A 55,837-nucleotide genomic window follows, 5' to 3' on the forward strand; every position below is an offset into this window, starting at 1 on the left:
CTCCTGGCCTGGCCGCGGCAGCGTGTTCGAGGTCGTGCTGCCCCTGTCGGAGACACCGGTCGCGGCGCGCCCGGCCGAGACGCCCCGGCGTCGATCGCCGGCGACCGACCTGGCCGGGCGGCTGGTCCTCTGCGTCGACAACGACCACGCCATCCTGACCGCGACCCGGCTGCTGCTGGAGGGCTGGGGCTGCACCGTGCTGGCGGCGACCGATGCGGCCGGGGCGACGGAGGTGCTGCAGCCGCTCGGGCGGACGCCGGACATGGTGCTGCTCGATTATCACCTCGCCGGGATGGAGACGGGGCTCGAGGTCCTCGATTCGCTGGAGGCGGCGGTCGGCCATCCGCTGGCCGCGGCGCTGGTGACGGCGGACCGCTCCGAGGCGCTGAAGGCCGCCGCCCGCGCCCGCGGCCTGCCGCTGCTGCACAAGCCGCTGAAGCCGGCGGCGCTGCGGGCGCTGCTGGTACAGCGCCTGGCCGCGCGCCAGGTGCCCGCCGCGTGACGGGATCAGTGGCCGGCGATGGACCCGAGCTGGCGCACCGCGATCACCGCCTGAGTGCGGTTCTGCACTCCGAGCTTGCGGAAGATCTGCGACAGATGCGCCTTCACCGTGGCCTCGGTGATCGACATCTCGAAGGCGATCTGCTTGCTCAGCTTGCCTTCGGTGAGCAGCACTAGGACGCGCAACTGCTGCGGCGTCAACTCGGCCACGCGGCGGCTCAGCTCGCTGCGCTCGGGCGCGTCGGCGGACGGGCCGGTCGCCGCCTCAGGGAACCAGACGCCGCCGCCCAGCACGCTTTCGATGGCGTCGCCGATCTCGGCCAGCGGCGTCGATTTCGGCAGGTAGGCGGAGGCGCCGAACTCCATCGCCTGGCGGATCACCGCGGGCTCCTCATTGGCCGAGACCATGATCACCGGGACGGCCGGGAAGGCGGCGCGCAGCGCGGCCAGGCCGGTGAAGCCGTTCATGCCGGGCATCGACAAGTCGAGCAGCAGCAGGTCGACCGTGCGGTCGCCGAGGACGGCCAGGACCTCCGGGAAGCTGCCGGCCTGGATCACGGCAGGGGCGGGCGACATCACCTCGGCCAGGGTCTCGGCCAAGGCGCGGCGCACCAGCGGATGGTCGTCGGCGATCAGAACGACGGTCGCATCGGTCATATCGGTCCATAGAAAAGAGGCCGCGCCATTCTGGGCGCGGCCTCCGGGCCGACACAAGTTGAGGTTTCCTGGCCGAGGTTTTCGTCCGGATCAGTTGTCCCGGATATCGACGTGCCGGGTGTCGCGCACGAACAGGGTGCCGATGACCAGGGTGATGCCGGCGATGATGATCGGGTACCACAGGCCGCTGTAGATGTTGCCGGTGCCGGCGACGATGGCGAAGGCGGTCGCCGGCAGGAAGCCGCCGAACCAGCCATTGCCGATGTGGTAGGGCAGCGACATCGAGGTGTAGCGGATGCGGGTCGGGAACATCTCCACCAGCAGCGCCGCGATCGGGCCGTAGACCATGGTGACGTAGAGCACCAGCACGAACAGGATCAGCCACACCATGAAGTGGTTGATCTGCGCCGGATCGGCCGAGGGCGGGTAGCCCGCGGTCTTCAGCGCGTCGCCCAGGCCCTTGGTGAAGGCGGGGCCCGCGGTCGCCGCATCCGCGGCGGTGGCGTCATAGGCGGTGACGCGGGTGCTGCCGACGTCGATCTCGGCTTTGGACCCGGCGGGCGCGGCCTGGTTGCTGTAGGGCACGCCGGCCTTGACCAGCGCGGCCTTGGCGATGTCGCAGGAGCTGGTGAACTTGGACGTGCCGACCGGGTTGAACTGCACGCTGCATTCGGCCGGATCGGCGATCACCTTCACCGGCGACGACGCCTGCGCCGCCTCCAGCGCCGGGTTGGCGTAGTGGGTCAGCGCCTGGAACAGCGGGAAGTAGGTCAGGATCGCCAGCAGGCAGCCGGCCATGATGATCGGCTTGCGTCCGATCTTGTCGGACAGGGCACCGAACACCAGGAAGAACGGCGTGGCGACCAGCAGCGCCGCGGCCACCAGCAGGTTGGCGGTCTGGGGGTCGACCTTCAGCGTGGCGGTCAGGAACAGCAGCGAGTAGAACTGGCCGCAGTACCAGACCACGGCTTGGCCCATGGTCAGGCCGAACAGGGCCAGCGCCACCAGCTTCAGGTTGCCGCGGTTGGCGAAGGATTCGGTCAGCGGCGCCTTCGAGCCCTTGCCCTCGGCCTTCATCTGCTGGAACAGCGGCGATTCGTTGAGCTGCAGCCGGATCCAGATCGAGATCACGAGCAGGACGATCGAGAGCAGGAACGGGATGCGCCAGCCCCAGATGTCGAAGGTCGCGGCGTCCATCGACGCGCGGCAGACCAGGATGACGATCAGCGACAGGAACAGGCCCAGCGTCGCGGTGGTCTGGATCCAGGCGGTGTAGAGGCCGCGCTTGCCGTTGGGGGCGTGCTCGGCGACATAGGTCGCGGCGCCGCCGTATTCGCCGCCCAGCGCCAGGCCCTGCAGCAGCCGCAGCAGGATCAGGATCACTGGCGCGGCGATGCCGATCGAGGCGTAGCTCGGCAGGAAGCCGACCGCCGAGGTCGACACGCCCATGATCACGATGGTGACCAGGAAGGTGTATTTGCGCCCGACCAGGTCGCCGAGGCGGCCGAACACCAGCGCGCCGAACGGGCGGACGAAGAAGCCGGCGGCAAAGGCTAGCAGGGTGAAGATGAAGGCCGCGGTCGGGTTGACGGCGGAGAAGAAGTTCTTGGCGATCGACGTGGCGAGCGCGCCGTAGATGTAGAAGTCATACCACTCGAACACCGTCCCGAGCGACGATGCAAAGATGACCTTGCGCTCCTCGGCTCTGCTGAGGGTTCGCAACGGTGCTCGAATTTCGGCGCCTGACGCAGCGGTCATCGACGCATCCTCCCCCTGATCATTGTGGTCGGCGCGCCGATTCTGTGAGGACAAACGGCCCTGTAGTGCGACGCGCTCGAGCGAAACTTTAGCAGCCGCGCCGGTGCGGGACGTATTCGACGTTCGTCTATGCCCTCTCCAGCACCCGCTTCAGCGTCGCCAGGTCGCGCCCGACCCAGTCGGCATCGGCGGCGAAGCGGGCATCGTCCATCTCCGGCTGGCGGAACAGATGGAACGTCACCTCGCTGCCGCCGCCATTCGCCAGCACCCGCATCGGCAGGGCGATCTCAGCACCGCCCGGCGGGATCACCCAATGGTCGGCGATGCGGAACGGGTTGGGCGGGGTGAAGCGGACCCGCACGGTCCCCTCCGGCGTCTCGGCGACCCAGCCGTCGCCGTCGCGCTCGAGCGAATCGGCGAGGCCGCTGGCCCATTGCATGAAGTTCTCCGGGACCGAGAGGAAGGCATAGACCGCGTCGGGGTCGCGGTCGATCCAGATGCTGAGGGTGCGGGAGGGCAGGGCTCGGCTCATGACGGGCCTCCATGGTCGATGTCCCTGCAGTCTGCGCCCTGCCGCGCCGCGCGGCTTGAACGAAACGGCCAGTTCCCGAATTGTTCCTTTTGCTGGACTCGCCGCTACGTTCGCACTATGTTCTCTCCGTCGGGCCGCGAGGCGTCGCGGCCCCGGACGAGGGAGATCCGGAAATGGCGGTCACGCGGGAAGTCCGGGAACGGGATGGTCTGAAGCTCTACCGCAACACCCTGTCGCGGCGGCTGTTGGCGGCGGAGGGCCCGGCGGCGCTGCTGCAGGCGGCGCTGCGCGAGTTCCCCGACCTGCTCGGCTTCGACCTGTGGCGGCACCCCTCCGGCGCCCTGATGCTGTGCCGCACCGACAACCGCCCGGCGACCTTGGCCAAGGACAAGGCCTGGGCCATGGCGCGCCCGGACCTGCTGTTCGCCCCGGCGCCGGTGGACCTTTCGGTGGCGGCGCTGCCGCGCGGGATGGGCGAGGGCGCCCGGCCGGCTTTTGCCTGACGGCGGCGGGTCAACCGCCCAGGACTTTGCGCCGGCGCTCCAGGCTGGCCTTCGGCCAGAGCGTTTCCATCTCGTAGTAGACCTCGAAGGCGGGGACGCCTTCCGGCAGCACCACCCAGGGCAGCTTCGATCGAATGAAGACGTGCACGTCGGGCGGCAGCGCCGCCGGGTCGTCCAGCGTGCCGACGCGGACGAAACGGATCGCGGTGCGGCCGCCATAGGTGCTCCACAGCGCCGTGCGGCAGGCGGGGCAGCGGTGGATGACGTGCGGCTCGCCGCTGTCGGTCGGTACGGCGACGGGCTCGGGCTCTCCCGACAGCAGCTCGACCCGGTCGGCCTCGATCAGGGCGTTGAGCACGAACGCGCTGCCGGTCTGCCGCTGACAATCGCGGCAATGGCAGCAATTCACGACCATCGGCGGCGACAGCAGGCGGTACCGTATGGATCCGCAGGCGCAGCGGCCTTCGAGGGAGTCGGTCATTCCATCCTTTCGCCCTGGGAGTGGGCCTTGGCCACGAAGACCAAAACGCTTTTTAGCGAAAGCCTTGCCAGAACCGGACTTGAAATACCTTTGCAGCGTGCGAGCGGCTGTTTCGGTTCTGACCGCGATATAGGAGAGCAGCGTGACCGGACGAAAAGCGCGCGTCGAAGTGACATCCCCGTTCTGGTGGGAGAAAACGCGTCGCTTCAGATCGTTCGTCGAGCCCACATAGACGTCATGGTTGCTGAGCTCAAGAAAGTAGACGTACCACATCTACCTTCGTCCCCCTTCGCCAAGGCTTCGGGGGACACTCCTACGCCTAAGTCGCCTTCGTGTGCCAGTCCACCCGAGAGTGGCCTGCCACCCGAAGCCGAAGGCGTAGGGTGGCGGAGGGAAAGGGATTCGAACCCTTGATACGGCTCAACACCGTATACCCGCTTTCCAGGCGAGCGCCTTCAACCACTCGGCCACCCCTCCGCTGGAGGCGGGACAATAGCCATGAGGCCCCGCTTCGGCAAGCGGGCAAATGCGCGATTTTTCACGCCGCTTCCGGCATGGTCGGCCGCCGCACTGCAAGCTAGAGTCTGCGCCACAAAACAGGGAAGTTGGGAGAAGAAGATGGCCGAGGTGTTCCGGTTCGATCGCGCCTTGGCGCGCCAGCCTGCCGGGTCCGCGGTGGACGGGCTGCGCGCCGTCGACCGGGGCGCGCCCGACATGGCCCGGTTCCGGGCCGAGCACGCCGCCTATGTCGCGGCGCTGGAGCAGGCGGGCGTGGCGGTCGAGGTGCTGCCGCTGCTCGAGGGCTTCCCCGATTCCGTCTTCGTCGAGGACCCGGCGCTGACCTTCCCCGAAGGGGCCATCCTGCTGCGCCCCGGCGCGCCGTCGCGGCTGGGCGAGGCGGCGGAGATCGCCGCGGCCCTGACGGCGCGGTTCGAACGGGTGCTGGCGCTGGAGGCCGGTTTCGCCGAGGGCGGCGACGTGCTGGTGACGCCGCGCGCCGTGATCATCGGCCTGTCCGCCCGCACCGACGCCCGCGGCGCCGGCGCGCTCGCGGCGCTGCTGGCCGAGCTCGGCCGCAAGGCGGAGGTGGTGACTCCGCCGGCCGGCGTGCTGCACTTCAAGACCGCCTGCTCGCTGCTAGACAGCGAGACGGTGCTGGCGACCGAGGCGCTGGCCGGCTTCTTCCCCGGAATGCGCGTGGTGCGGGTGCCGGAGGGGGAGGACGCGGCCGCCAACGCGCTCCGGGTCAACGATGTCGTCCTGGTCGGCGCCGCCTTCCCGCGCACCGCCGAGGCGCTCGACCGGCTCGGCTACCGCGTGGTGCCGCTGCAGGTCGCGGAGACCGGCAAGCTCGACGCCGGCCTGTCCTGCATGTCGCTGCGCTGGCGCAGCCCTGCCTGACGATTCCGGGCAATGGCGCGCCTGTGGCCGCTGATGTAGGGTGCGCGCCCTGTTCGCCCGGTACCATCGGATCCCGTGACCGCTCAACTCCTGCCATATGACGACGCGGCCGACGCATCCCCGGTCGATCTGCGCGGACGCACCATCCTTCAGGTGCTGCCGGCGCTCGGCACCGGCGGGGCGGAGCGGGGCTGCGTCGACGTCGCTGCGGCGATCGAGGCGGCGGGCGGCAAGGCGCTGGTGGCCTCGGCCGGCGGCGCCATGCTGCGCGACCTGGCGCGGGCCGGGGCCGAGCATGTCGCCCTGCCGCTGGCCGGCAAGAATCCGGTCACGATCTGGCGCAACATCCGCCGGCTCGAGGCGGTGATCCGCGAGCGCGGCGTCGATCTGGTGCATGCCCGCAGCCGCGCCCCGGCCTGGAGCGCCCACGCCGCCTGCCGGCGCCTGGGCATCCCGTTCGTCACCACCGTGCACGCGCCCTACAACCAGCACAGCGCGGCCAAGCGGCTGTACAATGCGATCATGGGGCGCGGCGACCGGGTGATCGCCATCTCTGACTACGTCGCCCGCTATATCGTCGACAGCTACGGCACCGATCCGGCGCGGATCCGCACCATCCCGCGCGGCGTCGACCTGCGGCAATTCGCGATCGAAGCGGTCTCGGCCGAGCGGATGATCAGGCTGGCCCGCGCCTGGCGGGTGCCGGACGACCGGCCGGTGGTGCTGATGCCAGGGCGCCTGACCCGGTGGAAGGGCCAGACCGTGGTGATCGACGCGCTGGCCCGGCTCGGCCGGCAGGACCTGTGCTGCCTGATCGTCGGCAGCGACCAGGGCCGCAGCGGCTACCGTCAGGAACTGCTCGACCGGATCGCGGCAAAGGGGCTGAACAGCGTGGTGCAGCTGGTCGACCACTGCGACGACATGCCGGCCGCCTACATGCTGTCCGACGTGGTGGTGCACGCCTCGACCGACCCCGAGGGCTTCGGCCGCGTGGTGGTGGAGGCGATGGCGCTGGGCCGGCCGGTGATCGCCACCAATATTGGCGCCCCGCCCGAGCTGGTGGCCGAGGGCGAGACCGGCTGGCTGGTGCCGCCGGGCGATCCCGACGCCCTGGCCGCCGTCATCGACCATGCGCTGTCGCTGACGCCGGAGGAGCGGGGGTGGATGGCGGAGCGCGCGATCGCCACGGTCGCAGCGCATTACACCAAGGAGGCGATGACCGGCTCGACCCTGGCGGTCTACCGCGAGCTGCTGGGCGCGCCTGCGGCGGCCGAGGGCTGAGGGGTCGCGATGCTGCCGCTGCTCGCCAAGACCTATGCCCTGGCCGGGGCCCTGGCCGCGCCCGGCCGCACCCGCCGGATCATGGCGCTGAAGGACCGCCATCGCGGCCAACGCTGCTTCCTGCTCGGCAATGCGCCGTCGCTGCTCGACTTCGACCTGTCGAAGCTGGCCGGCGAACAGTTCTTCGTGGTCAAGAAGGGCTACAAGGCGCTGGAGCACGGGCTGCCGGCACCGATTCCCTATTACGTGCTCAGCGACCTGCGCGGCTGGGACCGGATCAAGGCCGATGTCTCGACCCTGCCGGTCGGCACCTATCTGGTGCGCGACACCATCGCCGCCCGGCCCGAGTTCCGGCCGCCGGCCGAGCGGGTGGTGACCTTCCCCGGTTATCGCGGCGGCCTGCGCAAGCAGGGCTTCCGGCACCGCCCCTGGCAGGGCCTGGGCAATGATTCGACGGTGATCCTGTTCGCCGCCCAGATCGCCCATTACATGGGCTTCGCCGAGGCCTACATCCTCGGCGTCGACCTCGATTACGCGCAGGACACCACCTATTTCTATGCCGCCGGGCAGAGCGAGACGAATCAGTACGTCCGCCCCGAGGACGAGATCTATGGGCGCGAGTTCGGCATCCTGCGCCGGGCGTTCGAGGCAGATGGCCGGGTCCTGCGCAATGTCGGCCGGGGCGGCGCGGTGATGGGGCTGGACCGGGCCGATTACGACACGGTGCTGGCGAAGCCGGGGCCGCTGCCATGACGAATTTCGGTGGGCGCGTGATGCTCCCCTAGGATGGCTTTCCGGCAGGGGCCGCGGCGGCGGCGTCTCGCGATCTCGGCTATCAGAATATGTATGGCTGTTCAAATCGCGAAAATCGGGATCGCGGATACTTCCGGAACCCACTATGCTCGCCGCCAACCGGGGATGTTCTCAAAGAATCGCAGGGCATGATTGTTCAGCCAGTCAGGCGAAGGCGGAGATTCGCCGTGGTCACGACCTGCAACACCGCAGGATACGAAGCCTATGGGCGGCGCATGGTCGAGAGCTTCGATCGGCACTGGCCGGCCGAGGTGCCGTTGCTGCTGTATTGCGAAGGCTTCATGCCCCGGCTGCCCGCCGGCCGGATCGAGGTGCGCGATCTGATCGCCAGCTCGCCGGAGCTGGCGGAGTTCAAGCACCGCCACGCCGACAACCCGCTGGCCCATGGGCTGACCCGGCGCCCGCGCTTCCGGCTGAGCTACGATCTGGCGAAGCTGCGCTTCAAGCTCGGCGAGAAGCGCTGGGGCGAAGGCTACCGCTGGAATGCGGTGCGGTTCGCGCATAAGAGCTTCGCCATCTTCCACGCCGCCGCGGCCGCGGAGATCGACGTGCTGATCTGGATCGATGCCGACACCCGGTTCTTCTCCGATGTCGGCCGGGACGAGATCGAGGGATTCATCCCGACCGATTGCTTCGTCGGCTATCTGCGCCGGCGGATACATTCCGAATGCGGCTTCGTCGCCTACAATCTGAGCCATCCGGCGACGCGCGAGATGCTGGCGGAGTTCGAGCGGCTCTACACCCGGGACGAGATGTTCCACGAATACGAGTTCCACGACTCCTATCTGTTCGACATCGTCCGGAAACAGACCGAGCGCCGAGGCCACAAATCCTACGACATCGCCGGCGGGCTGGGGCTGAAGGTGCCGCATGTGCTGATCAATTCCCCCCTCGGCCGGTTCATGGATCATCTCAAAGGCGGACGGAAGGAGGAGGGCCGGAGCCGGGGCGCCGATCTGGTCCTGGAGCGGCAGGAGGCGTATTGGCGGGAATCCGGGTGATGAGGGCCGTGCGAAATTCACGGTCGTGCCATGATCCTGCCCATAGTTCCGTCCCACAATGCGCCCATGGTGGGCGGAGGGCCGGGTTGCCGCAAAGCGGATGTGATACCGGGCACAGTGTGGTATTTCTCGTTCCGCCAGCCTGTCGGTGAGTGGTGCAGCGGGAGGTGACAGACGATCGCCGCCGCCTCAAAGGGCATAGGATTTCGGACAAGGCGTCATGAGCGGTCATTCACTCAAGAGATTGTCCCGATGGTTTCTAAAGCGATTGTCCTTTTCCGTTCTTCTGGAAAATTTGACCGACTCACGGGCAAGGGACGCCGTCAAGAACTATCGTTTGAAGATTCGCGGCAATACGCCGGACATGGGGACACCAGGGGTTCTGTTTTGCGGCTGTGATGACGGCTACTACAAGAAATTCGCGCCGAGCTTCCTCTTGTCCGCCGAACAGCTGGCGGAGCCGCTCCATATCCATCTCCATCTGTACGGGCCCTGCCAGGAGACCCTCGACCATATCGACCGGATGCGCCGGTCCTTGTGCCATGTGAAGCTGTCCTTCACTTGGGAGGATGATTCCTACCGGCGGCTGTCTCTGCCCAAGCCGGTCTATTTCTCGGCGGCGCGGTTCCTGGTCCTGCATCACCTGCTGCTGGCCTGCAAGGCGCCGATCCTGTGCGTCGATATCGACGGTATCGTCCGCCGGCCGCTGGGCCAGGTCTTCCGGATGATCGAGCGGGCCGATGTGACGCTGCATTTCCGGCTCGGCGAGCGCAGGGTCTGGCGCCGGGTGATGGCCGGTGCCGTCGGCGTCAGCCATTCCAAGGAATCGCTCGGCTTCTGCGAGAAGCTGGCATCCGTCGTCTGGCGGGCGCTGCACATGCGGCCGACCGACCATGTCGACCAGCCGGCCATCTACTATCTGTATGTCATCCGCCGGCGGCTCAAGCCGCGGATCCGATGGCAGCACATGCCAGCCGGCCTGGTCGATGTCGCGTTCGACGAGGACAGCTTCATCTGGTCGGCGAAGGGGGCGTTGAAGGAGGGGGCCGTCTTCTCCCGTGCTGCCTCGGCGCTGGAGGCAAACTACGCGCTGGATCTCGAACAGCCGCATGCCATCTATGCCGAGGCGCGCGGCGACGGCACGCATGGCTAGGATCTTCGTGTTCTGGGGCGTGACCATCGGCAAGCCCGGTGCGGCGCTGGCCGAAGGCGCGGCCCGTCTCGGCACGGTCCATATGAGCACGCCGGCCCGGTTCGAGCCGGACGACATCGCGATTCTCTGGGCCCCGTTTCGCGGCACCTTCCGCAGCGACATCTACCGCCAGATCCGGGCGGCCGGTGGGCGGGCGATCATCGGCGAGAATGGCTGGCTGTCGCCGGTCCAGGGGCGAAAATACTTCCAGCTCGCGCTGCATGGCTGGAACGGCACCGGCGATTTCCCCGCCGGCGACGGCAGCCGCTGGGACTCGTGGAGTATACCGCTGCACGACTGGCGCCGCGGCGGCGAGACCATCCTGGTGGTCGAGCAGCGGCCGAAGGGAATCAACCTCGATCCCCGCGCCATGCCGCCGGGCTGGGCGCAGAGCGTCGCGCCCCGGACCGCGCGCCGGGTGGTTCGGCGGACGCGGTTCACCGAGGCGCCGCTGGACCGGCAGCTCGACGAAGCCTTCGCGACGCTGACCTGGACCAGCACGGTGGCGATCAAGTCGCTGATCCGCGGAGTCCCTGCCTTCTATTGCGGACCGCACATCAATTGCGGCGAGCTGATGCGGCGCGGCCTCGACGTCGACAACCCGATCTATCCGGACCGCGAGCCGGTGTTCCGCCGCTATGCCTGGATGCAGTGGACCGAGGAGGAGATCCGGTCCGGCGAGCCCTTCGCGCGGCTGCTGTCGCTGCCGCATGACGGCCAGCCCGAGATCCTGATCGATCCCGACGCGGTGCCTTCGGCCTGGACCATGGCCGGACGGGTGCGGGCGGCCGTGGCCGGCCGCAAGCCGCTGGACCGGATCGCGGAACGCCTGATCGGGTAGGGACGCCGCGAATCGCCGGTGCCGGTGGATCGATCGTCGGATTTGTGCATTATCTGGCCGCCCGAGCGGATGACCTCGGGTCGTCCGAGGTCTCCTGCCGTCCATGCTGTTCAACTCCTACGCCTTCATCCTGCTCTTCCTGCCGCTGACCTATGCGCTGTGGATGGCGGCGCGCCGCTTTGCCGGAATCTCCTGGGCGATCGCCGCCCTCCTGGTCGCCTCGCTGGTGTTCTATGGGGCCTCGGCCCAAGTCGAGCTGCTGCTGCTGCTCGCGGCGATCGTGCTCAACCACCACCTCGCCGGGGTGATCTACCGCCACCGGCTGACGCCGCGCGGGCGGGCCTGGATGCGGCTGGCCGTGGCCGGCAACCTGCTGTTCCTGTTCGTCTTCAAATACACCGGCTTCGTCACCCAGACGGCGGCGGATGCCTTCGGCTGGCCGGCGATCGCGATCCACATCGCCCTGCCGATCGGCATCTCCTTCTACACCTTCCAGCAGATCGCCTATCTCGTCGACGTCGCCCGCGGCGAGGGCGAGCCCTGGCCGTTGCCGCGCTACGCGCTGTTCGTCGTCTTCTTCCCGCATCTGATCGCCGGCCCGATCGTCCACCACCGCGAGCTGATCCCGCAATTCGCCAGCGGCGCCAGGACGGCGCGGATCGGCGATCTGGCGGTCGGCCTGTCGATCTTCACCATCGGCCTGGCCAAGAAGGTGCTGGTCGCCGACAGCTTCGCCCTGATCGCCTCGCCGGTGTTCAACGCCGCGGCGCAGGGCACGCAGCCGGGCCTGCTTGACGCCTGGGCGGCGGCCGTCGCCTATGCGCTGCAGATCTATTTCGACTTCTCGGCCTATTCCGACATGGCGATCGGCCTCGGCCGCATGTTCGGCATCCAGATGCCGATCAACTTCGCCTCGCCCTACCGGTCGCTGTCGATCGTCGACTTCTGGCGGCGCTGGCACATCACCCTGTCCCGCTTCCTGCGCGACTATCTGTACATCCCGCTCGGCGGCAACCGGCATGGGCCGGGGCGGCGCTATCTGAACGTCTTCGTCACCATGCTGCTGGGCGGCATCTGGCACGGCGCCGGCTTCACCTTCATCCTGTGGGGGGCGCTGCACGGCCTGCTGATCGTCGCCTGCCAGGCGTGGCGGGCCAGCCGGTTCCATGTGCCGACGCCGGCCATCCTGGCCTGGCTGCTGACCACCGCGACGGTGATCCTGGCCTGGGTGCCGTTCCGGGCCGCCGACATCGCCACCGCCGGCCGGATCTATGCCGGGCTGTTCGGCGTTGCCGGGGGCTTGCACGAACCGGCGCTGGACTATGCCCCGTCGGCGACGCTGGAGACGATCCTCGGCGCGCTGCTTCCCGGCACGGCATGGAACGTCTGGCTGTCGCTGGCGGCGGGGGCCGCCGGCCTGGCGGCGTGCCTGTGCCTGCCCAATATCCAGACGCTGTTCCGGCGCTACGGCGTCGGCCTGCCCACCCGCGGCTATGCCGATGGAATCGAGCCGCCGGCGCTCGGGCGGCTGGTCCCGGCCTGGCGGCCGCATCCGGTCGCCGCGGCCACGATCGGTCTCCTGCTCGCCGCCTGCATTCTCAAGCTGAACGATGTCTCCGAATTCATCTATTTCCGCTTCTGACGCGCGCCGCTACCTGCTGACCGGCGCGGCGGCCGCCGTGGCGCTGGTGGCCGCGATCTGCGCGCTGTCGCTGTGGGGCATGCAGAACGGCCTGTCGGAATGGCGGGAATCCGAGTTGCTGCGGTACCAGATCGAGAAGATCGAGGATAACCGGCAGGTCGACATCCTGCTGGTCGGCGACAGCTCGCTCGGCAACGGCATCGATGCCCGGGACTGGAGCCGCCGGCTCGGCCTTTCGGTCATGTCGCTGCCGCTGGTCGGCACCTATGGCTTCGAGGGCACGCTGAATATGCTGAAGCGCGCGGTGCGCCAGACCCGGCCGCGCGTCGTGGTGGTGATGCAGACGCTCGACATGATGCGGCGCAGGCCATCCTGGCCCGGCGCGCTCTACACCGCCGAGACGCTGGGCGACCTCGCCGGCGTTCCGCCGCAGGAGATGCTGTCCTCGCTGGCCACCTGGGACATCCCGGCCGGGATGCTGCAGGCGGCGGCGACCGGCGAGCCCATCGACCCCGCCATCGCCCGGCTCGACTACGTGCCGCAGAACCCGGCCCGGTTCGGCGGACCGCTGTATCCGCGGACCTACGAACCCCGCGCGGTGCGCAAAGACGCGGCCGCATCGCTGCGCCGCATCGGCGATTTCTGCCGTGACCAGGCCCTGACCTGCCTCTATGCCAGTGGTCCCTATCTGGATCCGCAATGCAGGGAGTCCCAAGGCTATGCCGCAGCCATCGCCGATGTCGCCCGCCAGGCCGGGCTGATTCCGGTGGCCGGAACCCCGGTCTGCATGCCGCGGTCCGATGTCGGCGATTCCGAGGACCATGTGATCCCCTCCCGCCGGCCGCAATACAGCGAGATCCACCGGGCGCTGATCATGACGGCGATCGAGCAGGCCGGCGTCGGGCTCCGGCGCCGCCCCGTCTCCGGCCCCGGCACCTGAGCGCGAGGCTTGCCCCGCTCGGCGAGTTGTCGGATACAAATTCGTAAGATGCCAGCAACGCTTCGTTTCTTCGTCTATCTGCCCCAGGGCGACCGCAAGCCCTGGCGCGAATGCATCGCCGCCTGCGAGCGCTTCGGGCCGACCGCGACGGAGCTGCCGGAGCGGTTCGGGCCCGAGGACGTGCTGATCACCTGGTCGCCGTTCCGGCTGTCCAAGCGCTGGGCGGCGGTCCGCGACGTGCGCGCGGCGGGCGGGCGGGCCGTRATCCTGGAGAATGGCTGGCTGTCGCCGCCGGGCGGCGTCCGCCACTTCCAGTTTGCGCTCGACGGCTGGAACGGCACCGGCCGGTTTGCGGATGGCGGGCCGTCGCGCTGGGCCGCCTGGGGCGTGACGCTGCAGGACTGGCAGCGACGGGGCGGGCATGTCCTGGTGCTGGGCCAGAAGGCCCAGTCGATCGGCGACGCCCGGCGCATGCCGCCGGGCTGGGCCCAGAGCCTGCGCCTGGACACCCGTCGGCCGGTGCTGCGCCGCATGCCGGGCGCGGCGCGCCCGCTGGCGGAGGACCTGCGCGGGGCCTGGTGCACGGTGACCTGGACAAGCACGGCCGCGATCCAGGGGCTGGTGGCCGGCATCCCGGCCTTCCATTGCGGCCCGAACACGCTGTGCCCGGAGCTGTCCCGGCCCGGCCTGGACGTCGAGGCGCCGATCTACCCCGATCGGCTGCGGGTGTTCGAGCGCCTCGCCTGGTGCCAGTGGAGCCCGGCCGAGATCGCGACCGGTGAGCCGCTCGGGCGGCTGCTCGACCTGCCGCATGACGGCGCCCCGGTGCGGCTCGATGAGCCGGCCGCGATCCGCCCGCACTACACGCTGCTGGGCCGCGTGCGCGACCTGGCCCTGCGCCTGCCCGGGGACCATCCGGTCCGCCGCCGGCTCGGCATGTCCTGACGCCGGAGCCATCGACGCATGCGCATCTTCATCGTCCTCGGCGACCCGCCATCCCCCGGCCAGACCAACGTCAAGCCCTATGACGAGGTGGCGGCCGGGGCGCGCCGGCTCGGCCCGGTCACGATCGGCATGCCCGACCGCGATGCCGGCCCGGACGACGTCCTGATCTGCTGGTCGCCCTTCCTGGGCACGGAGCGGCTGGCGGCGCTGCGCACCATCAAGGCGGTCGGCGGCCGGGCGATCGTGATGGAGAATGGCTGGCTGTCGCCGATAGGCCCGCGGCGCTTCTTCCAGGTGGCGCTGGACGGCTGGAACGGGGAGGGGCGGTTCCCGTCGGGCGGGCCGGAGCGGTGGCGTGGCTGGGACGTGCCGATGCGGGACTGGAGCCGCGGCGGCGAGCACATCCTGGTCATCGGCCAGAAGCTGAAGGGGGCCGACCAGGATTTCCGGCGCATGCCGGAAGGCTGGGATTACAGCCTGATCCTGCAGACCCAGCGCCCGGTGCTACGCCGGACCCGCAAGACGACGGCCCCGCTGGACGAGCAGCTGCGCGGCGCCTGGTGCACGGTGACCTGGACCAGCACGGCCGCGATCAAGGGCCTGATCGCCGGCGTGCCGGCCTTCTTTTGCGGGCCGACCCTGATCTGCCACGAGCTGTGCCGGCGTGGTACCGATGTCGACCGCCCGGCCTATCCGGAGCGCGAGCCGGTGTTCGAGCGCCTGGCCTGGTGCCAGTGGACGCCGGAGGAGATCGCAACCGGCGAGCCTTTCGCCCGGCTCCTGGACCTGCCGCATGACCGGGTGCCGCAGGCGGTCGCGGAACCCTTCACTCTGCCGGCCGCGGTCACGCCGCGCGGGGTGCTGCGCGAGCAGTTGGACCACGCGCGCCGGCGCTGGCGCCGCCGACTGGCGCGTTGGACAAGCTGACTACGAAACCCGGCGCTGCCGGTCGGCGGCGATCCGCTCGCGGATGATGCCGGCGATGCGGCCGGCCTCGTCCAGCGGGGCATAGACGTAGGGCTCGATCGTGCCGGTGAAGGGCCGGGTGAGCCCCAGCGTCTCCTGCATGTCGCGGTGAAAGCGGTGGAACTTCCCGAGATAGGGGCCGGGCGTCTCGTCCAGCGGGATCGAGAACACCGGCGTCCCGGTCGAGGCCGCCTCGCAGGTCATGGTGATCGAATCGACCGTCACCAGCACCGCGTCGGCGATCGCCAGGTACTGGAAATAGGGGTTCTCGCCGGTGCGGTCCCAGACGAAGCCGCGGTCGGCGGCCAGCGCCCGCTGCAGCCGCGGCAGCACGGCGGGATCGGAGCGGCGCGAGGTCGTGACCAGCAGGCTCCACCCCTCCGCCTGCAGCTCGCGCAGCTGGGCGATGATGGTGTCGATGCGCCCCGGCGAGAAGGCGTAGCCGGGGTTGGGGCCGCCGATCATCACCGCCGCCCGGCGGCCGGGCAGGGCGCCGAAGCGCTGCTCCGCCGCGGCGCGGTGGCCGGCGACCAACGCGGCGTCGACGCGATGCGGCGCGCCCACCATCGGCAGCACGTCGTCGCGGCCGTCGAACTCCGGCCGCCAGTCGTGCCGGCCGACGAAGCACAGGTCGAACCGGTCGAAGCCGACCGTCGGGATCTGCAGATGCACGGTGAAGATCGAGCCGCGGGACCGGCGCGTCGCCGCCATCACTGCGGGTTCCGCCTGGCGGCCGCAAGAGATCGCGAGATCCGGCCAGGGCGGCCGGATCCGGTTCAGATGGACGTTGCGGATATGGGTCCAGCGGCGGTCCAGGCGCCGGGCCAGCCCGGACTTGGCCGGGTCGGGGCGCCGCACCAGCCGGGTCTCGGTGGCGACGCCGAGCTTCTCGGCCACGCCGCGGCACTGGGCGATGGTGCCGGCCTTGCTTTCGCTGACGATCCAGCAGCGCAGCGCGGAGATGTCGGCTGGGTCGGTCAACCCCAGTGCTCGGCCACCCAGGGGGTGGGACGCACATGCTTCGACCAGCGCCCCGGCCAATGACCGCTGATCGCGTATTCCGGCTTCGGGTCGCCGTGGAACACCACGATCCGGGCCCCGTCCGGGCGGCGCGGGGTCATGAACCAGTTGAACAGGCCGAACGGGCCCCCTGGCATGCAGTGCTTCTTGAAGCTCACGCACCAGGCATCGGGCCACCAGGTGATCTCGCCGATGTGGTCCGAGACGTAGGTCTGCGAGTTGCGGTAGCGGGCGAAGATCTGGCGGTGGTTGGCCACCAAGTTGTCCAGCACGTCCCGATGCGCCCCGATCTCGAACCGGTACACCGAGGTGTTGCCGACGCGGCGGTCCGGATGGGTCCAGTTGTGGATGACGCAGAACCGGCCCGGATGGTCGAAGAACGGGTCCAGGCTGTCGACAACGACGATATCGAGGTCGAGGAACAGCGTCGGCCCCTCCAGGTCGCCGAGCGGCTGGCCGAACAGCGTCACCTTGCGCCAGGGCAGGTTGCGGTGCGGCTCAGGCACCTGCAGCACCGGCATCGGGAAATGTTCGACATCGGGGTCGAGGCCGGTCGGGTCGTCGGTGAAGCAGACGAAACGGTGTGGCCGCGCCAAATTGCGGCTGACCATCGACTTCAGCCGATTGACGTATTCAGGCCCGTATTTCGGGCCCCATTTCGCGCATATGACGTTGACCATTGGGGAGTGTTTTCCGTTCGCTTGACCGCCGGGTTAGCATGCGGGTCCGGTCCGGCTCAAGCGACGTGCCGCCGCGCCCGGCGGGCCGGCGATCTCTGCATGGCTCCCACTCCCGGTCGCGAGCTTGCCTTTGTCCGGCAACATTCCCAATTTTCGCGTTGAGCGAATCTCGATCTCGAATTCTTCCGATGCGCGGACTACGCAACAGATTGAAGCCTCTGCGGAAGGCATGGCCGCGCCTGATGCGGGCCTATGTCGTGCATCCGCTGCAGGCGGCCCTGGCCTACACCGTCTACGGGTTGCTGCGCTGCCTGCCGATCGACGTCGCCTCGAGCTTCGGGTCCTGGGCGGCGCGGACCATCGGCATGCGGATCGGCGCCACCCGGCATGGCGACCGCAACCTGCAGTTGGTGATGCCCGAGCTGACCGCGGCGCAGCGGCGTGAGATCCTCACCGGCATGTGGGATAATCTCGGCCGGGTGATGGGCGAGTATCCGCATCTGCGGGCGCTCGGCCGGGCGGAGTCGCGCCGGGCCGACCGGATCACCGTCGACGGGATCGAGAACTACGAGGCCGCGCGGGCCGACGGACGGCCGGTGATCATCGCGCTGGCCCATTTCGGCAATTGGGAGGCCGGCCCGATCGTCGCCACCCGCCACGGCGCCCCCTTGACCATCTTCGTGCGTCCGCTGAACAACCGCCTGGTCGACCGTCTGGTCCGCAGCGTGCGCAGCTCCCTCGGCACCGGCCTTCTGGAGAAGCGCATGGCCGGCAACGACGCGCGCCGGGCGCTCGGCATCCTGCGCAACGGCGGCGTGCTGGGGGTGATGGTCGACCAGCGCTACACCGGCGGGCTGAGGGTGCCGTTCATCGGCCAGGACGCGCTGACCTCGCCGGCGGCGGTCGAGATGGCCTACCACTTCAACTGCGCCCTGCTGCCGATGCGGGTGGAGCGAACCCGCGGCGCCCGCTATCGCGCGGTGATCGACCCGCCGCTCGACATTCCCCGCAGCGGCGACCGCAAGGCCGATGTGGAGGAGGGCGTGATCCGGCTGAACCAGGTGGTTGAAGGCTGGATTCGGGCCCGGCCCGAACAGTGGCTGTGGCTGCACAAGCGCTGGCGGCTGACCCCGAAGCGGCCGATCAAGCCGCCGCGGGTGATGCGCCAGTCCTCGCCGTCGCAAGTGGCATGAGCGCGCCGCTTGACAGGCTGCCCTCGGCCCTTACAGTGCCTCGCCCTCTCCGGACGATAGAACGTGGATAGACTCATGGCCGAGCTGTCGAGCCCTGGCGGCATCGCCATCACCCTGCCGGACGGCGCGGTCCGCCGCTTCGACCGCCCGATGTCAGGCGCCGAGATCGCCGCCGACATCTCCAAGAGCCTGGCCAAGGCGGCGATCGCCCTGACCATCGACGGCAAGCTGTCGGACCTCGCGACCGTGGTCGACCGCGACGCCAAGGTCGGCATCGTCACCCGCAGCTCGCCCGAGGCGCTGGAGCTGATCCGGCACGACGCCGCGCATGTCATGGCCGAGGCGGTGCAGCAGCTGTATCCCGGCACCCAGGTGACGATCGGCCCGGCGATCGAGAACGGCTTCTACTACGACTTCGCCCGCGACGAGCCGTTCACGCCCGACGATCTCGAGAAGATCGAGGCAAAGATGCGCCAGATCATCGGCCGCAACGCGCCCTTCACCCGCGAGGTGTGGGACCGGATTGCGGCGATCGAGTTCTTCAAGGACAGGGGCGAGAAGTACAAGGCCGAGATCATCCAGGACCTGCCGGAGAGCGAGAGTATCTCGGTCTACCGTCAGGGCGACTGGCTGGACCTGTGCCGCGGCCCGCACATGCCCACCACCGGCGGGGTGGGGCAGGGCTTCAAGCTGACCAAGGTGGCCGGCGCCTATTGGCGCGGCGACCACCGCAACGCCATGCTGCAGCGGATCTACGGCACCGCCTGGCGCGACCAGAAGGAGCTCGACGCCCATCTGCACCAGCTGGCCGAGGCGGAGCGCCGCGACCACCGCAAGCTGGGCCGCGAGATGGACCTGTTCCATCTGCAGGAGGAGGCGGCCGGCAGCGTGTTCTGGCATCCGAAGGGCTGGACCCTGTACCGGACGCTGGAGAACTACATCCGCGAGAAGCTGGCCCGGGCCGACTATGTCGAGGTGAAGACGCCGCAGCTGGTCGATTCCAGCCTGTTCAAGGCGTCCGGCCACTGGGACATGTATGGCGACAACATGTTCAAGGTGGCGATCGGCCAGAAGGAGGACGGCTCGCCGGAGCGGCTGTCCGGCATCAAGCCGATGAACTGCCCCTGCCATGTGCAGATCTTCAAGCAGGGCATCGTCAGCTATCGCGACCTGCCGATCCGGATGGCGGAGTTCGGCAGCTGCCACCGCAACGAGCCCTCGGGCGCGCTGCACGGGCTGATGCGGGTGCGGGCCTTCACCCAGGACGATGCTCACATCTTTTGCACCGAGGAGCAGTCGGTGACGGAGTCGGCGCGCTACATCGGGCTGCAGTACGAGGTCTACCGCGACCTGGGCTTCCCCGATGTGGCGGTGAAGCTGGCCCTGCGCCCCGACGTCCGGGCCGGGTCGGACCAGCAATGGGATATCGCCGAAAAGGCGCTGCGCGACGCCCTGGTCGCGGCCGGGCTGGAATTCGAGGAGCTGCCGGGCGAGGGCGCGTTCTACGGCCCGAAGATTGAGTTCCACCTGACCGACGCGATCGGCCGGACCTGGCAGTGCGGCACGCTGCAGTTCGACTCGGTGCTGCCGGAGCGGCTGGACGCGACCTATGTCGGCGAGGACGGGGCGAAGCACCGGCCGGTGATGCTGCACCGGGCGATCCTGGGGTCGCTGGAGCGCTTCATCGCCATCCTGATCGAGAACTATGCCGGCAAGCTGCCGCTGTGGCTGGCGCCGGTGCAGGCGGTGGTCACGACCATCACCAGCGAGGCCGACGGCTACGCGCAGGAGGTGCATGCGGCGCTGCTCGCCGCCGGCATCCGCGCCGAGATCGACCTGCGCAACGAGAAGATCAACTACAAGGTCCGCGAGCACAGCCTGAAGAAGGTGCCGCTCATGCTCGTGGTCGGAAAACGCGAGGCGGAGAACCGGAATGTGGCGCTGCGCCGCCTGGGGGGCGAGGCGCAGGAAGTCCTTGCCCTGGGCGAGGCGCTTCATAAACTTGTGGCAGAGGCGCGATCACCGTTGACATCCAAGACGGGGGAGGTGCAGACGGGGTCGCAGCAATTGACGGAGGCTATCCATAGCTAGACTACCAACCAATGCCCTGCCGACCCGCGACGGGCCCAGGGTGAACCGCGAGATCGACTCGGCGCAGGTGCGGCTGGTCGGTGCGGATGGCGAGATGATCGGGGTCGTGCCCCTGCGCGAGGCTCTCTGGGCCGCCGAGCAGGCCGGGCTGGACCTCGTCGAAATTTCGCCGAATGCCGAGCCGCCGGTCTGCAAGATTCTCGATTACGGCAAGTTCAAATTCGAAGCGCAGAAGAAGAAGAACGAGGCGCGGAAACGGCAAAAGGTCATCGATGTCAAGGAGATCAAACTCCGCCCGAACATCGACGACAATGACTATAACGTGAAGATGCGCAGCGCGCGGCGCTTCCTCGAGGAGGGCGACAAGGTCAAGGTGACCATGCGCTTCCGTGGGCGAGAGTTGGCGCACCAGGAAATCGGCATGAACGTGCTGGTCAAGGTGCGCGACGAGCTGCAGGACCTGTCGAAGGTCGAGCAGATGCCGAAGATGGAAGGCCGGCAGATGATCATGGTGCTCGCGGCGAAGTAGCCGCGGGCGCACATGGTGCCGGTGTAGACCTGCAGCCCCGGATGCGGGGCTGTTTTCGTGGCTTGACGGCCTTTGGGCTTGCAGACGGGCGGAGGCGGGTATGCGGATCGGCGTCGATCTCGGAGGCACGAAGATCGAGGCGATCGCCTTGGACGATGCCGGGACGGAGCTGCACCGCCAGCGCATCCCGACGCCGCGCCTTTACGAGGGCACGGTCCAGGCGATCCGCGACCTCGTCGGCGCGGTCGAGTCCACTGTGGGCGAGCGCGGCACGGTCGGCGTCGGCATGCCCGGCGTGCTGTCGCCGCAGACCGGCCTGGTCAAGAACGCCAACTCCACCTGGCTGATCGGCAAGCCCTTCGACAAGGACCTCAGCGCCGCCCTCGGCCGCGAGGTGCGCTGCGAGAACGACGCCAACTGCCTGGCGGTGTCGGAGGCGACCGACGGCGCCGCGGCCGGCAAGGGCGTGGTCTTTGCCGTGATCATCGGCACCGGCACCGGCGCCGGTATCGCCGTCAACGGCCGTGCCCATCGCGGCGGCAACGGCCTGGGCGGCGAATGGGGCCACAACCAGCTGCCCTGGGCCACGCCCGAGGAGCTGCCGGGCCCCGACTGCTACTGCGGCAAGCAGGGCTGCCTGGAGACCTGGATCTCTGGCACCGGCTTCGGCAAGGACCATGTCCGGGTCACCGGGCAGGAGATCTCGACCCATGAGGTGGTGTCCAGGGCCGAGGCCGGCGATCCGGACGCCTCGGCCACGCTGGAGCGCTACATCAGCCGGCTGACCCGCGGCCTGGCCCATGTCGTCAACCTGCTCGACCCCGATGCCATCGTGCTCGGCGGCGGCATGTCGAATGTCGCGCGCCTGTATGACGAGGTGCCGCGCCGCCTGCCGCCGATCGTGTTCGGCCGGGAGTGCGCCACGCCGATCCTGAAGGCCAGGCACGGCGACAGCAGCGGCGTCCGCGGCGCCGCCTGGCTGTGGCGGCAGGGCGAGACCGACTGAAGTCACACTCCTTGTTCTCTTAACGTTCCCTGGTCTCGCGATCTGGCGGCCGCTGAGGTATGATCCGCGCCCCTGACTCGCCGTGAGGCCACCGCATGTCCCAACCGGAACGCCGCCTGACCGCCATCCTCTGTGCCGATGTGGTCGGCTATTCGCGACTGGTGGGGCGCGACGAGACCGGCACGCTGGCCCGGCTCGACCAGGCTCGCGGCATCCTGCGGAATGCGATCGAAGGGCAGGGCGGCCGCATCTTCAACCTGGCGGGCGACGGGATGCTGGCCGAGTTCCCCAGCGCCCTGGCCGCGGTGCAGGCCGCGATCACGGCCCAGGACAGGCTCGACGATTGGGCCGAGGTCCAGCCCGAGGACGACCGCATGCGCCTGCGCATCGGTGTCAATCTCGGCGATGTCGTGGTCAGCGGCGACGACCTGCTGGGCGATGGCGTCAATGTCGCGGCGCGGCTGCAGGAGGTGGCGGTGCCGGGCGGCATCTGCCTGTCCGGCGCGGTCTACGAGCAGGTGCGCAGCAAGATCGAGACCGGCTTCGCCGATCTCGGTCCGCGCGCGATGAAGAACATCGCCGATCCGGTGCGGGTCTATGCCCTGCGGATCGGGCCGGAGGTACCGTGGGCGGAGCAGCGGGTCCCGCCTGTTGCGGCCGCCCACCCAGGGCACGCGGTCTTCGGCCGGCTGCGCCGCCGGTTCCTCGGCGCGCTCGTCGTCGTCGCCGTGCTGCTGGTTATCAACCTGATGACCAGCCCCTACGACATCTGGGTGCAGTGGCCGGCGCTCGGCCTCGGCGTCGCCGTGCTGCTGCCGGTGATCCGCCACCTGCTCTGGGGCCGGCCGCTCGACGCCGGCAGCAAGTAGCGGTCGGGCTCAGGCCAGCAGCAGGGCGTCGTCGTCGAGCTGCCCGCCGCGGACCTTGCTGAACAGCTTCAGCAGGTCCGGCACATCCAGGCCGCTGCGGTCGTCATTGGCGACGTCGAAGGCGACCCGGCCCTCATGCAGCATCACCGTGCGGCTGCCATGGTCCAGGGCGTGGCGCATCGAATGGGTCACCATCAGCGCCGTCAGCTTCTGCTCCTCGATGATCTGGCAGGTCAGACGCAGCACGAAATCCGCGGTGCGCGGATCGAGCGCCGCGGTGTGCTCGTCCAGCAGCAGGATCTTCATGCCGGCCAGCGTCGCCATCAGCAGGCTGACCGCCTGGCGCTGGCCGCCGGACAACAGGCCCATGGAATCGCCCAGGCGGTTCTCCAGCCCCAGCCCCAGCACCGCCAGCTTGTCGCGGAACACCGCGCGGCGCGGCCCGTCGAGCGAGGCGGCGAGGCCGCGGGCGCGGCCGCGGGCATGGGCCAGGGCCATGTTCTCCTCGATCGACAAGGCCTCGCAGGTGCCGGCCATCGGGTCCTGGAACACCCGGGCGACCAAGCCGGCCCGCTTCGGCGCCGGCCAGCGGGTGACGTCGATGCCGTCGATCTCGACCCGGCCGCGCTCCGCCACGGCATCGCCGCTCAGCACGTTCAGCAGGGTCGACTTGCCGGCGCCGTTCGAGCCGATGACGGTGACGAACTCGCCGCTCGGGATGGTCAGGTCGAGGCCGCGCAGGGCCTTGTTCTCGAGCGGCGTGCCGCGGCCGAAGGTGACGTGAACGTCCTGGACTCGAATCATCTCAGGCGCTCCGCCGGAACAGGGTCTTCAAGGGGTTGCGGACGCCCGGCAGCATCAGCGCGACGCCGACCAGGACGGCGGTCACCAGGTTCAGGTCCGAGGATTGCAGCCCGAGCCAGCTGGTGTTCAGCGCCAGTGCGATGGCGGTGCGGTACAGGACGGCGCCGATCACGCAGGCCAGCAGCATCAGCACGATCGAGCGGGTGCGGAAGATGGTCTCACCCAGGATCACCGCGGCCAGGCCGTTGACGATGGTGCCGGTGCCGACGGTGACGTCGGCGAAGCCGGCGGTCTGGGCGAACAGGGCGCCGGCCAGCGCCACCAGCGCGTTCGACAGCGCCATGCCGACATAGATGTGCAGCTTGGTCGAAATGCCCTGCGCCCGCGCCATCCGGGGATTGGCGCCGGTGGCGCGCATGGCCAGGCCGAACTCCGAGGTCAGGAAGCGGCCGAGGGCCAGGCCTACGACCAGCACGATGATCGCCAGCACCACCACCTTCAGGCTCGCCCGCGCCGGCAGGCCGGCCGCTTCGATCATCGGCGACAGCCAGGCGAACAGGCCGATCACCGTGTCCTGATTGATCAGCGCGACGTTCGGCTTGCCCATGATCCGCAGGTTGATCGACCACAGCGCGATCATGGTCAGGATGCTGGCCAGCAGATGCAGGATGCCGAAGCGGACGTGGAGCCAGGCGGTGACAAGGCCGGCCAGGGCGCCCGCCGCAACCCCGACCAGCGTGGCCGACACCGGGTCGAGGCCGGCGACGATCAGGGTGGCAGTGGTGGCGGCGCCGAGCGGAAAGCTGCCGTCGACGGTCAGGTCGGGAAAGTTCAGCACCCGGAAGGACAGGAACACCCCGAGCGCGACGAGGGCAAAGATCAGCCCGATTTCGATCGCGCCGAGAAAGGCGAACAGACTCATCAACACGTCCTGCGGAGCGGCCGCCGGCGACCGCGGAAACGAGAAGGCCCCGATATACGGGCTGTGGCCGGAGCTGTCATCTCCGTACAGTCGCATCGGGGCGCGAGCGCGTAGGTGGGTCCGCCCTGGCGAACCAACATCTCGCCAGCGCGACTGCAGACGCCACGTTGGGTTCGCTCGCGCGAACCCAACCTACGAGTGGATTTTACTTGATCACCTTCTTGGCGCGGCTCAGCACCGCCTCGGGGACGGTGACGCCCATCGCCGCGGCCGACTTCGTGTTCACGAACAGGTCGGTGCCGCTGGCGTTCTTGACCGCGATGTCGCCCGGCTTCTCGCCCTTCAGCACCCGGACCACGACCGCGCCGGTCTGGCGGCCGACCTCGAAATAGTCGAAGCCGACCGAGGCGATGGCGCCGCGGGTCACGCTGTCGGTGTCGCCGGAGAACACCGGGATCTTGTTCTCGGTGCCGACCTGGATCACCGCCTCGAGCGCCGAGACGACCGTGTTGTCGGTTGGGACATAGATCACGTCGACCTTGCCGACCAGGCTCTGCGCCGCGCCCTGGACGTCAGCCGATTTGGAGGCCGCGGCGGTGATGATCTCGACCTTCCACTCCGGCGCCATCTCCTGCAGCGCGGAGATCAGCGCCGCCGAATTGGCCTCGCCCGGATTGTAGGGCACGCCGATGGTCTTCACCTTCGGCACGATTTCCTTGATCAGGTTCAGGTGATCGGCCAGCGGCGACAGGTCGGAGATGCCGGTGACGTTGCCGCCGGGATGGTCCAGGTTCTTCACCAGCTGGGCGCCCGCGGGGTCGGTGACCGCGGTGAACACCACCGGAATATCCTGGGTCGCCGCGACCACGGCCTGCGCCGATGGGGTGGCGATCGGCACGATCACATTCGGGTTCTCGCCGACGAACTTCTGGGCGATCTGGGCCGCGGTGGCCGGGTTGCCCTGCGCCGATTCCCATTGGAAGACGAGGTTGTCGCCGTCCTTGTACCCGGCCTCCTCCAGCGCCTTCTTCACCCCGTCGCGGGCGGCGTCGAGCGCCGGATGCTCGACGATCTGGGTGACGGCGACCGTAACCTTGTCGGCGGCGACGGCCACCGAGGACAAAAGCGCCAGCGCCGCGCCCGCCGCCAATGCCAAACGGCTGATATGCATGAACATCCCCCCGTGTTTGGTGCCCCGGCTGACGTCGCCGGGCGTCTGTTGCGCATTAGCGCAGGCGGCCGGGGACCCGTCAAGGAACCGCCGTCCGCCTGCGTTTTGTCGGAGTTTTGGCCGGCTGAGCCCCCGGTCTCAGCCCAGGTCGAAGACGATGCCTTGAGCCAACGGCAGCTCGCGGCTGTAATTCACCGTCGCTGTCTGCCGGCGCATATAGGCCTTCCAGGAATCCGAGCCGCTCTCGCGCCCGCCGCCGGTCTCCTTCTCGCCGCCGAAGGCGCCGCCGATCTCGGCGCCCGAGGTCCCGATGTTGACATTGGCGATGCCGCAATCGCTGCCCGCCGCCGACAGGAAGGTCTCGGCCTCGCGCATATCGGTGGTGAAGATGCAGGAGGACAGGCCCTGCGGCACGTCGTTGTGTAGCATCAGCGCCTGGCCGAACTCCCGGTACTTCATGACGTAGAGGATCGGCGCGAAGGTCTCGTGCTTGACGATGTCGCTCTGCGCCGGCATCTCGGCGATCGCCGGGCTGACATAGTAGCCGCCCTGCGGCACGCCGGACGTGACCTGAGCGCCGCCGGTGACGGTGCCGCCCTGGTCGCGGGCTGCCGTCAGCGCCTTCTGCATGCCGTCGAAGGCAGCCTTGTCGACCAGCGGCCCGACCAGCGTGCCCTGCTCCAGCGGGCTGCCGATGCGCACGGCGCCATAGGCCTGCTTCAGGGCCGGGACCAGCTTGTCGTAGACGCTGTCATGAACGAACAGCCGGCGCAGGCTGGTGCAGCGCTGGCCGGCGGTGCCGACGGCGCCGAACAGGATGGCGCGCACCGCCATGTCCAGATCGGCCGACGGGCAGACGATCATGGCGTTGTTGCCGCCGAGCTCGAGCAGGGAGCGGCCGAGGCGCTGGGCGACGCGCGGCCCGACCTCGCGGCCCATCCGGGTCGACCCGGTGGCCGAGATCAGCGGCACCTTCGGGCTGTCGACCAGCTTTTCGCCGATCTCGCGGCCGCCGATCAGGATCTCGGCCAAGCCGTCCGGCACGCCGCCGAAGCGCTCGGCCGCCTTGCGGAAGATCGCCATGGTGGCCAGAGCCGTGACCGGGGTCTTCTCCGACGGCTTCCAGATCACGGGGTTGCCGCAGACCAGCGCCAGCGCGGCGTTCCAGGACCACACCGCGACCGGGAAGTTGAAGGCCGAGATCACCCCGACCGGGCCTAGCGGATGCCAAGTCTCGGCCATGCGGTGGCCCGGCCGCTCCGACGCGATGGTCAGGCCGTAGAGCTGGCGCGAGAGGCCGACGGCGAAGTCGCAGATGTCGATCATCTCCTGGACCTCGCCGAGGCCCTCCTGGAGGATCTTGCCGGCCTCGACCGAGACCAGGCGGCCCAGCTCGGTCTTGTGGGCGCGCAGCTCCTCGCCGAGCAGGCGCACCAGCTCGCCGCGGCGCGGGCCCGGCACGGTGCGCCAGTTCAGGAAGGCGTTGGACGCGCGCTCGATCGCGGCATCGGCATCGGCTTCGGTATTCTCGTGCAGGCGGGCGATCTCGGCGCCGTCGACCGGCGACCGGACGACCAGCGTGCCGCCGGCCAGGGCGTCGGGGTCCAGCCCGAGGCCGCGGATCAGATCGTTCAGCTCCATGAAACACAACTCCGGAGAACTTGAGCGCCGAAGGCGCTGATGGGCGGCATTCGTATCGTTGCGCGGTTCGCGGGGCAAGCGCAGTGGCGACGGGTGGGGCTGGCTGGCTGCACCACCAAAAATAGTATTGCCTTCCGAATAAAATGGTGTTTACGATTTGTTCGTATCCTGAAAATGGTGGTGCGGAATGGGCGCGACATTCTTCGATGTGCTTCATGCCGAAGCTGTGGCCATGGTCGTGGCGGTGCGGCAGATCCGCAGCGCCCGCAGCCTGCTCGACGGTTCGGCCGGCATCGCGACCTATGCCAATACCCTGCGCGAGGCCTATCACTACCAGCATGCGCTGCAGCCGGCCCTGGCTCTGGCGGCGGAGCGGATGTTGGACCACGGCCGGCACATGCCGCTGGCGCTGCTGCTGCAGGAGAAGGCGAGGGACGTGGCGGGGCTGGATCTTCGGGTGCTGGACGATCTCGAGGCACTCGGCTTCAGCCGGGCGGATGTGGTCACCTCGGTGCCGACGCCGCCGACCGAGGCCTGCATCGCCTGGTGCCGGTTCCTCGCCCGCAGCGATCATCCGGCCGGCTTCCTGGGTATCGCCTATCTGCTCGAATACCTCGCCGCCACCTGCGCCGGGACGGCGGTCGACGGCCTGCTGCGGACGGCGCGGATCGCCGGCATCCGCCGCGCGCTCAGCTTCCTGCGCAACCGTGTCGAAGCGCGGGAGGGCCATGTCCGGACGCTGGCTGCAGCCCTGCCGGCGCTCGACGATCCGGCGGAGATTGACGCGGTGCTGACCTCGGCCCGGGTGACACGGACGCTCTATGCCGGCATGCTCCGCGCCGTCGACGGCATGTCGGCAATGCCGGCGCGCCGGACGGCGGGCTGACAGGCGGTCGTCGGATCGCTACACCCTTCGGTAGACGTCGCGGCCGACGGAGAGCGGGCGAGGGGAGAAACCGATGCACGAGGGCATTGCCGCCAACCGGGCGAACTGGGACGAGCGGGTGGCGGTGCATCTCCGTTCCGCCTTCTACAATGTCGACGGTTTTCGGCGCGGCGAGACCGATCTGGGGCCGATCGAGGCGGCGGAGATCGGCGATATCGCCGGGCTGCGCGTGGCCCATCTGCAGTGCCATTTCGGCATGGACACGATGTACCTGGCGCGACGTGGCGCACAGGTCACCGGCCTCGACTTCTCCGCCAACGCCGTCGCCGCAGCCCGTGCCCTGGCGGCCGAGACCGGCAGCAGCGCCGATTTCGTTGAGGGCGACGTCTACGATGCGCCGCGCCTGCTCGGCGAGAGCCTGTACGACCTGGTCTTCACCAGCTGGGGCACGATCATCTGGCTGCCCGACATCGTCCGCTGGGCACAGGTGGTCGCGGCGCTGATGAAGCCCGGCGGGCGGCTCTATTTCCTCGACGGCCATCCGGTGGCGCGGGCGCTGGACCAAGCTAGCGCCGACGCACCCCTCGTGCCGAGCTACGCCTATTTCCGCGACGCGCCGATCGAGTTCGAAGTGCAGGGCAGCTACGCCGACCGCGACGCCGTCTTCACCCACACCCGCTCGGTCGAATGGGACCATCCGCTCGGCGCCATCGTCGGTGCGCTGCTGGCGGCAGGGCTGCGGCTGACGGCCCTGCGCGAGCATGACGCCGCCGCCTGGCAGATGTGGCCGTGTCTGGTGCCGGGGACGGACGGGCTGTGGCGGATGCCGGCGGACCGGCCGACCCTGCCGCTCAGCCTCACCATCGAGGCGGTGAAGAGCTGAAGCTGCTTTGGGTAGGAGTCCGGTCGGCTGAGCCGGGACCGGAGCGGCGTCTCACCGGGGCCTTCCGCATCGCCCCTTCTGGGTGAGACCGGCTTCGCTCAGCCCCGCGCGGCGATCCGGGCGGGGCCCTCCGGGGTCGGGATCTCGATGTCGACCTCGAGCGTCGACACGGAATTGCCGCGGTCGAGCTTGACCTGCACCTTTTCGCGGTCGATCGCGATGTGCTTGGCGATCACCGCCAGGATCTCCTCCTGCAGGATCGCCACCAGGTCGGRCCGGCCGCCGATCACCGACCGCTCATGCGCCAGCAGGATCTGCAGCCGCTCCCGCGCCACCGGGGCGGAGTTGCGCTTGGTGAAGAAGCTGAACAGGCTCATGCGACCCTCCGGCCGAAGAGCTTGGCGAAGATCCCCTTCTTGTCGCTCGGGACCGTCATCTCCAGGATCTCGCCCCGCAGGCGCTTCGCCGCGTCGGCATAGGCCCGGGCCGGGGCGCTCAACGGGGCGTTGAGGGTCACCGGCGCGCCCATGTTCGAGGCCCGCAGCACCTCCTCGCTCTCCGGGATGATGCCGAGCAGCGGGATCGACAGGATCTCCAGCACGTCCTCGGTCTTCAGCATCTCGCCGCGCTCGGCCCGCGCCGGGTCATAGCGGGTCAGCAGCAGGTGCTTCTCGACCCGCTCGCCCTTCTCCGCGCGCTCGGTCTTGGAATCGAGCAGGCCGATGATCCTGTCGGAGTCACGGACCGAGGAGACCTCGGGGTTGGTCACCACCACCGCCATGTCGGCGTGACGCATGGCCAGAACCGCGCCCTTCTCGATGCCGGCCGGGCTGTCGCAGATCACCCAGTCGAACTTCTCCTTCAGCTCGGCGACGACGCGCGACACGCCCTCCATGGTCAGGGCGTCCTTGTCACGGGTCTGTGATGCCGCCAGCAGCGACAGGGTGTCGATCCGCTTGTCGCGGATCAGCGCCTGCGACAGCTTGGCGTCGCCCTGGACCACGTTGATCAGGTCGAACACGACCCGCCGCTCCGACCCCATCACCAGGTCAAGGTTGCGCAGGCCGACATCGAAGTCGACGACGACGACATTCTGCCCGCTCTGGGCCAAGGCCGCGCCCAGCGCCGCGGTGGAGGTCGTCTTGCCGACGCCGCCTTTTCCGGATGTCACGACCAAGACCTTGGCCATACTTGCCGCTCTCCTCTTTTGTCTCAGTCCAGGGCTGCCAGAACCATGGCGTCGCCGTCGAGCCAAGCCTGCACCGCCCTGCCGCGCAGCTTCGGCTCCATGTCGTCCGCGGTCTTGTACAGACCGTCGATGGCCAGCAACTCGGCCTCGAGCCTGTGGCAGAAGATCCGGGCCCCGCCGTTGCCGGTGGATCCCGCGATCGCCCGGCCGCGCAGCGTGCCGTACACATGGATCGACCCGCCGGCGATGATCTCGGCGCCCGAGGCGACCGATCCGACGACCGTGACGTCGCCCTCCGGGAAGATCACCGACTGGCCGGAGCGCACCGGCCGGTCCAGCAGCAGCGAGGCGGCGGGCCGCGCCTCGGTGGACGGCGCCGCGGCCTGGGCGCCGTCCGGCACCTCGATCATCCCGGCGGGGCGGCTGCCGGTCATCAGCGGCGGCAGGCCCCAGGCCTCGGAGCCGAGCCAGGCCGGGTCGGCGCCCTCGATCCCGATCAGGCGGATGTCGCGTTGCTGCAGGTCATCGATCAGCGCCGCCAGATCCTGCTTGCGCATCGGCAGGGCCGACAGGTCGACCACCACCGGCCGGCCCTGGAAGAAGGCCGGCGAGCGCTGGATCTGGGCGTCGAGCTCGGTGAGCCAGTCCGTGATCGGCGGCTCCGGCGCCAGGACGAGCGCCATGAAGGAGCGACCACGGAAGCGGATGGCGGGGCGGGTGGTGCGGGCTGCTGTTGTCACGGTCAGGGGCGTAGCCGGGCGCGATCCGGCCGTCAACAAAGGGGTTCGCGACCATTCAACCCGGTTCGATCCGGATATGCAACAGGTTGTGGTTCCCAGCGGCCCGAGCCGCCATGTGTTGTGTCGTGGTCCTGTCCATCCCGCCCAGTCTGCAAAGCTTTCACCGCCTTGGCCACGGCCGAGTCGCCTCGCCGAGTCTCGGCGCGGAGATCCTCGGGACGCAGCAAGTCAGCGGGAGCGCCGGGCGACTCGGAAGCAGCGGGCGATGTGTTGGCCGCAATCGCAGCGGAGGGTCAGGCGGCCGTGCCGGCGTCGAAGCGGCGCAGGGTCTCGGCGAGATGTGGTGGCGGCGGCGCCTCGGCAGTGACCGGCGGCTTCTGCGGGTACAACGGCACCGACACGGCGCGGGCGTGCAGATGCAGCGGCGGGGCCTCCGGGCCACGGCCGGCGGTGCCGTAGATCGCATCGCCCAGGATCGGGAAGCCGGAGGCCGAGCAGTGCAACCGCAGCTGATGGGTGCGCCCGGTCAGCGGCCGCAGCTCCAGCCAGGCGAGGCCGCCATCGCGGCCGAGCACGCGGAACTCGCTGTGCGCCGGCTGGCCGGCGGGATCGACCTTCATCCACCAGCCGCGCTGCGCCGACCGCTTGGCCAGCGGCAGGTCGATGCGCCCCTCGTTCTCGATCGGGCCGCCCTCGACCACGGCCCAATAGGTCTTCGCCACCCGGCCGGAGGCGAACAACTGGCCCAGCGTCGCCGTGGCCTTGCGGTGCCGGCCCAGCACCAGGCAGCCGCTGGTGTCCTTGTCGAGGCGGTGGGCGAGGGCGGGCGGGTGCGGCAGGCCGAAGCGCAGCGCGTCGAGATGGTGGTCCAGCACCGGCCCGCCCTTCGGCCCGGCATGCACCGGCAGCCCGGCCGGCTTGTCGAGGATCAGCATCAGCCCGTCACGGTACAGCAGGCGGGCCAGGATCTCGGCGTCGGTCAATGCTGGGGTCGGGACGGCGATCATGCCGGCGTCATCGCACCGGCGCGGCCCGAAGGCAACATCGGGACCTTTTCAGAACAGCAATCATCCCTTTGCCGTCATTCCCGCGAACGCGGGAATCTCTTTCCGGTCAAAGCGTTACGAGATCCCCGCTTTCGCGGGGATGACGGATTGGGGATTCTGGAAAGGTCTCGACAGCGGCTTGGGTTGAACCAAGGAAGCACTTTAAGTTCAATAGATATATAATTGATATCGTTGAAATACAAAGCTTCCGCCACGCAGGTGGCGGAAGCTTTCTCCGGTTCAGGTCAGCGGTCAGTGGTGATGGCGATCCCGCCGCCAGTCATGCGCCACGCGGGCCTCGCAGCTGTTGCGCGCGTGGCGAGAATGGATATGGCCGCAGGCGGCATGCTGGCGGTGCTGCAGCGTCTCCCGGCGCCCATGATTGTCGTAGGGCGCGGCCTGGGCCGACGCGAAAGTCGCCGGCACGGCGACGATCACGGCGGTTGCGAGCAGGACAGTGCGGGTGAACTTCGAAATCATTTGAAGCCTGTGTGCGAAGTCATGCCTGACTGGCATGAACACTTCACGCGGCGGCTGCCGGGTTCCGTCGCGCCCGGCTACGGCCGGTCGATGCTGCGCCACCCATGCAGCAGCCGACGATCCTCCGCCGTGAAGGCGTAGTGGTGACCGCCCTGGCCGGCGGGCTGGTCGGCCGTGCGGCTGATCGGCCGGCCCTGCAGATGGCACAGCAGCAGCGCCCCGACCCCGCCATGCGAGACGATGGCGATGTCGCCTTCGGCCGGCGCCCGGCGCAGGACCTCGTCGATGGCGGCGACGATGCGGTGCTGGGCATCGGCCGCTCGCTCCCAGCCGTGCACGCTCTCCTGCGGCCGGGCGAAGAAGGCATCGGCCACAGTCTCGAACTCGAGCTTCGGCAGGTAACCGGTTGAGGAACGGTCGTTTTCGCCGAGCTCTTCCAGCTCGGTGATCGAGAGGCCTAGCGCCTCGGCCAGTATGGCGGCGCCGTCCCGCGCCTTGCGCTCGGTGCTGCAGAACAGGCTGCGCAGCCCCGCGGTCCAGGGCTGGTCCAGCACCGCCCGCATGCGCTCGCGGCCGCGCTCCGACAGAGGCCAGTCCGGCACCGGCACTGTCGGGTCGATCAGCACGTCGGGATGAGTGATGAAATGGACGTGCCGGGCCATGCGGTCCTCGCTGCGGAAGGCGCGGCATCATCTCCGATTTGCCAGACCGACGAAATTCCTGCATCGATCGTCGTGCATCGGCGCGAGGCGCCTCGATCGGGGAGGGGTGAGATGGTCAGGCTGGGCAAGCTGGCGAAGCGGTACCGGATCGAGGATGGCGACGGCTTCCGCCTGAAGGACTGGGACCCGGCCGACACCGCCTGGCTGGATGACAAGATCGTGGCCGAGGAGGCGCTGGCCGAAAGCGTCGCCAAGCTGGCGGAGATGCAGGACATGCTGTACGCCCAGGACCACTGGTCGGTGCTGCTGATCTTCCAGGCGATGGACGCGGCGGGCAAGGACAGCACCATCAAGCACGTCATGTCGGGGATCAACCCGCAGGGCTGCCAGGTCACCGCCTTCAAGCAGCCCTCGGCGGAGGAGCTGGACCATGACTTCATGTGGCGCACCACCCGCCACCTGCCGGAACGCGGGCGGATCGGCATCTTCAACCGCTCCTACTACGAGGAGGTGCTGGTGGTCCGGGTCCATTCCGGCGTACTGGGCAGCCAGCGCCTGCCGCCGAAGCTGGTGACCAAGAAGATCTGGAAGGAGCGGTTCGAGGATATCGGCGCCTTCGAACGCTACCTGGCCCGCAACGGCACGCTTGTCCTCAAGTTCTTCCTCAACGTCTCGCGCGAGGAGCAGAAGAAGCGCTTCCTCGACCGGCTGAACGAGCCGGAGAAGCACTGGAAGTTCCAGCCCGCCGATGTGGCCGAGCGGCAGCTCTGGCCCGACTACATGAAGGCCTATGAGGAGATGATCCGGGCGACCGCCGCGCCGCACGCGCCCTGGCACGTCATTCCGGCCGACAACAAATGGTTCACCCGGCTCGCCGTCGCCGCCGCGATCGTCGATGCCATGGCAGGGCTTGACCTCGCCTATCCGAAGGTCGACCCCGGGATCAGCGAGAAGCTGCAAGCCGCCCGCGCGTCGCTGGAAAACGAATAGCCCGGTCGTGACCGGCCCGCTGTCGATCGCCGTCTGCGGCTGCGGCCCGGCCGGTCTGGCCGCCGCCTGCTTCCTGCATGATGCCGAGCACCGGGTGCGGCTGCTCGAGCGCTTCGCCGAGCCGCGGCCGATCGGCGCCGGGCTGATGCTGCAGCCCGCCGGCCTCGCCGCACTGGGCCGGATCGGCGCGCTCGATGCAGCCTTGGCCTACGGCCAGCGGATCGACGGGCTGTACGGCCGCTCCGAGCCCTCGGGCCAGGTGGTGTTCGACCTCAGCTACGCCGCGGTCGATCCGGCCCTGCACGGCCTGGCGATCCACCGCGCCGCGATCTTCGAGGTGCTGTGGCAGGCGGCCGCCGCGCGCCGCATCCCGGTCGAGACCGGGGTCGAGATCGCCGCGCTGGCCGCCGATGCGGAGGGCCGGCCCGTGCCGGTCACCGCCGCCGGCCGCCGCCTGTCGGCGGTCGACCTGGTGGTCGACGCGACGGGCAGCGGCTCGGCATTGCGTCCGCTCGCCCGCGCCCCCGTCCGGCCGCGTCCCTACGCCTATGGCGCGGTGTGGGCGACCGTACCGGCTGCGGGGCTGCGGCTGGACCGGCTGGAGCAGCGCTTCCGTTCGGCGCGCGAGATGCTCGGCCTGCTGCCGGTCGGGCGGATGCCGGGCGACGACGTGCCGCGCGCCATCCTGTTCTGGAGCCTCAGGGTGGCGGAGCACCCGGCTCTGCTGGCGGCGGGCATCGGGGCGTGGCGGCGCCGGGTTCTCGACCTCTGGCCCGAGATCGAGCCAGTGATCGCCGGCATCACCGACCCCGGCCAGCTGACGCTCGCCCGCTACGCCCAGGCGACGCTGCGCCAGCCCTTCGGCGACCGCATCGCCTTCATCGGCGACGCCGCCCATTCGACCAGCCCGCAGCTCGGCGCCGGGGTGACCATGGCGATGCTGGACGGCGCCGCCCTGGCCGATGCACTGGCGGCCGCGCCGGACATCCCTGCCGCCCTGGCCGCCTATGCCGCGCGGCGCCGGCAGCACATCCGCTTCTACCAGCGCATGAGCGCGCTGCTGACCCCGGCCTTCCAGTCCGACCGACGCTGGATCGGGACCTTCCGCGACCTGACCTTCCACCCGTCGACGCGACTGCCCTGGCTGAAGCGCCGGATGATACAGACCTTCGCCGGCCTCTCAACCGGTCCCTTCGCCGCCGTGACGCCGGTCGCCCTGGCGGGAGCGGCGGACCCGATTTCTGATCGTGTTCCTGCAGTAAGATAATATATTTATCAATCTGATGTTCCATATTTCTGATATAACAGGTGAGTATGGTTGAATGGATGATCGGCGTTGTGCCGCGGGTGGCAATCGCCATGGCCACGATGCTGCTGGGCATCCTGCCCGGTGTCGCCCTGGCGGCCGACGCGTTTGTCCTCGCGGCTCCGGCAGGGACGTTCCGGATCGATCCGGCGACGCTGGCGGTGTCGTTCCGCCCCGCCGGCGAGGGCGAGGCGGTGCTGGCCGCCCCGGCCATGGACGCGGGACAGGTGACGGACCGGACCGACGCCGGCTGGCGCCTGGTCTCGGGTGACGACGCCTTCACGGTCGAGGCCGGCGTGCAGGACGGGGCGCTGCGCCTGTCGATCCGCTCCGACCGGCCGGCGACCCTGGCCTGGCCGCAGACCGCCGACCCGGCCGCGATCACCGCCTATGCCATGCCCTTCGGCGAAGGCAGCTACATCCCGGCCGACGACCCCGCCTGGCTTGACTGGCTGACCCGGCGTTATGAGCCGGCCGGCTTGGCCGAGCAGTTGTCGATGCCATTCTGGACCGAGCTGCGCGCCGACCACTCGATCACCTGGCTGGTCGAAACGCCGTTCAACACCACCTTCGCCGTCGCCGAAGAGGCCGGCCGGCCGCGACCGGTACTGGCGCACGATTTCACCCGCCTGGCGTCGGGCTCGCCCTATGTCGTCCGCATCGTGCCGGGACCGGCCGACCCGCTGGCCGGGGCGAAGACCTATCGCGCCTGGCTGCAGGCCAGCGGTGCATTTCTCTCGCTGACGGATAAGATTGTGGCCTTGCCGGATGTCGCCCGGCTCGGCGGCGCCCCGCACATCTACCTTTGGGGCAAAGGCCCGCTGAAGCCGGAGGATGTGTTGCAGTGGCGCGCCTTCGTCCGGCTGGTCCAGCAGAAGAAGGACGATCCCGGCCATCTCGCCGGTCGGCTGTGGCAGGTCTTCGATGCGGAGGGCCGCCAAGCCTTCGAGGGTGCATTCAAGGATGTGGCCGGCAGCGGCGGCTTCGTCTCGGCCTACAGCCGGACGACTCTGACCGGGGCGGTCAACGATGCTTTGCGCCAAGCCGTGCCGATGGCGCCGGTCGATCCGCTGCCGGGCGGGCACGATCCGGCGGCGGAGGCGGCCTGGGCCGGCGGCCCCCTGCGGGCGGCCCTGACCGAGGCCTTCGGCCCGCTGTTGGCGCCGCCCGAGCGCTGGGGTGGCGGGATGTCGCTCGACACCGTTGCGGCGCTGCAGCAGGCGGGGCTGACCCGCGCCTGGCTCGGCGTCGAGGATTGGCGCGACGCGCTGTGGCATCCCGAGGCTGTGACTGCCGCCAAGGCCGCCGGTTATCTGGTCGGCGCCTATGACAGCTATGGCAGCGCCCATCCGCCGGACCTGCCGGAGACGTGGCCGACGGCGCAGATGGGCGGCGATCTCGCCGCCGCCGGCTATGTCGACAGGAACGGCAGGATCGTCACGGGCTTCAGCGGCCGCGGCGTCTATGCCAGCGCGATGGCGGCGGAGCCTTATGCCCGGCAGCGGATCGCAGCGGTGGCCAAGGCGGCCGGCCTCGACAGCCTGTTCCTCGATGTCGATGCCACCGGCCTGGTGTTCGACGATTACGCGCCGGGCCGCGAGACCAGCGCGGCGCAGGATGCCGAGGCGCGCCGCCGCCGGCTGGCCTATGCGGCGTCGCTCGGCCTCGTCGTCGGCAGCGAGGGCGGCTCCGCCCTGTTCGCGCCGCAGATCGCCTTCGCCCATGGCATCACCACCCAGCCCTTCGCCTGGATGGCGCCGGAGATGAAGGACAAGGCCTCGCCTTACTACCGCGGCAACTACTGGCCGCCGGAGACGCCGTCGTTGTACTTCAGTACGGTCAAGCTGAAGCCGGAGATCGCGCGCGTCGCGTTCGATCCGCGCTTCCGCCTGCCGCTCTACGAGATCGCGCTGCATGACAGCGTCGTGACCACCCATCACTGGGAATACGGCTCGCTCAAATTCTCGGACCAGCGCGAGACTACGGCGCTGCTGCAGCTGCTGTATGCGGTGCCACCGCTCTACCACCTGAACGCCGCGGTGCTGGACCGCGACCTGCCGGCGGTCGTCGCCACTGACCGGGTGTTCCGGCCGCTGCACGAACGAGTCTTCACCCAACCGATGACCGATTTCGCCGTGCTGTCTCTCGACCGGCTGCTGCAGCGCTCTGCGTTCGGCGACGGCACGACAGTCACCGTGAACTTCGACACCAAACCGCGATCACTGCCCGACGGCACGACGCTGCCGGCGCAGTCGGCCCGCATCGCTGCGCCGGGGCAGGGGCCGCAGGTGGTCGAGGCCGGCGCCCTCTTCCGCTCCCTGAAGAAATAGGCGGATGCGCAAAATCATGAGCGAATCCGCCTAGTCGGCGCCGCGGGGCGGGCCTACCATCGCCCTGCCCAGCAAACAGGGGGTGCATCCAAATGAGAACAATCCTTCGCGGCGCCATCGCCGCGATCCTGCTCGGTTGCGCGGCCTTGCCGGCCCGGGCCGAGACGCCGAAGGACACGCTGGTCCAGGCTTACCGCATCGACGACATCATCACGCTCGACCCGGCCGAGGTGTTCGAGTTCTCGACCACCGAATACGTCAACCAGGTCTATGACCGGCTGATCTATTACAACGCCCAGGACCCGGCGAACTTCCTGCCCGGCATCGCCGAAAGCTGGACCGTCGCCGATGACGGCACCAGCTACACCTTCAAGATCCGCGACGGGGTCAAGTTCCACTCCGGCGATCCGCTGACGGCGGAGGACGCGGCCTATTCGATCCGCCGCGCCATCAAGCTGAACCTGTCGCCCGCCTTCATCGTCGGCCAGTTCGGCCTGACCGCGGAGAATGTCGACGCCATGGTCACGGCGCCGGATGCCCGGACGCTGGTGTTCAAGACCGACAAGGCCTACGCGCCCAGCTTCGTGCTCAACTGTCTCAGCGCCACCGTTTCCTCCGTGGTCGACTCGAAGACCGTGGAGGCGAACGCCAAGAACGGCGATTTCGGCCATGAGTGGCTGAACACCCACTCCGCCGGCTCCGGCCCCTATGAGCTCGGCGGCTGGAAGCCGAATGAGAGCTTGGTGATGAACCGGTTCGACGACTATTGGCGGGGCAAGCCGGGTTTCAAGCGCATCTTCTTCCGCCATGTGCTGGACCCGACCTCCCAACTGCTGCTGCTGCAGAAAGGCGATGTCGATATCGCCCGCGGCCTGACCGGCGAGCAGCTGGAATCGCTGAAGTCGAACCCGGACGTGACGGTGCAGGAGGTGCCGCGCGGCACCATTTGGTACCTGTCGATGAACACCCAGACCGAGCCCTTGAAGAAGGTCGAGGTGCGGCAGGCCCTGAAGTCGCTGATCGACTACCAGGGCATGGCCGACAGCTTCATGAAGGGTCTCGCGATCCCGCATGAGAACTTCCTGCCCAAGGGGTTTCTCGGCGCCCTCGACGACATGCCGTTCAAGCTCGACGTCGACAAGGCCAAGCAGCTGCTGGCCCAGGGCGGCTATCCGGACGGCTTCAAGATCAGCATCGACGTGCCGAACGGGTCGCCCTATCTGGAGATGGCGCAGTCGATCCAGGCCACCTTTGCCAAGGCGGGCGTGGAGCTGCAGATCATCGCCTCGGACGACAAGCAGCAGACCAGCAAGATCCGGTCGCGCAAATACCAGACCGCGATCGGCCGCTGGGGCCCGGACTACCAGGATCCGCACACCAACGCCCAGAACTTCGGCATGAATGTCGACAACGGCGAGAACCCGCCGATGAAGACGACCGCCTGGCGCACGGCCTGGGACATCCCCGAGCTGACCAAGGAGACCGAGGCCGCGGTGCTGGAGACCGACACCGCCAAGCGCCAGGCGATGTACGGGGACCTGCAGCGCAAGATCCGCGAGACCGCGCCCTACGCCTTCATGTTCCAGCAGGTCGAGGCGGTCGCCGCGCGCAAGAATGTCCAGGGCCTGATCTGGGGCCCAGGGACGGAGAACGACTTCTTCTGGCAGGGGAAGAAGGAGTAGGATAGTGCAGTCGGGTTCACCAGCGTGAACCCGACTGTATATTTAGACGTAGGTTGGGTTCGCGAAAGCGAACCCAACATCAGTGGTTCATCTGCAATGGACTATCGCCGCACGTATCGTCCCGGGGCCGCTTATTTCTTCACGCTGGTTACCGAGGCGCGCCGGCCCATTTTAGTGACGCATATTGATCGGCTTCGGGATGCGTTTCGCATCACTCGCAGACGCCATCCCTTCGAGATCGATGCGGTCGTCGTTCTTCCGGATCATCTGCATGCGGTCTTAACCCTGCCGGACGGCGATAGCGACTTTTCACTCCGGTGGCGGGAGATTAAACGGCGCTTCACCCAGAGCCTGCCCCTATTCGTGCAAGGTAATCGGTCGCCATCCCGGAAACGCAAAGGCGAGCGGGCGATTTGGCAACGCCGCTTCTGGGAGCATCTCGTCCGAGACGAAGATGACTTCGCCGCCCATGTGGACTACGTGCACTTCAATCCGGTCAAACACGGCTTGGTGACTGAGGTTTACGACTGGCCTCACTCCAGCTTCCATCGGTATGTCCGGCTGGGTCTGTATCCACCGAGATGGGGAAGTGGTCTCAACATTCCGGACACTGTTGGGCGGGAATAAAGGTGTTGGGTTCACTGCGTGAACCCAACCTACTCAGTTCAATACGACGTAGGTTGGGCTCGCGACAGCGAACCCGACATCGTCAGAGCCGGCTACGCCGCCTCCCGCGCCACCAGATGCCCGTCGCCGACATCGGCCATGTCGGCCAGCACCGGCGTGTAGTCGACCGGCCGCACCGGGCTCGGGACCTCGCCGGACAGGCGCTGGAAGTGGTCGCGGCGGCGGCGCGGGTCGGCGATCGGCACGGCCTGCATCAGCTTGCGGGTGTAGGGGTGGCGTGGGTCCTCGAAGATCTGGCGGCGGGTGCCGGTCTCGACGATCTGGCCGAGATACATCACCGCCACCCGGTGGCTGATCTGCTCCACCACCGCCATGTCGTGCGAGATGAAGAGATAGGCGAGACCGAGATCGGCCTGCAGCTCGTGCAGCAGGTCCAGCACCCGGGCCTGGACCGAGACATCGAGGGCGGAGACGGATTCGTCGGCGACGATCGCCTTGGGCGACAGGCTCAGCGCCCGGGCGATGCAAATGCGCTGGCGCTGGCCGCCGGAGAATTCATGCGGATGGCGGTGGCGCAGCTCCGGCGCCAGACCGACGCGGCGGAACAGCCATTCGACCCGGTCGGCCAGCTCAGCCCCCTTGGCCAGGCCGTGGATCACCAGCGGTTCGGCCACCAGCTCGCCCACGGTCATGCGCGGGTCGAGCGAGGCGTAGGGATCCTGGAACACCATCTGGATGTTCCGGCGCAGCGGCTTCAGCGCGGCCGGTCCCAGCCCGGCCGCCTCGGCCCCGGCGATGCGGATCGAGCCGCGCCAGGGCACCAGCCCCATCAGCGCCTTGCCGGTGGTGGACTTGCCGCAGCCGCTCTCGCCGACCAGAGCCAGCGTCTCGCCGGCGGCGAGGGTGAAGGACAGGCTCTCCACCGCATGCACGCGCTTGACCGTGCGCTGCAGCAGCCCGCCGGCGATGTCGAAGCGAACCGTCAGGTCATTCACTGCCACGACCGGCTCATCTGCTACGGCCGGGGAAGAGGTGTCGGCGCGCAACGGCTGATCGCGGCCGGCCAACTGCCCCAGCTTCGGTACGGCGGCCAGCAGCGCCCTTGTGTAGTCCTGGCGCGGCGCCTCGAACAGCGGGACCACCGGACCGCTCTCCACCACCTTGCCCTGGTTCATCACCACCACCCGGTCGGCCATCTCGGCCACCACGCCCATGTCGTGGGTGATCAGGATCAGGGCGGTGCCGAACTGGCGCCGGAGGTCGCGCATCAGCTCCAGGATCTGGGCCTGGATGGTGACGTCCAGCGCGGTGGTCGGCTCGTCGGCGATCAGCAGCTTGGGCCGGCAGGCCAGCGCCATGGCGATCATCACCCGCTGCCGCATGCCGCCGGACAGCTCGTGCGGGTGCTGCCGCAGCCGCCGCTCGGGCTCGGAGATGCGCACCGCCTCCAGCGCCTCCAGGGCCAACCGCCGGGCTCCGGCGCCGTCGACCCGGCGATGGGCGCGGATCGCCTCGGCGATCTGCCGGCCGACCGACATCACCGGGTTCAGGCTGGTCATCGGCTCCTGGAAGATCATCGCGATCTCGCCGCCGCGCACCCGCCGCATCTGCCGCTCGGGCAAGGCCAGCAGGTCCCGGCCCTCCAGCAGCACCTGGCCGCCGGCGACCCGGGCCATGGGCTGCGGCAGCAGCCCCATGATCGACAGCGAGGTCATCGACTTGCCGCTGCCCGATTCCCCGGCGATGCACAGCGTCTCGCCGGGGTTCAGGTCGAAGCTCAGATCCTCGACCACCAGCTTCGGTCCCGCCGGCGTCGCGACCTGCGTGCGCAGGCCGCGGACGCTCAGCAGGGGCGTCGTTCCGTCGCTCATTCGAAGACGATGCGCGGGAAGTAGAACGACACCACCCAGTTCGGCTGGTCGACGATCTCGCTGATCCTGAGGTCGCCGCAGACCGAGCACAGCATGTAGGCGTCGACCGCCGCCATGCCGCGGGTGCGGCACAGCAACTCGACCATCTCGGCGACAGCGATGCGCGCCCCTTCCATCAGGTCGGGGCCGATCCCGGTCGTCACCTCATAGCCCTTGGCGTCGAGGTGGCGCGTCACCGGCCCGGGCGTGCTGAAGCGCGGCATCCTGAGATTGGCGCCCTTCACCAGGTCGAGCGTCAGCGTCACCTTCATCGGGCTCTCGATGGCTGTGCCGCAGACCTCGCCGTCGCCCTGGGCGGCATGGGTGTCGCCGATCGAGAACAGCGCCCCCGCCACCTCGACCGGCAGCCAGAGCGTTGCCCCGGCCGCCAGGTCGCGGATGTCGAGATTGCCGCCGACCCGCCGCGGCGGCACCACCGAATGCAGCCCCGGCTCCGCCGGCGCCACCCCGATGGTGCCGGCGAAGGGCTTCAGCGGCACCTTGGCCAGGGTCGAGAACAGGGCCGGCGTGTCGGCCTGATAGCGCCAGAGATGCAGCGCCGGGTCCTTGAACTGGTCCGCCAGCAGCCCGAAGCCGGGGATGTTGGCGGTCCAGCCGAAGCCCGAGGGCGCGTAGTGGTCCAGCGTGATCTTCAGCGCGTCGCCGGGCTCGGCCCCGTCGACCAGGATCGGCCCGGTGACCGGGTTGACCTTGCCGAAATCGAGCGTGGCCACGTCGGCGACCGTGCTGGAGGCACTGAGCTGACCCCCCGCGGCGTCCAGGCAGTCGAACTCCAGCGTCGTCCCCGGYGCCACCGTGGCCACCGGCTTGAAGTCCCGGTTCCAGCCGAAATGGTGGTGCGCGCCGTGGATGGTGTGGTGGTGGGGGTTACTGGGCATCTTTGGCGTACACGTTGTCGTAGTTGACCGGGATGTGGACCGGGTCGACGAACAGGGCGTCGTCGCCGCCCATCCGCTCCGAGCGGATGGTGTAGCGCTGCTCGTTGAATACCGGGGCCCAGGGCGCGTCCTTCATGACGTCGAGGAAGATGTCGCGCCACTTGGCCTCGCGCTCCGCCGCCTTGGCCGGGTCGGCGATCGCATCCGCCTCGGCCGCACGCTTGTCGAGATCGGCGTTGCAGTACCAGGACCAGTTCCAGCCGCCCGGCACCGCGCCGCCGCAGCCCAGGATCGGGCCGTAGAAGTTGGACGGGTCCGGGAAGTCGGCGATCCAGGCCATGCCGCCCGACCAGATCATCGTCGATTGCTTCTCGTCGCCACCGGCGGCGATGACGTTGGCCTGGGCCAGGGCCTTGATCTCGGCCTTGATGCCGATCTGGGCCAGATCCTGCTGGATCGCCTGGGCGATGCGCGGCTGCGGGTCGGTGTTGGCGACATAGAGGTCGGTGGTGAAGCCGGAGCTCTGGCCGGCATCTGCCATCAGCTTCTTGGCGCCCTCGACATCATAGGCATAGCCCTTGTAGTCGGCGGCATGGCCCGGCATCGACGGCGGCAGCGGCTGGTTCGCCGGCTTGGCGCGGCCGTTGATGATGCGGATGATCCGGTCCTTGTTGATCGCCATGTTGACCGCCTGGCGCACCCGCACGTCGTCGAAGGGCTTGGCCTTGACGTTCATGGTGATGTAGCCGGTGTGCAGCTGACTGCCCTGGATGATCAGGTCCTTGTAGGCCGGGTCCTGGGTCACCTCGAGGAACTTGGCCGGCGGGATGCCGTCGCCGGCGATGTCGACCTCGCCGCGCTGCAGCCGCAGCAGCGCCACCACCGGCTCCTGCCCGACCTCGAACACGATCTTGTCGAGATGCGGCAGCCCCTTCTGGAAGTAGTCCGGGTTGCGCTCGAACACGATGCGCTGGCCCAGCGTCCACTCGGTCATCTTGAAGGCGCCGGTGCCGACCGGGTGCTTGCCGAAGTCAGCTCCGTACTTCTCCACCTCTTCCTTGGGTACGACATGCGAGAAGTTCAGCGCCATCTTGTGCAGGAAGGGCGCGTCAGGCCGGGTCAGATGGAACACCACCGTGTAGTCGTCCGGCGTGGTGACTCCGCTCAGCTCCTTGGCCTTGCCGCCGGAGACGTCGGCGAAGCCCTGGATCGAATCGAAGAAGCCGGCGCCGGGGCTCTGCGTCTCCGGCTGCACCACGCGGTCGAGCGAGTATTTGACGTCGGCCGCCTTCAGCTCGCGGCCGTTGTGGAACTTCACCCCGTGGCGCAGCTTGAAGGTGTAGGTCAGGCCGTCGGCCGAGACCTCGAAGCTCTCGGCCAGGTCCGGCACCAGCTCGGTGGTGCCGGGCTTGTAGTCCATCAGCCCGTCGAACAGGCTCTTGATCATCGACCAGTTCTGCCAGTCGTAGCCGATGGCGGGGTCGAGGGTGGTGACGTCGTCCTTGTAGGTGACCGTCATGGTGCCGCCCTGCTTGATGTCCTGGGACATGGCGGGCGTCGCCAGGGCCAGCGTCAGGGCCGCGGCGCCGGCAAGCAGCATGGACCTCAGCATGAAACCTCCTGTTTTGGTTCGGTGCGATTATCCGTCACCGCAGCTTGATCCTCGGGTCGATGAACGGGGCGATCAGGTCGGCCAGCAGGTTGCCCAGCACGATGGCGACGGCGGAGACCAGCGTCACCCCCATGATGATCGGGATGTCGACGCGCTGGATCGCCTGCCAGGTCAGCTGGCCGATGCCGGGCCAGCCGAACACGGATTCGACGACGACGATGCCGCTCATGAACAGGCCGATGTCGATGCCGATCATGGCGATGATCGGCAGCAGCGCGTTGGGCAGCGCATGCGCCAGCACCACGCGCCAGACTCCCAGACCCTTGGCCCGGGCGGTGCGCATGTAGTCCTGGCGCAGCACGTCCAGCATCGCCGACCGCATCATCCGCGAATACCACCCCGCGCCGAGCAGCCCGAGCGTGAGCGAGGGCAGGACCAGGTGCGCGAAAGTGCCGTAGCCGCCGAGCGGGAACCAGGCGAGCTGCCAGGCGAAGACGTAGAGCAGCAGCATGCCGACCACGAATTGCGGCGCCGAGACGCCGATGAAGGAGGTCAGCATCAGCGCATGGTCGGTGGCGGTGTTCCGCCGCAGCGCCGCGATCACGCCCATGGTCAGCCCCAGCGCCAGCTCGCAGACGATGGCGCCGGCCATCAGCAGCAGGCTGGCCGGCAGGCGGCTCATGATCAGCGTCGCCACCTCGGTCCGCTGCAGGTAGGAGCGGCCGAGATCGCCCTGCACCAGGGCGCCGAGATAGCGCAGATACTGCTCGTGGAACGGCCGGTCGAGGCCGAGCTGGGCGCGGATGCTGGCCACCACCTCCGGCGTCGCGCTGCGCCCGGCGATCTGCCGCGCCGGGTCGGCCGGCAGCAGGTACAGCAGCATGAAGGTGACCAGGCTCACGCCCAGCAGGATCAATACGGCCTGGGCCAGGCGGCGGAGCAGATAGGCGCCCATCAGTGCCGGCCCTTCTGCGTCGGGTCGAGGATGTCGCGCAGCGCGTCGCCGACCAGGTTGAAGGCCAGGGCCAGCAGGATGATGGCGGCGCCGGGGATGAACACCAGCCAGGGCGCGGTCGAGAAATAGGTCTGGTTCTCGAAGATGATGTTGCCCCAGCTCGGCGTCGGCGGCTGCACCCCGATGCCGAGGAAGGACAGGGTGGCCTCCAGCAACACCGTGGTGGCGATGCCGAGCGTGCCCCAGACGATGGTGGTGGACAGCAGATGCGGCAGCACGTGGCGCAGCAGGATGCGGGCGCGGGAGGCGCCGAGGCCCCATTCCGCCTCGATGAAGTCGCGCTCCGCGATCGACCGGGTCTCGGTGTAGATGATCCGGGCGATCTGCACCCAGTTCACCATGGCGATCACCAGGGCCACGATCCACAGCGACGGCTTGAAGATCGCGGCCAGCACGATCGCCAGCAGCAGCGCCGGGAACGCCATCATCAGGTCGGTGAAGCGCATCATCGCGGCGCCCAGCCAGCCGCCGACGAAGCCGGCGACGACGCCGAAGAAGGTGCCGATCAGCACCGCGGCGCCGTTCGCGACCACGCCGATGATCAGCGAGGTCTGGGCGCCGTAGACCAGGCGCGAGAACATGTCCCGGCCCAGCAGGTCAGTGCCCAGCCAGAACCGGCCGTCCGGGGCCAGGGGGGCGCCCTCCAGCGTCAGCCCGTCGAACAGTTGCTCGTCGGGCGAGAAGGGCACGATCCAGGGCGCGAGCAGGGCCGCGGCCACCACCACCAGGATGACAACGAGCCCGAACAAGGCGAGCTTGCGGCGCAGGAGCTGGCTCAGGATCGCCACGGCTCAGCTTCCGCGCCGGCCGGCGGCCGGGTCCGTCGTGCCGGCGGCGAGGTCGAGGCAGTGCTCCTCGATGCTGCGCTGGCGCTGCATCGCGGCGCCACGGATCTCGCGGAAGGCGTCGGCCTCGTTCAGCCCGCGCTGCGCCATCAGGGTCAGGATGGCGCGGACCACCACGGGACGCAGGCGCAGCCGGGTCTCCAGATCGGCGATCCGGGCTTCGCGGTCGCGGCGCTCGGCGAAGCCGTGCTCCGCGATCACCAGGGCGCTGAACACGCCGCCGGAGGCGACCGGCTTCAGCAGATGGCCGGTGGCGCCCTGGGCCAGCACCCAGTCCAGCCGGCCCGGCGCCTCCGATCCGATCAGGGCGACCAGCGGCATCGGCGGCGCGCCGGCCGGCCAGGGGAACTGGCCGTCATGGGCGGTGTCGGCGTCGAACAGCACGAAGTCGGCGGTCAGGTCGGCCTCGGCCAGGGCCGGCCAGGCCGGCCGGGCGGCGATGCCCAGCCGTTCCAGCTGGCGCAGCACCGCGTCGGCGGCGGCGTGTGGCCGGTGCAGCACCACGGCGCTGCGACCACGGAAATTGGGAGTGGTGGCGCGGCGCATGCTCACTTCACCCGCTTCAGCCGCGGGGCCGCGCCGGGCCCGAGAACGCGCCGGGCCAGGGCCGCGGCGTCGAACTCGACCAGATACGGGTCCGGCGCCACCGGCGCCGCGGCGCGGTCCAGGATCTCGAAGCCGCCATCCGCCGCGATCCGACCCAGGCAGGGCGTCAGCGCCGCATGGTTGGTGCGCGGGTCGATGCCGATCGGCCCCAGCGGCGTGGTGAAACGGCGGGTGTGCAGCACCGGCCGCAGCGCCTCCGGTGCATCGGTGCCAGCTTCGCGCATCGCCTCGGCCAGCATCCGCACCGCGGCATAGCCGCCGGCGAGAAAGGCCGAGCTGCGCCGGCCGGCGCCGAAGCGTTGCCGCACCCGGTCGCGGAAGGCATGGTTCTCGGCGGTGTCCACGCCCTCGAAATAGATCGCGCTGCTGAGATGGCCGATGCCGGACGGGCCGATCAGCCCCAGCTCGCATTCGGTCAGGTTGCAGCTGACGATCGGGCAGCGGTCGGGTCCGAAAGCCGGGTCGCTGTCGGCCAGCGCCCGATAGGCTCGGAAGAAGGCGTAGCTCGACGGGCCGATCAGGTTGTTGAGAATGAAGTCCGGCCGCTTTTCGCGTACCTCCTGGACCAGCCGGCCCACATCCTCGCTGCCGATCGGCAGGTAGCGCTCGGCCAGGACCTCGCCGCCGCAGGCGCCGATCAGCTCGCGCGCCACGCGGTTGACCTCCCAGCCCCAGATGTAGTTCGAGCCCAGCAGGGCGGCGCGGGTGCCCCAGCGCGGCAGCACATGCTGGAACAGCGGCACGATGTGCTGGTTCGGGCTGGCGCCGGTGTAGATCACGGCCTCGCTGCTCTCGAAGCCTTCATAGGGGCAGATGTACCACAGCAGCGCGTCATGCTTCTCGATCGTCGGCAGCACCTCCTTGCGCGACAGCGAAGTGATGGTGCCGACGATCTGGCGGCAGCCGCCTTCGCGGATCGCCGCCTCGCACAGCGTGTGATAGCGGTCGATCACGCCTTCGGGGTTGGCGGCGACGGGGGCCAGGGTGAAGCCGAAGGCGTCGTCGGCATTGACCTCCTCCAGCGCCATCAGGGCGCCGTCCAGCGCCTCGCGTCCGATCGCGCCATAGGGCCCGGTGATCGAATAGAGCAGACCGATCGCGTAGCTCGCCCGCACGCCTGTCCCCTGAACGCAGAAAGCCCCATCACCTGCCGTCGCCGGCCTGCGGATGGGGCTTCATTGCCACTCCTGCCCGTCGGGCAAGAAGATGTCGAGTTGTCGGCTCCAGGATAAGGCCCGGCCGGTTTCTGTCAATCGCGCTGCAAGATTGCATCGCATCTCCGATCGGAGATAAATTCCCGGATATGAGAGATTCGACGCCATCGCAGCTCCTCGCCGGCCTTGGTCACAATGGCGGTCCGCCGCTGGAGGAGGAGCATCCGGATTCCGCGCCGTCCTGGCGGCATTTCTGCTGGAAGAAGGCGCATGCCGCCGCCTGGAAGACGCCGCCGCGCGAGGTGGCGCTGCGCCGTCTGGCCCGGGCCGAGGAGCTCGGCATGAGCTATCGCGACTACACGCTGGCGATCATGGAAGGGAAGTATCTCTAGCCGATCGCCATCAGCAGCACGTAGCAAAGGATCACCACGGCAAGGCACCGGAACGCGTAGCCGACATAACGGTACTTGGCCTGGCAGATCGCCGCCAGGTTGCGGGCGTTGGCGGTGTATTCCGCGGCGATGAAGTCCGGCTCCGTGCGGCGGGCCGCGTGCTCCAGACGCTCGCCGGCATGCGGCCAGGCGGCCCAGTACAGGCAGACGCCGCCGTTGCGCTTGCGCGGCAGCAGCACCAGCGCCACGCAGACCAGCCCACCGGCAAGAGCGACCACCAGGGCCAGGCACAGGCCCCATTGCAGCGAAGGGAAGGGGACGGTCCGGGTCCAGGTGAAGACCGCCCGCAGCTCCGGCGACCATGCCACCAGCGCGATCAGGAAGGTGAAGATATAGGCCGCCTTCTGGTCGGCGATCTTGATCTGCTCGTGGAAGGTCTGGTTGATGGTCTTCAGGTAATCGATGTGCTCGGCGGTGTTCATCGCGGTTCAGACCTGCAGCGACGGCGCCGCGGCGCGGCGGAGATGCCGGCCCACGACCAGGGCGACCGCTGCGGCGGCGGCCAGGCTGGCGGCCAGCACGGCCATGCCGGCGGTGAAGCTGCCGGTCGATTCCCTGATCCAGCCGACCGCATAGGGGCCGACGAAGCCGCCGAGATTGCCGATCGAGTTGATCAGGGCGATGCCGCCGGCCGCGGCGGTGCCGCCCAGGAACACCGGCGGCATGGTCCAGAACGGTCCGAGCGTGGCGTAGATGCCGACCGCGGCGACGCCGAGGAAGACCAGCGACAGCACGTTCGACGAGGTGGCGATGCTGCCGGCGAAGCCGATGGCGCTCAGCAGGGCCGGCAGGGCGACATGCAGCACGCGCTCGCCGGTGCGGTCGCTGTGCCGGCCCCAGGCCAGCATGGCGCCGGCGCTGACCAGATAGGGCAGGGCGATGATCCAGCCGGTCTGGAGGGTGGAGAAGCCCATGCCCTTGACGATCTGCGGCAGCCACAGGCCGATGCCGTAGAGGCCGATGACGATGCCGAAATAGACCAGGCCCAGCAGCAGCACCCGCCGGTCGGCCAGTGCCGCCCACAGGTCGTGCAGCGGCGGATGGGTCGCGGCGGCGCGATCGCGGGCCAGGTCGGCGGCGATGGCGGCGCGCTCGGACTCGTCGAGCCAGGGTGCCTTGGCCGGGCCGTCCGGCAGCCATGCCAGGACCAGCAGGCCGAGCAGGCAGGCCGGCAGCCCCTCGATGATGAACAGCCACTGCCAGCCCTTCAGCCCGAACCACAGATGCGTGGCGTCGAGGATGATGCCTGAGACCGGCGCGCCGATGGCGCTGGCCAGCGGCACCGCGGCCATGAACAGGGCGACGAAGCGGGCCCGCCGCGCCGCCGGGAACCAGTAGGTCAGGTACAGGATCATGCCCGGCAGGAACCCGGCCTCGGCGGCGCCCAGCAGGAAGCGCAGGATGKTGTAGCCCCAGATCCCCTCGACGAAGGCCATGGCCGCCGAGATCAGCCCCCAGGTGACCATGATCCGGCAGATCCACAGCCGCGCCCCGACCTTCTCCAGGATCACGTTGCTCGGCACCTCGAACAGGAAATAGCCGAAGAAGAAGATCCCGGCGCCCCAGCCGAAGACATAGGGCGTGATGCCGAGATCGGCGTTCATGGTCAGGGCGGCGAAGCCGACATTCACCCGGTCGAGGAAGCTGACCAGGTACAGCAGGATCATGAAGGGGATCAGGCGCAGGCTCACCTTGCGGTACAGCGCCTCGCGATCGGCTTCCGGCACGTCGGGTCCTCCCCTTTCGACTCGCTGTCGAGGGTAGAAATGGATCGCCGATCGAGGAAGCCAAAACCGGTGATCCTGCCTATAACGGGGTGTGATCCGGGAAGCGGACGGGAGGCGATGATGGCGGATGGCGAGCTGCGCTGGTCGGCGGCGGCGGAGGCGGCGGCCGGGATCGCCGCGGCCTGGGGACCGGGCGAGCCGGGCGGCGGCGTCGCCGTGTTCGACGCGCGCGAGATCCGGGCCGAGGCCTGCGGCGGCGTCGACAGCCTGGCCGGCGGCAACGCCTTCTCCGGCGACACCGTGGTGCGCTACGCCTCGGTCACCAAGCATGTCTTCGCGGCGCTGGCTCTGAGCCAGGGCGGCGTCGGCCTGGACGACCGGCTCGGCCAGCTGCTGCCGTCCCTGCGCGGCGACCTGGCGACGGTCACCGCCGGCCGGGCGCTGGACATGACCGGCGGGCTGCCAGACCTGGGCGAGACCCTGTCGCTGCTCGGCGTGCCGCAGGGTGCCGCGGTGAGCCGGGAGGAAAGCCTGGAGGTCCTGTACCGCCTGACCGGGCTGAACTTCCCGTCCGGGCACGAGATCTCCTACTCCAACAGCGGCTACCGGCTGCTCGACGCGGCGCTGCTGCGGCGCGGCACCGCCTTCGCCGATCTGGTGCGCGACCGCATCGCCGGGCCGCTCGGCATCGGCTTCCGGGTGCCGGAGACCTGGCTCGACCCGATCCGCGGCCTCGCCCCCGGCTATTGGAAAGACGCCGGCGGTGCCTGGCAGCTCGCCACCTCGGGCCGGCACCTCTCCGCCTCCGGCTGCCTGACCGGCAGCCTGCACGATCTGGTGCGCTGGCAGCAGGCGGTGCTGGCCGATCGCGGGCCGGGGCAGGGCGTGCTCGCCCGGCTGGGCGCGCCGCGTTCCCTCGCCGACGGAAGGCCGACCGGCTATGGGCTCGGCCTCGCCTGGTCGCGACTCGGCGCGCGCCGGCTGGTCGGGCATGGCGGCTCGCTGCTCGGCTACAAGACCTATTTCCTGCTGGACCCTGAGCAGGGCGTCGGCGCCGCCGTGGTCTCCAACCGCGAGGACACGATCTCGCACGGCACCGCGCTCAAGCTGATGGCGGCGCTGCTGGGCGAGGACCTGCCCGAGCGCGGGACGCCGATCCCGGACGGGCTGTACGTCGCGGAGCAGGGGCCGGAATGGCTCGAGCTGAAGGATGGCGTCGCCAGCTTCCTCGGCACCGGCGAGACCCTCTATCGCGGCGAGGATGGCTGGTCGGTCTCGCTCTCGGCCCATTTCCCGATGCGGCTGCGCTGGACGGGCGGGGCGGTGGAGGGCGAGATCGGCCATGCCGCGCGCCGCTTCCGCCCGATCGCGCCGGACGGCGTGCTGGACCGGGTGCAGGGCGAATGGCGGTGCCCCGAGCATCACGCCGCCCTCACCATCGCCGGCGAGCGCATGGAGACCGGCACCGGCCCGATCCGGTCGTCGGCGGCGCTGGTGCCGCTCGGCGGCGGCCGCCTCCTGGCCGAGGGCCGCGACGGGCCCTGGCCGCAGCGGGTCAGCCTGGCCTTCGACGGCGACACCGTCCGGCTGGCGCTCAACCGCAGCCGGGTGCTGCGGTTCGAACGGGGGTAGGGCGGGGATCGAGCGAGGCCTATGCGACTCTGATCTCGGTGAGTTTGATCCAAACCCATTCGGGATGCCGATCATCGTCGGACCATATGTCAACAGAGGTGCGTCCAAGAGATACGGGCACATTGATGTACCGAAACCCACCACTATTACTCAAACTCACGACGCCGCTTGGCGTATCTATAGATCCAGAGAAGAGTCTGATTCCTGTTCTGTCGCATTCCGCGTCTGTCAAAATGACAGTTGATGCGCCATCCACATAGGAATGGACCCAGAAGCAGATGCAGCTGTCGGTTGCGGTCACGAATGACCGGCCGGTATCGTCGGGAACAGCTTCCGGACTTTTGGGATCGGAAAGGAAAAGGACGGGGTATTCCGTCGTCGCCTGCATTTGGAACGTTGTCATCCCTCCCTCCTGTCGTGCAGATCCTATCCGGCAAGATCGACGCCCTTCTATGTTTTTGATGGGGTGGCGGATTTCCGCTTCTCGCCCAAAGACGCCGGTTTCAGCCGAGGCGCGGATGGGCCCTTCTTTTGTCCGACATGGTCTGACATCGGCGCTTTCCGCCTCCGCCGGATCGCGCCATGATCCTCTGGCCGGGGCCCGGAAGGGGGGCCGCCGGCGGAGCGAAAGGACATCCCATGACACCGACCATCGCCGTCATCGCCCCCGGGGCGATGGGCAGCGGCATTGCCCGGCGCCTGGCCGATAGCGGCGCCACCGTGCCGACCCTGCTCGACGGCCGCAGCGCCGCGACCGTCGCCCGCGCCAAGGCCGCCGGCATGCAGGCGGCCGACGAGGCGGCGGTCGCCGCCGCCGACATCATCCTGTCGATCGTGCCGCCGGGCGAGGCCAAGACCCTGGCCGAACGGCTGGCGCCGGCCCTGCGCGCGGCGGCCCGCAAGCCGGTCTATGTCGACTGCAACGCGGTCAATGTCGAGACCGTGCAGGCGATCGCGGCGATCGTCGCGCCGACCGGCGCCGGCTTCGCCGATGGCGGCATCATCGGCGGGCCGCCTGTGCCCGGCACGGCCGGGCCGGTGCTGTACCTGGCCGGGCCGGAGGCGGCGCGGCTCGGCGTGCTCGGCGATCTCGGCCTGCGCATCCACGTGCTGGACGGGCCGGTCGGCGCCGCCTCGGCGCTGAAGATGAGCTATGCCGGCATCACCAAGGGCCTGACCGGCCTGGCCGCCGCCATGATCCTCGGGGCCAGCCGCAACGGTGCGGCGCCGGCGCTGCATGCCGAGCTGGCGGCCAGCCAGCCGCAGCTGCTGGCCCGGTTCGAGAAGGGCCTGCCGGACATGTACGCCAAGGCCTATCGCTGGGTGGCGGAGATGCGAGAGATCGCCGACTTCCTCGGCCCCGACGACCCGGCCCGGCTGATCTATGAAGGCATGGCCGGGCTGTATGAGCGGCTGGCCGCCGATGTTGCCGGCGAGACGCGGGAGATCGCGGCGCTGGACGCCTTCCTGGCGACCGGCAAGGCCGACGCGGCGGCCTAGGTCCAGGGCGCCTTTGGGGGCGTAACCTCTCCCGCCTGTCCCCGGGTCAAGCCCGAGGAGGAGAGGTCGGGCTCGCGCAGCGAGGCCGGGTGAGGGCGGGTCCCGGCCTCGACAAAACCCCCTCACCCGGAGGCGCAAGCGCCTCCGACCTCTCCCGTAATCCCCGGGTCAAGCCCGAGGAGGAGAGGCAAAACCATCGATTTCTTTCATTGCTGCCTCTCCAACCTACACCGTCATGGCGAGGAGCGAAGCGACGTGGCCATCCAGTGGGCGCTGCCGCCTGGATGGCCACGCCCCTGCGGGGCTCGCCATGACGATGAGAGGATGCGCGAAAGTGGTTAGCTGCTGTCCGGGTTCGGCGGCTCCGGCTCGGGTCGGCCGGTGTCGGACTCGTCCGACTCTGCGGACCAGTCGTCCGCGGTCTCGCGATCGGCACCTTCGGTCTCCCGCGGCGGGACGGGCGTCATCTCGGCACCCTCGTCCCAGCTCTGCGGCAGCCGGACCGGCGGGTGGCCGATCTTGCGGCAGACTGCCCGCACGAATTCCTCTGCCGACAGCGTGTCCAGCTGCGCGTCGAGGATCTCGTCCTCGACCAGCGACTCCCACGCCATCGACCGCATGCACTCGACGTCGATTCCGCGCTCGGGCTGCGCCGTCGCCTCACCGACCATCTGGGCCGCGCGCTCCCGCCGCTGCCGGCGGCGCTGCTCCTCGCCCGAGGCCTTGCGCTCGTCCCGCCGGGTCATGAAGCCGGTGCGGATCCGGTCGGTCAGGGCGACCGTCAGACGCACCGAGCGCGTCAGCCGCGCCTGGATCAGGCCGAAAGCCGGCGGCGGCGCCTTCGGGTCGTGATGAGACCGCTCCTGCTGCCGCTCGGTCAGCCGCTTGCAGCGCATGTCGATCTCGGCCGCCTCGCGCAGCGTGGTCAGCGCCCAGCCCGTCCAATGCATGTCGGGGTCGGTCGGCCGGATCGGTTCGGATCGCGCCTCATTCATAGAACATAGCATGAACGAGAATCGCGCGTTAACGCAATGACACATTGCGTTCACCGCTTGGGCCGCAGCTTCAGCGCGGTTCCACGCCAGCCGATCGAACAGCCTCGAGTTTTTCCTGTGCCGTCTCGACAAGCGCCTGCAGCGTCGGGCGAGCCGGGGCGAAGAACGTCGTGCCGGTGTGCGGCGTCGAGAAATCCAGCAGCCGGTCGTAGGCGCCCGGCGGGTCGCCGATATACATCCGCTGCAGCATCTTCTCGATCACCCAGAGATATCGGGAATAGCCGATGAAATAGGTCCCGAATTCCTTCTGCCCCGGGCGCCCGAAGGGCATGTTGTCGCGCAATATGTCATATTCGTTGCCGCCGGCATCTGTGATGGTGGCGAGGGATTTGTGCGATTTGCGAGGGGCGTCGTCATCGTCGATTTCGATGTTGTCGATCTTCGTTCGGCCGATGATCTCCTCCTGGCGAGGTGTCGGAAGCCGCGCCCAGGCGCCGAGATCGTGCAGATACTTCTGAACGACGACATAGCTTCCGCCCGCGAAGTCGGCATCTTCATCGCCGACAAGCGCGGAGGCCGGCAAGTCGAGGCCGGTCGGGTTGGCCGTGCCGTCGACAAAGCCCAGAAGGTCACGCGCATCGAAATAGCGAAAGCCCGGGACTTCATCGACGACGGTCACGCCGGCGCCAAGGCTGTCGAGCAGGATGCGCTCGAATTCGAAGCACAGATCGGGACGTTCGGACCGGATATGGAAGAGAAGATCGCCCGGTGTCGACGGAGCCGTATGGACCGCTCCCTCGATCGGCGCAAACGGCCTCAGATCCCGCGGCCGCTTGTCGATGTGGAGACGATCCCAGAGATCGCGACCGATGCCGACGATGCAGGAGAGCCGGGCGGAAAGATCGCGGAACCCGACCGTCTTGACCAGATCGTCAAGTCCATCGAGCGCCGAGCAGACCTTCGCGAGGGCGGCCGGTTCGCTCGCGACGGTGACCACAAGAAAGACGGCTGCTCGCGACAAGGGCGCGTCGATGCTCTGCGCGTCGATCGGCACCCTGTCCCAACTCTTCCCCGACATTCCCGGCTGCTCCACGCCTTGTCCCGGGGAGGATTACAAACGCCGTGCCGCCTCCCGTCCAGAGTTCATGTCATCATGTGCGCCGGCATCAGGCTCGGCGGCGGCGGCCTCAAATTGCTCAGGAGCGGGATGCGACCCTAAGCCGACATCCGTGCAGCCGGCTTCGCCAGCCAATGCAATTGGTCGAGAAAGGCTGTGAACCTTGCCACGA

At 68.9% G+C, this 55,837-nt stretch carries 55 protein-coding genes, 1 tRNA gene and 1 pseudogene; 27 read left to right on the forward strand and 30 right to left on the reverse strand.

All coding sequences use genetic code 11. The annotated features are described in order from the left end of the window. Positions 1–502 (forward strand): response regulator (locus tag AB4Z01_RS16545; RefSeq protein WP_441695520.1); only part of this gene is annotated, 502 nt, incomplete at its 5' end. Positions 503–507: 5 nt separating this feature from the next. On the opposite strand, the gene AB4Z01_RS16550 is transcribed toward AB4Z01_RS16545, so the two are convergent. From AB4Z01_RS16550 to AB4Z01_RS16560, 3 genes are all read right to left on the reverse strand, one after another. After that, entirely contained in the window at positions 508–1,158 is a 651-nt protein-coding gene (locus AB4Z01_RS16550; protein WP_441695522.1) for a response regulator transcription factor, read from the reverse strand. Positions 1,159–1,248: 90 nt separating this feature from the next. Then, positions 1,249–2,916, reverse strand: a complete 1,668-nt coding sequence (locus AB4Z01_RS16555; protein WP_441695524.1) for an MFS transporter — start codon at positions 2,914–2,916, stop codon at positions 1,249–1,251. 127 nt (positions 2,917–3,043) lie between these two features. Beyond that, entirely contained in the window at positions 3,044–3,448 is a 405-nt protein-coding gene (locus AB4Z01_RS16560; RefSeq protein WP_441695526.1) for an SRPBCC family protein, read from the reverse strand. A 173-nt stretch (positions 3,449–3,621) separates the two neighbouring features. Here AB4Z01_RS16560 and AB4Z01_RS16565 point away from each other — a divergent pair, with 173 nt between their 5' ends. Continuing rightward, positions 3,622–3,951 (forward strand): hypothetical protein, encoded by a 330-nt coding sequence (locus tag AB4Z01_RS16565; protein ID WP_441695527.1) that lies wholly within the window; start codon positions 3,622–3,624, stop codon positions 3,949–3,951. A gap of 10 nt (positions 3,952–3,961) precedes the next feature. On the opposite strand, the gene AB4Z01_RS16570 is transcribed toward AB4Z01_RS16565, so the two are convergent. From AB4Z01_RS16570 to AB4Z01_RS16580, 3 genes and pseudogenes are all read right to left on the reverse strand, one after another. Next, positions 3,962–4,432, reverse strand: a complete 471-nt coding sequence (locus AB4Z01_RS16570; RefSeq protein ID WP_441695626.1) for a GFA family protein — start codon at positions 4,430–4,432, stop codon at positions 3,962–3,964. 90 nt (positions 4,433–4,522) lie between these two features. After that, positions 4,523–4,705: pseudogene (locus AB4Z01_RS16575) on the reverse strand (GIY-YIG nuclease family protein); the annotation flags it as partial. Positions 4,706–4,816: 111 nt separating this feature from the next. Beyond that, positions 4,817–4,909 (reverse strand) — tRNA-Ser (locus AB4Z01_RS16580). Between the two features lie 141 nt (positions 4,910–5,050). On the opposite strand from AB4Z01_RS16580, the gene AB4Z01_RS16585 reads away from it, so the two are divergent. The 10 genes from AB4Z01_RS16585 to AB4Z01_RS16630 all read left to right on the forward strand — a co-directional run bounded on the left by AB4Z01_RS16585 (position 5,051) and on the right by AB4Z01_RS16630 (position 15,415). Next, on the forward strand, positions 5,051–5,833 hold the full coding sequence (locus tag AB4Z01_RS16585; RefSeq protein WP_441695529.1) for an arginine deiminase family protein: 783 nt from the start codon (positions 5,051–5,053) through the stop codon (positions 5,831–5,833). A 75-nt stretch (positions 5,834–5,908) separates the two neighbouring features. Further along, on the forward strand, positions 5,909–7,114 hold the full coding sequence (locus tag AB4Z01_RS16590; protein WP_441695531.1) for a glycosyltransferase family 4 protein: 1,206 nt from the start codon (positions 5,909–5,911) through the stop codon (positions 7,112–7,114). Between the two features lie 9 nt (positions 7,115–7,123). Continuing rightward, on the forward strand, positions 7,124–7,867 hold the full coding sequence (locus AB4Z01_RS16595) for a hypothetical protein (RefSeq protein ID WP_441695533.1): 744 nt from the start codon (positions 7,124–7,126) through the stop codon (positions 7,865–7,867). A gap of 227 nt (positions 7,868–8,094) precedes the next feature. Continuing rightward, on the forward strand, positions 8,095–8,928 hold the full coding sequence (locus tag AB4Z01_RS16600) for a hypothetical protein (RefSeq protein ID WP_441695535.1): 834 nt from the start codon (positions 8,095–8,097) through the stop codon (positions 8,926–8,928). Between the two features lie 436 nt (positions 8,929–9,364). Continuing rightward, positions 9,365–10,081, forward strand: coding sequence for a hypothetical protein (locus tag AB4Z01_RS16605; protein ID WP_441695537.1), 717 nt, complete (start codon positions 9,365–9,367; stop codon positions 10,079–10,081). Further along, a complete protein-coding gene (locus tag AB4Z01_RS16610; RefSeq protein ID WP_441695538.1) occupies positions 10,074–10,961 on the forward strand; it encodes a hypothetical protein in 888 nt (295 codons plus the stop codon). Before AB4Z01_RS16605 ends, AB4Z01_RS16610 begins: the two co-directional genes overlap by 8 nt. Before the next feature lie 103 nt (positions 10,962–11,064). Then, entirely contained in the window at positions 11,065–12,603 is a 1,539-nt protein-coding gene (locus AB4Z01_RS16615; RefSeq protein WP_441695540.1) for an MBOAT family O-acyltransferase, read from the forward strand. Next, a complete protein-coding gene (locus tag AB4Z01_RS16620) occupies positions 12,572–13,543 on the forward strand; it encodes a hypothetical protein (protein WP_441695542.1) in 972 nt (323 codons plus the stop codon). The genes AB4Z01_RS16615 and AB4Z01_RS16620 overlap by 32 nt, the downstream gene beginning before the upstream one ends. 48 nt (positions 13,544–13,591) lie before the next feature. Further along, positions 13,592–14,488, forward strand: coding sequence for a hypothetical protein (locus tag AB4Z01_RS16625; RefSeq protein ID WP_441695543.1), 897 nt, complete (start codon positions 13,592–13,594; stop codon positions 14,486–14,488). Between the two features lie 18 nt (positions 14,489–14,506). After that, the gene (locus AB4Z01_RS16630) at positions 14,507–15,415 is read left to right on the forward strand and encodes a hypothetical protein (protein WP_441695545.1); all 909 of its coding nucleotides are present in this window, start codon (positions 14,507–14,509) and stop codon (positions 15,413–15,415) included. On the opposite strand, the gene AB4Z01_RS16635 is transcribed toward AB4Z01_RS16630, so the two are convergent. Further along, entirely contained in the window at positions 15,416–16,435 is a 1,020-nt protein-coding gene (locus AB4Z01_RS16635) for a mitochondrial fission ELM1 family protein (RefSeq protein WP_441695547.1), read from the reverse strand. Then, positions 16,432–17,154 carry a hypothetical protein gene (locus tag AB4Z01_RS16640; protein WP_441695548.1) on the reverse strand — a complete coding sequence of 241 codons (723 nt, stop codon included), beginning with the start codon at positions 17,152–17,154 and terminating at the stop codon, positions 16,432–16,434. Before AB4Z01_RS16640 ends, AB4Z01_RS16635 begins: the two co-directional genes overlap by 4 nt. A 242-nt stretch (positions 17,155–17,396) precedes the next feature. Between AB4Z01_RS16640 and AB4Z01_RS16645 the strand changes: the two genes are divergently transcribed. From AB4Z01_RS16645 to AB4Z01_RS16665, 5 genes are all read left to right on the forward strand, one after another. Beyond that, positions 17,397–18,347: a lysophospholipid acyltransferase family protein gene (locus AB4Z01_RS16645; protein ID WP_441695550.1), complete on the forward strand. Its 951-nt coding sequence runs from the start codon at positions 17,397–17,399 to the stop codon at positions 18,345–18,347. 75 nt (positions 18,348–18,422) lie between these two features. Continuing rightward, positions 18,423–20,438: a threonine--tRNA ligase gene (gene thrS, locus AB4Z01_RS16650; protein WP_441695552.1), complete on the forward strand. Its 2,016-nt coding sequence runs from the start codon at positions 18,423–18,425 to the stop codon at positions 20,436–20,438. Between the two features lie 40 nt (positions 20,439–20,478). Beyond that, on the forward strand, positions 20,479–20,967 hold the full coding sequence (gene infC, locus AB4Z01_RS16655; protein ID WP_342234985.1) for a translation initiation factor IF-3: 489 nt from the start codon (positions 20,479–20,481) through the stop codon (positions 20,965–20,967). Positions 20,968–21,067: 100 nt separating this feature from the next. Beyond that, on the forward strand, positions 21,068–21,973 hold the full coding sequence (mak, locus tag AB4Z01_RS16660; protein WP_441695554.1) for a fructokinase: 906 nt from the start codon (positions 21,068–21,070) through the stop codon (positions 21,971–21,973). Between the two features lie 95 nt (positions 21,974–22,068). Next, the gene (locus tag AB4Z01_RS16665) at positions 22,069–22,842 is read left to right on the forward strand and encodes an adenylate/guanylate cyclase domain-containing protein (RefSeq protein WP_441695556.1); all 774 of its coding nucleotides are present in this window, start codon (positions 22,069–22,071) and stop codon (positions 22,840–22,842) included. Positions 22,843–22,851: 9 nt separating this feature from the next. Here the strand turns inward: AB4Z01_RS16665 and AB4Z01_RS16670 are convergent, their stop codons facing one another. The 4 genes from AB4Z01_RS16670 to amaB form a co-directional block, all read right to left on the reverse strand. Next, positions 22,852–23,646, reverse strand: a complete 795-nt coding sequence (locus tag AB4Z01_RS16670) for an ABC transporter ATP-binding protein (protein WP_441695557.1) — start codon at positions 23,644–23,646, stop codon at positions 22,852–22,854. Between the two features lies 1 nt (position 23,647). Beyond that, positions 23,648–24,568 carry an ABC transporter permease gene (locus AB4Z01_RS16675; protein ID WP_441695559.1) on the reverse strand — a complete coding sequence of 307 codons (921 nt, stop codon included), beginning with the start codon at positions 24,566–24,568 and terminating at the stop codon, positions 23,648–23,650. A gap of 205 nt (positions 24,569–24,773) precedes the next feature. Further along, entirely contained in the window at positions 24,774–25,739 is a 966-nt protein-coding gene (locus AB4Z01_RS16680; RefSeq protein ID WP_441695560.1) for an ABC transporter substrate-binding protein, read from the reverse strand. A gap of 138 nt (positions 25,740–25,877) precedes the next feature. Further along, positions 25,878–27,380 carry an L-piperidine-6-carboxylate dehydrogenase gene (gene amaB / locus AB4Z01_RS16685; RefSeq protein WP_441695562.1) on the reverse strand — a complete coding sequence of 501 codons (1,503 nt, stop codon included), beginning with the start codon at positions 27,378–27,380 and terminating at the stop codon, positions 25,878–25,880. Positions 27,381–27,567: 187 nt separating this feature from the next. Between amaB and AB4Z01_RS16690 the strand changes: the two genes are divergently transcribed. Both AB4Z01_RS16690 and AB4Z01_RS16695 read left to right on the forward strand, forming a co-directional pair. Beyond that, the gene (locus tag AB4Z01_RS16690; RefSeq protein ID WP_441695564.1) at positions 27,568–28,266 is read left to right on the forward strand and encodes an iron-containing redox enzyme family protein; all 699 of its coding nucleotides are present in this window, start codon (positions 27,568–27,570) and stop codon (positions 28,264–28,266) included. A 73-nt stretch (positions 28,267–28,339) separates the two neighbouring features. After that, positions 28,340–29,149, forward strand: a complete 810-nt coding sequence (locus AB4Z01_RS16695) for a class I SAM-dependent methyltransferase (RefSeq protein WP_441695566.1) — start codon at positions 28,340–28,342, stop codon at positions 29,147–29,149. A 98-nt stretch (positions 29,150–29,247) separates the two neighbouring features. On the opposite strand, the gene minE is transcribed toward AB4Z01_RS16695, so the two are convergent. The 6 genes from minE to AB4Z01_RS16725 form a co-directional block, all read right to left on the reverse strand. Beyond that, on the reverse strand, positions 29,248–29,526 hold the full coding sequence (gene minE, locus AB4Z01_RS16700; RefSeq protein ID WP_441695568.1) for a cell division topological specificity factor MinE: 279 nt from the start codon (positions 29,524–29,526) through the stop codon (positions 29,248–29,250). Beyond that, on the reverse strand, positions 29,523–30,338 hold the full coding sequence (minD, locus tag AB4Z01_RS16705) for a septum site-determining protein MinD (protein WP_429228729.1): 816 nt from the start codon (positions 30,336–30,338) through the stop codon (positions 29,523–29,525). The genes minE and minD overlap by 4 nt, the downstream gene beginning before the upstream one ends. A gap of 23 nt (positions 30,339–30,361) precedes the next feature. Then, the gene (gene minC, locus AB4Z01_RS16710; RefSeq protein WP_441695570.1) at positions 30,362–31,078 is read right to left on the reverse strand and encodes a septum site-determining protein MinC; all 717 of its coding nucleotides are present in this window, start codon (positions 31,076–31,078) and stop codon (positions 30,362–30,364) included. Between the two features lie 293 nt (positions 31,079–31,371). Next, positions 31,372–32,085, reverse strand: a complete 714-nt coding sequence (locus AB4Z01_RS16715) for an RluA family pseudouridine synthase (protein WP_441695572.1) — start codon at positions 32,083–32,085, stop codon at positions 31,372–31,374. A gap of 291 nt (positions 32,086–32,376) precedes the next feature. Next, positions 32,377–32,604 (reverse strand): hypothetical protein, encoded by a 228-nt coding sequence (locus AB4Z01_RS16720; protein ID WP_441695574.1) that lies wholly within the window; start codon positions 32,602–32,604, stop codon positions 32,377–32,379. A 77-nt stretch (positions 32,605–32,681) separates the two neighbouring features. Further along, positions 32,682–33,266 carry a histidine phosphatase family protein gene (locus AB4Z01_RS16725; RefSeq protein ID WP_441695575.1) on the reverse strand — a complete coding sequence of 195 codons (585 nt, stop codon included), beginning with the start codon at positions 33,264–33,266 and terminating at the stop codon, positions 32,682–32,684. A 111-nt stretch (positions 33,267–33,377) separates the two neighbouring features. On the opposite strand from AB4Z01_RS16725, the gene AB4Z01_RS16730 reads away from it, so the two are divergent. The 5 genes from AB4Z01_RS16730 (at position 33,378) to AB4Z01_RS16750 (ending at position 40,201) form a co-directional block, all read left to right on the forward strand. Further along, complete coding sequence (locus tag AB4Z01_RS16730; protein WP_441695577.1) at positions 33,378–34,256, forward strand: polyphosphate kinase 2 family protein; 879 nt, start codon at positions 33,378–33,380, stop codon at positions 34,254–34,256. Between the two features lie 7 nt (positions 34,257–34,263). Continuing rightward, complete coding sequence (locus AB4Z01_RS16735) at positions 34,264–35,523, forward strand: FAD-dependent oxidoreductase (RefSeq protein WP_441695578.1); 1,260 nt, start codon at positions 34,264–34,266, stop codon at positions 35,521–35,523. Between the two features lie 47 nt (positions 35,524–35,570). Further along, positions 35,571–37,892, forward strand: coding sequence for a glycoside hydrolase (locus AB4Z01_RS16740; protein ID WP_441695628.1), 2,322 nt, complete (start codon positions 35,571–35,573; stop codon positions 37,890–37,892). 92 nt (positions 37,893–37,984) lie between these two features. Then, positions 37,985–39,574, forward strand: a complete 1,590-nt coding sequence (locus AB4Z01_RS16745; RefSeq protein WP_441695579.1) for an ABC transporter substrate-binding protein — start codon at positions 37,985–37,987, stop codon at positions 39,572–39,574. A gap of 96 nt (positions 39,575–39,670) precedes the next feature. Next, positions 39,671–40,201, forward strand: a complete 531-nt coding sequence (locus AB4Z01_RS16750; protein WP_441695580.1) for an REP-associated tyrosine transposase — start codon at positions 39,671–39,673, stop codon at positions 40,199–40,201. Between the two features lie 92 nt (positions 40,202–40,293). Here the strand turns inward: AB4Z01_RS16750 and AB4Z01_RS16755 are convergent, their stop codons facing one another. The 7 genes from AB4Z01_RS16755 to AB4Z01_RS16785 are packed head-to-tail and all read right to left on the reverse strand — an operon-like array spanning position 40,294 to position 48,203. Further along, a complete protein-coding gene (locus AB4Z01_RS16755) occupies positions 40,294–42,072 on the reverse strand; it encodes an ABC transporter ATP-binding protein (RefSeq protein ID WP_441695582.1) in 1,779 nt (592 codons plus the stop codon). Continuing rightward, positions 42,069–43,010 carry an acetamidase/formamidase family protein gene (locus AB4Z01_RS16760; RefSeq protein ID WP_441695584.1) on the reverse strand — a complete coding sequence of 314 codons (942 nt, stop codon included), beginning with the start codon at positions 43,008–43,010 and terminating at the stop codon, positions 42,069–42,071. Before AB4Z01_RS16760 ends, AB4Z01_RS16755 begins: the two co-directional genes overlap by 4 nt. Further along, positions 43,000–44,622, reverse strand: coding sequence for an ABC transporter substrate-binding protein (locus AB4Z01_RS16765; RefSeq protein ID WP_441695586.1), 1,623 nt, complete (start codon positions 44,620–44,622; stop codon positions 43,000–43,002). The genes AB4Z01_RS16760 and AB4Z01_RS16765 overlap by 11 nt, the downstream gene beginning before the upstream one ends. A 34-nt stretch (positions 44,623–44,656) precedes the next feature. Beyond that, positions 44,657–45,577 carry an ABC transporter permease gene (locus tag AB4Z01_RS16770; protein ID WP_441695588.1) on the reverse strand — a complete coding sequence of 307 codons (921 nt, stop codon included), beginning with the start codon at positions 45,575–45,577 and terminating at the stop codon, positions 44,657–44,659. Continuing rightward, positions 45,577–46,425 (reverse strand): ABC transporter permease, encoded by an 849-nt coding sequence (locus AB4Z01_RS16775; RefSeq protein WP_441695589.1) that lies wholly within the window; start codon positions 46,423–46,425, stop codon positions 45,577–45,579. The genes AB4Z01_RS16770 and AB4Z01_RS16775 overlap by 1 nt, the downstream gene beginning before the upstream one ends. Before the next feature lie 3 nt (positions 46,426–46,428). Further along, positions 46,429–47,028, reverse strand: a complete 600-nt coding sequence (locus tag AB4Z01_RS16780) for an ANTAR domain-containing response regulator (protein WP_441695591.1) — start codon at positions 47,026–47,028, stop codon at positions 46,429–46,431. 2 nt (positions 47,029–47,030) lie between these two features. Next, a complete protein-coding gene (locus AB4Z01_RS16785; protein WP_441695593.1) occupies positions 47,031–48,203 on the reverse strand; it encodes a transporter substrate-binding domain-containing protein in 1,173 nt (390 codons plus the stop codon). A gap of 188 nt (positions 48,204–48,391) precedes the next feature. Between AB4Z01_RS16785 and AB4Z01_RS16790 the strand changes: the two genes are divergently transcribed. Next, positions 48,392–48,634, forward strand: a complete 243-nt coding sequence (locus AB4Z01_RS16790; RefSeq protein ID WP_441695595.1) for a hypothetical protein — start codon at positions 48,392–48,394, stop codon at positions 48,632–48,634. On the opposite strand, the gene AB4Z01_RS16795 is transcribed toward AB4Z01_RS16790, so the two are convergent. Both AB4Z01_RS16795 and AB4Z01_RS16800 read right to left on the reverse strand, forming a co-directional pair. Continuing rightward, on the reverse strand, positions 48,631–49,116 hold the full coding sequence (locus AB4Z01_RS16795; RefSeq protein WP_441695597.1) for a Pycsar system effector family protein: 486 nt from the start codon (positions 49,114–49,116) through the stop codon (positions 48,631–48,633). The genes AB4Z01_RS16790 and AB4Z01_RS16795 overlap by 4 nt on opposite strands. Positions 49,117–49,122: 6 nt before the next feature. Further along, a complete protein-coding gene (locus AB4Z01_RS16800) occupies positions 49,123–50,421 on the reverse strand; it encodes an MFS transporter (RefSeq protein WP_441695599.1) in 1,299 nt (432 codons plus the stop codon). A 120-nt stretch (positions 50,422–50,541) separates the two neighbouring features. Between AB4Z01_RS16800 and AB4Z01_RS16805 the strand changes: the two genes are divergently transcribed. Then, positions 50,542–52,053, forward strand: a complete 1,512-nt coding sequence (locus AB4Z01_RS16805) for a serine hydrolase domain-containing protein (RefSeq protein WP_441695601.1) — start codon at positions 50,542–50,544, stop codon at positions 52,051–52,053. A gap of 19 nt (positions 52,054–52,072) precedes the next feature. Here the strand turns inward: AB4Z01_RS16805 and AB4Z01_RS16810 are convergent, their stop codons facing one another. Continuing rightward, positions 52,073–52,456 carry a hypothetical protein gene (locus AB4Z01_RS16810; protein ID WP_441695603.1) on the reverse strand — a complete coding sequence of 128 codons (384 nt, stop codon included), beginning with the start codon at positions 52,454–52,456 and terminating at the stop codon, positions 52,073–52,075. Between the two features lie 236 nt (positions 52,457–52,692). On the opposite strand from AB4Z01_RS16810, the gene AB4Z01_RS16815 reads away from it, so the two are divergent. After that, complete coding sequence (locus AB4Z01_RS16815) at positions 52,693–53,553, forward strand: DUF1932 domain-containing protein (protein WP_441695605.1); 861 nt, start codon at positions 52,693–52,695, stop codon at positions 53,551–53,553. A 338-nt stretch (positions 53,554–53,891) separates the two neighbouring features. On the opposite strand, the gene AB4Z01_RS16820 is transcribed toward AB4Z01_RS16815, so the two are convergent. Both AB4Z01_RS16820 and AB4Z01_RS16825 read right to left on the reverse strand, forming a co-directional pair. Beyond that, positions 53,892–54,548 carry a hypothetical protein gene (locus tag AB4Z01_RS16820; RefSeq protein WP_441695607.1) on the reverse strand — a complete coding sequence of 219 codons (657 nt, stop codon included), beginning with the start codon at positions 54,546–54,548 and terminating at the stop codon, positions 53,892–53,894. A gap of 70 nt (positions 54,549–54,618) precedes the next feature. Next, positions 54,619–55,602 (reverse strand): Dyp-type peroxidase, encoded by a 984-nt coding sequence (locus tag AB4Z01_RS16825; protein WP_441695609.1) that lies wholly within the window; start codon positions 55,600–55,602, stop codon positions 54,619–54,621. Positions 55,603–55,837: the final 235 nt, after the last annotated feature.

This window comes from Inquilinus sp. YAF38, assembly GCF_052113205.1.
In the GTDB taxonomy this organism is placed as follows: domain Bacteria; phylum Pseudomonadota; class Alphaproteobacteria; order DSM-16000; family Inquilinaceae; genus Inquilinus.

What these genes read in the sequence shown, in the direction of transcription:
- AB4Z01_RS16550 (WP_441695522.1), bottom strand. Translation starts at nt 1,158, where the DNA reads ATGACCGATGCGACCGTCGTTCTGATCGCCGACGACCATCCGCTGGTG.
- AB4Z01_RS16555 (WP_441695524.1), bottom strand. Translation starts at nt 2,916, where the DNA reads ATGACCGCTGCGTCAGGCGCCGAAATTCGAGCACCGTTGCGAACCCTC.
- AB4Z01_RS16560 (WP_441695526.1), bottom strand. Translation starts at nt 3,448, where the DNA reads ATGAGCCGAGCCCTGCCCTCCCGCACCCTCAGCATCTGGATCGACCGC.
- AB4Z01_RS16565 (WP_441695527.1), top strand. Translation starts at nt 3,622, where the DNA reads ATGGCGGTCACGCGGGAAGTCCGGGAACGGGATGGTCTGAAGCTCTAC.
- AB4Z01_RS16570 (WP_441695626.1), bottom strand. Translation starts at nt 4,432, where the DNA reads ATGACCGACTCCCTCGAAGGCCGCTGCGCCTGCGGATCCATACGGTAC.
- AB4Z01_RS16585 (WP_441695529.1), top strand. Translation starts at nt 5,051, where the DNA reads ATGGCCGAGGTGTTCCGGTTCGATCGCGCCTTGGCGCGCCAGCCTGCC.
- AB4Z01_RS16595 (WP_441695533.1), top strand. Translation starts at nt 7,124, where the DNA reads ATGCTGCCGCTGCTCGCCAAGACCTATGCCCTGGCCGGGGCCCTGGCC.
- AB4Z01_RS16610 (WP_441695538.1), top strand. Translation starts at nt 10,074, where the DNA reads ATGGCTAGGATCTTCGTGTTCTGGGGCGTGACCATCGGCAAGCCCGGT.
- AB4Z01_RS16615 (WP_441695540.1), top strand. Translation starts at nt 11,065, where the DNA reads ATGCTGTTCAACTCCTACGCCTTCATCCTGCTCTTCCTGCCGCTGACC.
- AB4Z01_RS16620 (WP_441695542.1), top strand. Translation starts at nt 12,572, where the DNA reads ATGTCTCCGAATTCATCTATTTCCGCTTCTGACGCGCGCCGCTACCTG.
- AB4Z01_RS16630 (WP_441695545.1), top strand. Translation starts at nt 14,507, where the DNA reads ATGCGCATCTTCATCGTCCTCGGCGACCCGCCATCCCCCGGCCAGACC.
- AB4Z01_RS16640 (WP_441695548.1), bottom strand. Translation starts at nt 17,154, where the DNA reads ATGGTCAACGTCATATGCGCGAAATGGGGCCCGAAATACGGGCCTGAA.
- AB4Z01_RS16645 (WP_441695550.1), top strand. Translation starts at nt 17,397, where the DNA reads ATGCGGGCCTATGTCGTGCATCCGCTGCAGGCGGCCCTGGCCTACACC.
- thrS (WP_441695552.1), top strand. Translation starts at nt 18,423, where the DNA reads ATGGCCGAGCTGTCGAGCCCTGGCGGCATCGCCATCACCCTGCCGGAC.
- mak (WP_441695554.1), top strand. Translation starts at nt 21,068, where the DNA reads ATGCGGATCGGCGTCGATCTCGGAGGCACGAAGATCGAGGCGATCGCC.
- AB4Z01_RS16665 (WP_441695556.1), top strand. Translation starts at nt 22,069, where the DNA reads ATGTCCCAACCGGAACGCCGCCTGACCGCCATCCTCTGTGCCGATGTG.
- AB4Z01_RS16670 (WP_441695557.1), bottom strand. Translation starts at nt 23,646, where the DNA reads ATGATTCGAGTCCAGGACGTTCACGTCACCTTCGGCCGCGGCACGCCG.
- AB4Z01_RS16675 (WP_441695559.1), bottom strand. Translation starts at nt 24,568, where the DNA reads ATGAGTCTGTTCGCCTTTCTCGGCGCGATCGAAATCGGGCTGATCTTT.
- AB4Z01_RS16680 (WP_441695560.1), bottom strand. Translation starts at nt 25,739, where the DNA reads ATGCATATCAGCCGTTTGGCATTGGCGGCGGGCGCGGCGCTGGCGCTT.
- amaB (WP_441695562.1), bottom strand. Translation starts at nt 27,380, where the DNA reads ATGGAGCTGAACGATCTGATCCGCGGCCTCGGGCTGGACCCCGACGCC.
- AB4Z01_RS16690 (WP_441695564.1), top strand. Translation starts at nt 27,568, where the DNA reads ATGGGCGCGACATTCTTCGATGTGCTTCATGCCGAAGCTGTGGCCATG.
- AB4Z01_RS16695 (WP_441695566.1), top strand. Translation starts at nt 28,340, where the DNA reads ATGCACGAGGGCATTGCCGCCAACCGGGCGAACTGGGACGAGCGGGTG.
- minD (WP_429228729.1), bottom strand. Translation starts at nt 30,338, where the DNA reads ATGGCCAAGGTCTTGGTCGTGACATCCGGAAAAGGCGGCGTCGGCAAG.
- AB4Z01_RS16715 (WP_441695572.1), bottom strand. Translation starts at nt 32,085, where the DNA reads ATGATCGCCGTCCCGACCCCAGCATTGACCGACGCCGAGATCCTGGCC.
- AB4Z01_RS16720 (WP_441695574.1), bottom strand. Translation starts at nt 32,604, where the DNA reads ATGATTTCGAAGTTCACCCGCACTGTCCTGCTCGCAACCGCCGTGATC.
- AB4Z01_RS16725 (WP_441695575.1), bottom strand. Translation starts at nt 33,266, where the DNA reads ATGGCCCGGCACGTCCATTTCATCACTCATCCCGACGTGCTGATCGAC.
- AB4Z01_RS16730 (WP_441695577.1), top strand. Translation starts at nt 33,378, where the DNA reads ATGGTCAGGCTGGGCAAGCTGGCGAAGCGGTACCGGATCGAGGATGGC.
- AB4Z01_RS16740 (WP_441695628.1), top strand. Translation starts at nt 35,571, where the DNA reads ATGGTTGAATGGATGATCGGCGTTGTGCCGCGGGTGGCAATCGCCATG.
- AB4Z01_RS16745 (WP_441695579.1), top strand. Translation starts at nt 37,985, where the DNA reads ATGAGAACAATCCTTCGCGGCGCCATCGCCGCGATCCTGCTCGGTTGC.
- AB4Z01_RS16750 (WP_441695580.1), top strand. Translation starts at nt 39,671, where the DNA reads ATGGACTATCGCCGCACGTATCGTCCCGGGGCCGCTTATTTCTTCACG.
- AB4Z01_RS16755 (WP_441695582.1), bottom strand. Translation starts at nt 42,072, where the DNA reads ATGAGCGACGGAACGACGCCCCTGCTGAGCGTCCGCGGCCTGCGCACG.
- AB4Z01_RS16765 (WP_441695586.1), bottom strand. Translation starts at nt 44,622, where the DNA reads ATGCTGAGGTCCATGCTGCTTGCCGGCGCCGCGGCCCTGACGCTGGCC.
- AB4Z01_RS16770 (WP_441695588.1), bottom strand. Translation starts at nt 45,577, where the DNA reads ATGGGCGCCTATCTGCTCCGCCGCCTGGCCCAGGCCGTATTGATCCTG.
- AB4Z01_RS16780 (WP_441695591.1), bottom strand. Translation starts at nt 47,028, where the DNA reads ATGCGCCGCGCCACCACTCCCAATTTCCGTGGTCGCAGCGCCGTGGTG.
- AB4Z01_RS16790 (WP_441695595.1), top strand. Translation starts at nt 48,392, where the DNA reads ATGAGAGATTCGACGCCATCGCAGCTCCTCGCCGGCCTTGGTCACAAT.
- AB4Z01_RS16795 (WP_441695597.1), bottom strand. Translation starts at nt 49,116, where the DNA reads ATGAACACCGCCGAGCACATCGATTACCTGAAGACCATCAACCAGACC.
- AB4Z01_RS16805 (WP_441695601.1), top strand. Translation starts at nt 50,542, where the DNA reads ATGGCGGATGGCGAGCTGCGCTGGTCGGCGGCGGCGGAGGCGGCGGCC.
- AB4Z01_RS16810 (WP_441695603.1), bottom strand. Translation starts at nt 52,456, where the DNA reads ATGACAACGTTCCAAATGCAGGCGACGACGGAATACCCCGTCCTTTTC.
- AB4Z01_RS16815 (WP_441695605.1), top strand. Translation starts at nt 52,693, where the DNA reads ATGACACCGACCATCGCCGTCATCGCCCCCGGGGCGATGGGCAGCGGC.
- AB4Z01_RS16820 (WP_441695607.1), bottom strand. Translation starts at nt 54,548, where the DNA reads ATGAATGAGGCGCGATCCGAACCGATCCGGCCGACCGACCCCGACATG.